Here is a 57113-nt window from a genome sequence, read left to right as displayed (position 1 = left end):
GGTGTCGTCGCGACGATGGGCGGGTTGAAACAGGCGCTCGACGCGACGGTTTCGGGCAAGGGATCGTGGAAAGCTTGGGCTGGCAAGGCGGTTGCGACGTTGGGCGGCAAATCGTTCGCCAATCTCGATCTCGCGGCGAATGACGGCACGTTCAAGGTGCGCGGCAATGCGCATCCGGCGCTGTATGCCGACACGCCGGCCGAGGGCGTGGCGCAGGTGCGCGCGGGGCGGAACCAGACACCGGACGCGACCAATCCGCTGGCGGCGATCACCGCGCCGCAGGTCGATCTGTCGATCGATGCCAAGCTCGACCAGCGCAAGGTGGATACCAAGTTCCAGTTAAAGTCGGACGCGCTGGCCGTGGCGGGGCAGGGGCTGATCGATCTGGCGACGAGCCGGTTCGGGCAGTTGAAGGTCGATGCGAAATTGCTGACGCCGGGCGCGATCCTGCCCAATCTCAACGGTCGCGATGTGGCGGCGAGTTTGGTGCTGGACGGCGCGTTCGCGACGCCGACGGTGAATTACGTCGTGCAGGCGAAGAGCATCGGTTTCGGCGAGACTCGGGTGGACGATGTCTATGCCTCGGGCCTGGCCAAGGTGGATGCGAACCATATCCTGGTGCCGATCAAGGCGCGGGCGCGGCGCATCGCCGGGCTGGCGGCGGCGGCGGGCGATCTGCTCGACAATGTGGCGATCGAGGGCGATTTCGCGATTTCGGGCGTCAACATCCTGTCCGACAATCTGCGCATCAAATCGAAGCGGATCGATGCGACCGCGATCATAGCCGCGAACATGCAGACCGGGCGCTATACCGGCGGACTGAACGGGCGGGTGAACAATTTCCGCGTCGAAAGCATCGGCATCCTGAACATCCAGACCGATGCGAAGCTGGTGACGGCACCGCAGGGCGGGTTCGGGATCACCGGGCGCGTGGTGGCGCGGACGTCGCAAATCTTCAATTCGGGCGTGGCGAGCTTCCTCGGCGGTAACGCGATCGTGCGCACCGATATCGGCTATGATCCGAACGGCATCATCACGTTCCGCAATTTGCGGCTGAATGCGCCGCAATTCCGGGTGACGAACGGCTCCGGTCGCTACGATCCGACCGGCGCGTTGCTGGTGAATGCCGATGCGTATTCGACGCAATACGGGCCGCTGACGGCGCGGGTGACGGGCAGTGCGACGCAACCAGTGGTGCTGTTGCGGGCGCCGCGCCCGGGCGTGGGCGTCGGGCTGGTCAATCTCGAAGCGCGGGTGCGTGGCAATGGCAATTCCTATGCCGTCGTCGCGACCGGGGGCACGACCTATGGGCCGTTCTCCGCCGATGTGATCTTGCGGCCGAGCCCGGTGCTGGCGGTGGACATCCGTGCGGCGAAATTCGCGGGCGTTAATTTCAGCGGCAAGGTGCAGCAACTGCCCGCCGGGCCCTTCGCCGGACGAATCCAGTTCGCCGGATCGGGGATCACCGGTGCGGCCAATCTCGGCGCGCAGGGCAAGTATCAGCGCGCCGACATCGCCGCGCGGGCTTATGCTGCGAAGATTCCGGGTAGCGTGGATTTCACGATCGGCCGCGCGATCATCGCCGCCAATGTCGTGCTGTACGACAAGCCGGCGGTGAAGGCCGACGTGCAGGTCGCGGACCTGCGCTATGGCCCGACGGTGATCTCATCAGCACGCGCCAAGGTGGATTATACCGGTGGTTCCGGCACGGCGCAGGCGGTGGCGACGGGTTCCAACGGCGTGCCGTTCAACATCGCGGTCAATTCCCGGCTCAGCCCGAAATTGTGGCTGGTCGCGGCACAGGGCCGGGCGAACGGGATCGGCTTCAAGACCGGTACGCCGGCGCGGATCCAGATCGAGGGCGCGGCCTATCGCCTGTTGCCGACACGGATCGATTTCGATCAGGGATCGGCGCGGATCGCGGGCAGCTACGGCAAGGGTACGACGTTGCAGGCGCGGCTCGACAAGCTCGATCTTTCGGTGGCCAATGCCTTGGTCCCGAACCTCGGGCTGGGCGGCACGGCGACCGGCAGCCTGGAGTTCGCGCAAGCCAGTGCGGCGGCGTTCCCGACGGCCGATGCTCGGATGACGATCAGCAATTTCACGCGGTCCAGTCTGGCGGCGGTGTCGGAGCCGGTGAATATCGAATTCGCCGGGCGGCTGGCCTCGGGCGGGGCGGATGCGCGTGCGTTGGTCAAGCGTGGGCCGACCACCGTCGGGCGGATGGTGGCGACGGTGCAGCCGGGCAGTGGCGGTTCGTGGACGAGCCGGTTGATGAGCGGGCCGCTGTCTGGCGGTATTCGTTATAACGGGCCGGCGGGCGTGCTGTTCAGTCTGGCCGGGCAGGCGCGACAACAGCTTACCGGCGGTATCGCCGTAGCGGCCGATTTCGGCGGACGGGCGGATGCGCCGACGTTGAACGGCGTGATCCGCGCCGACAAGCTGACTTACGAGAACGAAGTGTACGGCACGCGGCTGTCGAACATGAAGCTGGCCGGGCGGTTCGACAATACGCGCCTCCAAATCACGCAATTGCAGGCGACGGCGGGTGACGGCACGGTGCAGGCGCAGGGTTCGGTCGGCTTCTCCTCGGCCGAGGGCTTCCCGATCGATATCCAGGCCAAGTTGAACAATGCCCGGCTCGCGCGCAGTGATGCGCTGGGTGCGACGGCGACGGGCACGATCGCGATCAGCAACAATGCGCGCGATGGCGGGCTGATCAAGGGCGACCTGATCATTCCGGAAGCACGTTACGAGATCGTGACTCAGGGGCAGGCCGAGGTGGCGGAACTGACCGGCGTGCGGCGCAAGAGCGATCTCGTGACTCGGCCGACCGACCGGCCGGCGGCAGCTCCCACAGGGCTGTTCAAGCTTGATCTGCGCGTGCGGGCGGACAACCAGTTGTTCGTCAGCGGCATGGGGCTGGAATCCGAATGGAAGATGGACATGCGGATCGGCGGCACGTCCGCCGCGCCGCAGGTGGTCGGGCGCCTGCAGGTGGTGCGTGGCACCTATTCCTTCTCCGGCAAGCGCTTCGAGATCACGTCCGGCGACATCCGCTTCGACGGTGGTCCGCTGACCGACCCGCAGATCGCGTTGACCGCGAGCACGACGACCAATGGCGTGACCGTGAACATCAATGTGAGCGGCAGCGGGCAGAAGCCGAACATCGCCTTCACCTCGACACCGTCGCTGCCGCAGGACGAGGTGCTGAGCCGGTTGCTGTTCGGATCGTCGGTGACGAACCTTTCGGCGACGGAGGCGATCCAGTTGGCCGCGGCGCTGAATTCGCTGCGCGGTTCGGGCGGAGGCGGGCTCAATCCGCTGGGCAAGCTGCGCTCGGCGACCGGGTTCGACCGGTTGCGCATCCTCGGCGCGGACGAGGCGACCGGGCGGGGCACGTCGCTGGCGGCGGGCAAGTATCTGACCAACAACATCTATGTCGAAATCATCACCGACTCGCGTGGGTTCACGGCAACGCAGTTGCAGATCGCGCTGACCAAGAGCCTGAGCGTGTTGTCGCAGGCCGGGTCGTTCGGTGGATCGAGCGCCAGCGTGCGCTATTCGAAGGATTTTTAAAAGTTCGCCCGTCATCCCGGACTTGATCCGGGATCCAATAAGCCGCTTGGGCAGCACCGGTAATTAGGCGTCTCGCATGCCGCCCGTTGGATCCCGGATCAAGTCCGGGATGACGGATGAGATGGCGGCTTCGGTCGATACGCTCAACCAAGTCCTTTTCTGCAACCGATAAATGGAATATCGGGTATGCAGGAGAGAGCATATGGCGCTTGAGCATTTCGATGTGGTCGTGGTCGGGGCCGGCATATCGGGGATCGGTGCGGGGTATCACCTGCAGACGCTGTCGCCGGATCGATCCTATGTGATTCTCGAAGGGCGTCCACAGCTTGGCGGCACGTGGGATCTGTTCCGCTATCCCGGCATCCGGTCTGATTCGGACATGTATACTTTGGGCTATTCGTTCAAGCCGTGGACTCAGGCCAAGGCGATCGCCGATGGCCCTTCGATCCTGCGGTATCTGCAGGAGACGGCGCGCGAGCATGGGATCGACCGGCATATCCGGTATCGCAGCCATGTGAAGACGGCGTCCTGGTCGACCGCGGACGCGCGCTGGACGGTGAATGTCGAGGGGCCGGACGGGCCGGTGCACTATACCTGCAATTTCCTCTTCATGTGCTCGGGCTATTACAATTACGCCAAGGGCCACACGCCGGACTTTCCGGGCGCCGCGGATTTCGCCGGGCGGATCGTCCATCCGCAGCATTGGCCAAGCGACATGGATTATAGCGGCAAGAATGTCGTGGTGATCGGTAGCGGGGCGACGGCGGTGACGTTGGTGCCGGAGATGGCGAAGACCGCCGCGCACGTCACGATGCTGCAGCGCTCGCCCACCTATGTCGTGTCGCGACCGAGCGAGGACGGGATCGCCAACTGGCTGCGCGCCAGGCTGCCGGCAAAGCTCGCTTATGGCATCACGCGGTGGAAGAACGTGCTGTGGGGCATGTTCTTCTTCCGCCTGGCGCGGCGGCGGCCGGAGAAGGTGAAGGAACGGATCATCGGCATGGTGCGGGAGCATCTCGGGCCGGATTACGACATCGCCACGCATTTCACGCCGCGCTACAATCCCTGGGACCAGCGCCTGTGCCTCGTGCCGGATGCCGATCTGTTCGATGCGCTCAAGGCCGGCTCGGCTGAGGTCGTGACCGACCGGATCGCGCGCTTCACGCCCGGCGGGATCGCGCTGGAAAGCGGCAAGGAGATTGCGGCCGACGTGGTCGTCACGGCGACCGGGCTGGAGCTGCAATTGCTGAGCGACGTGGCGTTCGATGTGGACGGCGCGCCGGTCGATCTGGCTAAGACGTACAATTACAAGGGCATGATGTATTCGGGCGTGCCCAATCTGGCGTCGTCGTTCGGCTACACCAATGCCTCCTGGACGCTGAAGGCGGATTTGACCTGCGCCTATGTCTGCCGGTTGCTCAACACGATGACGAAGCGTGGATTGCGCCAGGCGACGCCGCGGATCGCGGGCGAGGATTTGCAGCCCGAGCCGTTCCTCGATTTCTCGTCCGGTTACGTCACGCGGGCGATGGAGAAATTCCCCAAGCAGGGCGACCGCAAGCCGTGGAAATTGTACCAGAATTACGCCAAGGATCTGGTGACTTTGAAATACGGATCGGTCGATACGGAAATGGAATTTTCGAACCCCGTGCCGAAGCGCGTCGCATCGCGCGAGACGGTCGACGCTTGAGAGATAGGGGTTTAGGGTCGCCGGCATGACGCCGGATGACCTAACCACCAGCGCGCTCGGCCATCTCGAGCGGCTGATCGCGTTCGATACGACCTCACGGGATTCGAACCTTCGGCTGATCGAGTATGTCGAGGGCGTGCTGGCGCCGCTCGGCGTGGGCGCGACGCGGGTGTTCAATGAGGATCGGTCGAAGGCCAATCTTTATGCGACACTTGGGCCGAACCTTGCGGGTGGCGTGGTGCTGTCCGGGCATACCGATGTCGTGCCGGTCGATGGCCAGCCCTGGACGAGCGATCCGTTCACCCTGACGCGCCGGGGCGAGCGGCTGTTCGGGCGCGGTACGTGCGACATGAAGGCGTTCTTGGCGCTGGCACTGGCGGGTGCGCCGGAATTCGTGAAGGGCGCGCGGCCGGTGCATCTGGCCTTTTCGTATGACGAAGAGGTCGGGTGCCTGGGCGCCCCGAGCATGATCCGTGAACTCGTCCGCGATCTGCCGCCGCCCGCCGCCGTGGTGGTGGGCGAACCGACCAATATGGAGGTGGTGAGCGGTCATAAAGGCATCTCGACCTGGCGCGTGACGGTGCGCGGGCATGAGGCGCATTCGAGCCTGACGCATCTCGGCGTGTCGGCGAACATGGTCGCGGTGCGGCTGATGGCGCGGCTGGCCGATCTGGCGGATGCGCTGGAACTGAAGACCGATGCGCATTCGGCGTTTTGCCCGCGGCATGCGACGCTGACGATAGGGCAGGTGAACGGCGGCACGGCGGTGAACATTTTGGCGCGGGAATGCACCTTCATCTTCGACCTGCGCGTGCTGCCGGGGATGGACCCGGATGCGATCGTCGCGCCGTTCATTGCGGTGTGCGAGGCGGAGGGTGCGCGGATCGGGGCGTTGTTCGAGGGCGCGGGCGTGGAGGTGGTGCGACGATCGCAGACGCCGAGCTTTGCGCCGGAGCCGGGCGGTGCGGCGGAACTGCTGGTGCGGCGGTTGACCGGGGATAACGGCCCGGCGCGCGTCGTGTCCTATGCCTCGGAGGCGGGGCAGTTTCAGGGCGGCGGGTTTTCGGTGGTGATCTGCGGGCCGGGCTCGATCGAGCAGGCGCATCAGGCGGACGAATATCTGGAGGTCGCGCAACTGGAGCGCGGCGCGACGTTCATGGCGCGGCTGATCGAGGCTCAGCTTTAGGGTCCGATGCTGTCCACGACCGGATCGATCGACCCCGTATGCCGGCATACGGCGCGCCAAGCCGGGGCATCCGTAAAAGTTTTATGAGAAAAATAGTCACTTCGGACGCTTCTCTCGAAGCCGTCCCGAATCGGGACCACAAGGCCAACCCCGACGCTACGGAAAGCGTCGGTCGGCAATGGTACGACAAATTGTAACTGAAGAAATTATCGATCCGACGCCGCGTCAAACGCTTCTAATATAGAAGGATTTTGTCGTGCGCCGGATCGACTGCCTGGTTTACCAGGGGCGAATTTGATCGCCGTAGATGAGCGAAAGCAGAAACTTCAGCATGGTTTTCTCCCTTGTTACACCCAGTCGAGTGCCGACAATTCTTAATGCATTTTTAACCTTGAAGCAATCGGATGCAGGCCGGTTCGCTGTCCCGTTCAGGGTCGGTTTAAGGGTTCCTTCAGGGGTGGCGGGGTAGCGACGTCGCGATGGCCCGCGTTTCAAGAACAGTTGGTCCGGATAACGGACCCCCGCGGACTACGCGGCTGATCGGCTCGAACGCGCTCGGCGACGTGGGTGCGCAGGCCGATATGACGCCGGTCGTGCTCTCGTCGAAGCATGAGCATCTGCCCTGGCCGGTTATACGGGCGTGGCAGTTTCTATGCATGGCCGACATCCTGAATTTCGCCGCGCTGCGTCGTCACCTGGGGTGTTCGCGGGCCGACCAGTTGGTGGTCGATGTCAGCGGACGCATCGCCGAGGTTTTGCCGAGCGCGCGGGTCACGATAGTCGGCCGATCGTTGCTGGAACTGACTTTCGAGGGCGATACGATCGACGATCTCGATGCGGCACTGGTGTTGCTCAACGACGAGTTTGGTGCGCCGTTCGATCTGGAGGGCGAGGCGCATCAGTTGAAGATGCTGTTCGCCGCCGCCGCCGCACCGGTCGGCAATACCGAGGATGTCCGGCTGGCCGAGGAGGCCGAGGCGGCGATGGAGCAGGCGCGGGTCGATCAGCGCACCGTGGTGCGCGACCTCTCGGCCGGAACGCCGGCCTTCGACCGGCTGACGCTGTCGCGCGAACTCGGCCCCGCGCTCGCCAATCGTGAGATGTTCCTGCAATACCAGCCCAAGGTGCATGTGCGCCGGCAGGAGATTTCCAGCGCCGAAGCGCTGGTGCGCTGGCAGCATCCGACGCGCGGGCTGGTGCTGCCGGGCGATTTCATCACATTGGCCGAAGAAATCGGCGAGATCGGACCGCTGACCCTGTGGACGCTCGATCAGGTGATCGCGGACCAGAAGGTGCTGGCGGGCGAAGGTTACGACCTGACGATCTTCATCAATATTTCCGGGCAATTGCTCGCCGATCGCGAATTCGTCCAGACCGCCTGCGCGATGGTGACGAACGGCGGTGCCAAGATCGGTTTCGAGATTACCGAAACGGCGGTGATCCGCGATCCGGAAATCGCGATCCACCACCTTCAGCAATTCGCCGATGTCGGCATCGTGATCGCGATCGACGATTATGGCGCTGGGCTTTCGTCACTCGCCTATCTCAAGCAATTGCCGGCGCGCGAACTGAAGATCGACAAGATGTTCGTGCTGCAATTGACCAGCAGCAACCGCGATCCGCTGATCGTACGATCGACGATCGATCTGGCCCACGCGCTGGAGATGGAAGTCACCGCCGAGGGTGTCGAGACCCAGGCGGCGATGGCGTTGCTGACCGTGATGGGTTGCGACATGGTGCAGGGCTATCTGATCAGCCGCCCGATCTCGTTCGATGCGTTTTGCCAATATCTGCGCGACGACAAGTTGAAAGCGTCGGACCAACATGGCGGATCTTTGTTCAGCCGCCCGGCGAGCTTCTGGAAGAGCGCCTGATCCCGCGTCCTGCTGCGCATTAGTGCGGATTTAAGACTTCTAAACCATATCCGATGCGATGACGGGATTTCGCCCAAGCGCATTGCTGCACCATGCGGTGCTGATCCTGGCCCTGGCCGCCGCGATCGTACCGCCGCGTGCGGACGCGCAGGTGCCGCAAACCACCGCACAGGCTGGAACGCAGTTCGACGTCATGATCGCCGATGCCAAGGCGCAGATGATGAGCGATCCGGTGCGGACCATCGCCAAAGCCAAGCAGGCCGAGGCTTTCGCGCAGACGTTTCCTCGTGGCCAGAAGACGGTGGCCATAGCAACAGCACAATGGCTGCAAGGCGAGGCGTATCTCCGCCTCGATCGAGTCGCCGAGGCCGGTCCGATGATCGATCGCGCTTTGGCTGCCGTCTCGCACAATGGGCGGGCGACGAAGCTGAACGGAGACATCCTGCTGTCGCGTGGCGGCTATCATACCGCGAAGGCGGACGTGGCTGCGGCTCTGTCGGACTATCAGGGCGCGCACGATATCTTCCGCGATGCCGGTGAAACGCGCAGCCGCGCGATCGCGCTGCTTAGCATCGCAGGTCTCTACCAGGACTCGATGGATTACGAAAAGGCGCTGAAATATTATCAGCAGGCGTTGGAGGTCTATCGCGGCGATCCGCAGCTCAGCCTGTCGATCTATAATAATCGCGGCATCGCGTTCAAGGAACTGGGACGATACGATCAGGCAAATGTCGCCTTCGGCGAAGCGCTCAAGCTTGCCCAGAAAAAACAGAGTCCAGCGCTCGAACTCCCGATCCTGCGCAATCTGGCGCGCAGCGAACTGGCCGCTGGACGCCTCGATCTCGCCGACAAGACGATCGCGAAGGGCTTTGCCGAGGCGCGAGATATCCGCAACGGGCCGCTGTCCACGCAGATGTGGGACATTGCGGCGAAGGCCGAATTGCTGCGCGGCCATCCGGCAAGGGCACTGCCGATGATCGAGCGCAGCTTTGCCGGCGTCGATCTGCAAAACACCACGATCAGTTACCGGGAACCCCACGAAACAGCATTTCAGATCTATCGCGCGCTGCATAACGGCACCGAGGCGCTGGTGCATCTCGAAGCGCTCAAGCGCCTCGACGACCGTACCTGGAAGCTCGCCGCTTCCGCCAACACCTCCCTGGCCTCGGCCCGGTTCGATTTCGCCAATCAGGAATTGCGTATCGCCAAGCTGAAGGCGGACGAACTCCAGCGCAACATCGATTTCGAGCGCGCGCAGGCGAAGACGCGGCAGAACATCGCGCTGGGCCTGTCGGCGATCGCGGTGATGATCGTCGGTTTGCTGACGTTCGGCATCGTCACCCTGCGCCGCAGCCGCAATCAGGTGCGCGCCGCCAATATCGATCTGGCGGCGACGAACAGCGCGCTGGGCAAGGCGCTGGCGGCGAAGACCGAGTTCCTCGCCACCACCAGCCACGAGATCCGCACGCCGCTGAACGGTATCCTCGGCATGACGCAGGTAATGCTGGCCGATCGCGCGCTGACCGATCAGATCCGCGACCGGATCGGCGTGGTGCACAGCGCCGGCGTGACGATGCGGGCGCTGGTCGACGACATTCTGGACGTCGCCAAGATGGAGACGGGCAATCTGACGATCGAGCATGTGCCGCTCGACCTGAAAGCGACGCTGAACGACGTCGCGCGGCTGTGGCAGGAACAGGCGGCGGGCAAGGGCATCGGCTTCCTGCTCGATCTCGACCAGAGCCCGGCCTGGATCGCGGGCGATGCGGCGCGGCTGCGGCAGATCGTGTTCAACCTGCTGTCCAACGCGCTGAAATTCACCGAGGCCGGTGCGGTCACCTTGCGCGCGGCGGCCGTCGGCGAGCGGTTGCGGATCACCGTGATCGACAGCGGGATCGGTATTCCGGCCGACAAATACGAACTGATCTTCGAATCCTTCCGTCAGGTCGATGCCGGCACGACGCGGCGATTCGGCGGCACGGGTCTGGGTCTCGCGATCTGCCGCAATCTCGCGCGGGCGATGGATGGCGATGTGCGGGTGGAAAGCGAGATCGGCGTGGGATCGTCGTTCATCATCGATCTGCCGCTGACGCTGGCGACGGCGCCGGAAGAGGTGGCCGAGGTGTCGCCCGAGAAAGCGCTGCTGATCGTCGATCGCAGCCCGATCACGCGCAGCATGCTGCGCGCCATGGTCGAAACGCGCGCGGGAACGGTGATTTTCGCCGCTTCGGCCGAGGAAGCGGTGGAGAAATTACACAGCGGTCAGGTGGCTCAAGTCCTAATAGACGACGCGACGATCAGGGCCGCGCCGGACCGCGACGCCGCGCTGTCGGCGATCGCCACGGCGGCCATCGCGGTGAATGCGGCGACCAGTTTGCTCTGGGCGGCGCCGGACGATTCGGATCATGGCGCACTGTGTGCTACGGGTATAGGACAGGTGATCGCCAAGCCCATTGCCGGCGCGGCGTTGATCGAAAAATTGTACGTTTCTGACGGGGTTATCACCCAGCCGCTTGTTTCGCGCGCGGCATGAAGCGATAGGGTGCAGAAGATGTCGCACAATATGCCGATCCAGGCCGCACGCCCATGAACGTCCTCTTCATCGAGGATGATCCGATGAATCGCCGAGTAGTCGGCGATATGCTCGACGTGGCCGGTGCCACGATGACCGGTGCGGAAAGCGCCGAAGTCGGACTGCAACTGATCGAGCAGAACGATTATGCGATCGTGCTGATCGACCTGCGCATGCCGGGCATGGATGGCATCACCGCGATCCGCCACATCCGTGCGCGGAGCGACGCCAAGGCCGGATTGCCGATCATCGTCGTCACCGCCGACACCGCGGTCGACCTGCGCGAACGGTGCATTTCACAGGGCGCGGACGAGGTGCTGTTCAAGCCGGTGGCGATGGATGCGTTGTTCGACGCGATGGGGCGCATGCTGGCCAAGGCGGCCGGCGACGGGATGATCGGTTAGGCGCTCACGGCCCCTTCATCATTATCGCTTCCCCGGGGTAGGCCGGGGCCCAGTCGCGAAGGTCTATATTACTTTGCGCAGCGCTCGCTAATTTATGTTCCGCGACTGGGCCCCGGCCTTCGCCGGGGAAGCGGTTGAAGTAGAAATGCGGCCGTTCAATCCCGCCGCTTCAGCGCATCGGTGAGCGAGGCGGTGGCGCTGCCACGGCGCGCGGGTTGGGGTTGTGTGGGCGCGGGTGCCCAGCCGGTGAGGAACACGATATCGAAGCGCTCGGTCGTGCGGCCGTCCGGATCGGCGCGGTCGGCGAAAGCCTGGGCGGCGCGGGCCAGCGTCGTGCGGGCGAGGGGTGGCGTGCCGGGGAGCAGGTTGGTCGCCGCCATGCCGCGCAGGTCGCGGAACAGGTTCCAGATATCGCCGTAGCGCACGTTCAGCGTGTCCACGTCCGCCACCGGCAGCGCGAAGCCGGCGCGCATCAGCAGGTCGCCGGCGGCGCGGACATCGACTTGCGGGTGGATGCGCGCGGCAGGGTTGTCGTGTTCGGCATCGCGCAGGGTGGAGCGTAGGGTCGATAGCGTGTTGCCTCCGGTGAAGGCGGCAAGGAACAGGCCGTCGGGACGCAAGGCGCGGCGAGCGAGCGTTAGTGCGCCGGGCAGGTCGCTGACGGTGTCGAGCGTGCCGGCGGAGACGATCAGGTCGAAGCTGCCGTCGGGGAAGGTCGGGCGATCCTCGTCGGCTTGCACGCCGCCGCTGGCCCTGGCGAAGAGCGCGCCGGGATCGGTGCGAGTGATCCTGGCACCCGGCGGGGCGGCGAACGCGCCGTCGAAGCAGCCGAGGTCCAGCACATCATCGAACCCGCGCGTCACGCTCGAGAGCCGCTCGGCGATGCCGTCGAGCATCGCGTCGCGCAGGAACGAGAAATCGGCATAGCCCGGCGCGGCGCGGTCGCGGCGGAGGCGGCGCAGGGTGCGATCGAAGATTTCCGGGGCGGTCACGGGCGGGCTTGTGCCTCGCGCGGGGCGCGGCGACAAGGTGCCGTGTCGCCGCTGCTGAAACCGTTGCATTATATCGCCGGGCTGGCGCTGCCGCCGCGCTGCCCGGGATGCGGCGCGGTGATGGGCGAGGATCATCGGTTCTGCGCGGACTGTTTCGGGCAATTGCGCTTTCTTGGGCCGCCCTGGTGCGCGGGGTGCCATGTGCCGTTCGACTATGACCGGGGGGAGGGGGCGCTGTGCGGCGAGTGCCTGGCCGATCCGCCACGCCATGCCGGGGTGCGGGCGGCGGTGGCGTATGGCGATGTCGCGCGCACGGTGGCGTTGCGGCTGAAATATGGCGGGAAGACCGGCTTTGCCGAAACGGTGGCGCGAGCGATGCTGCGGTTGATGCCGGAGGACGCGGGATTGCTCGTGCCGGTGCCGCTGCATCGCTGGCGCATCTGGTCGCGCGGGTTCAATCAGGCGGCGTTGATCGCGGAACGGCTGTCGGCGGCGAGTGGGGTGCCGTCTGACCTGAACCTATTGCGACGGGTGAAGGCGACGCCGCCGCTGCGCGGGCTGGGCGCGAAGGGCCGGGCGCGGGCGGTGGCTGGCGCGTTCCGTATCGATGGCGCGGAGCGGGTGCGCGGCAAGGCGGTGGTGCTGATCGACGACGTGCACACCAGCGGGGCGACGAGCGACGGCTGTACGCGCGTGCTGCTGCGCGCCGGGGCGGTCAGCGTGACGATCCTGTGCTGGGCGCGGGTGCTGGATGAGACGCGCACCGATTGACAACGGCCCTTCGCGACCACATTTCTGTCTTATGGCCAAAGTCGAAATCTATACCAAAGCCTTCTGCCCGTATTGCGCGCGGGCGATGAAGCTGTTGTCGGGCAAGAACGTGGAGGTCGAGGAATTCGACATAACGATGGGCGGGCCGAAGCGCGCCGAGATGCTCGATCGCGCGAATGGCGGGACCACGGTGCCGCAGGTCTTCATCGACGGACAGCATGTCGGCGGATCGGACGATCTCGCCGCGCTGGAGCGCGAGGGCAAGCTGGACGCGCTGCTGGGCGTATGAAGGCCGCCGTGCTGCAGATGACGAGCGGGATCGATCCCGCCGCCAATGCACGCGTGCTGACCGATGCGATCACGGAAGCCGCCGGTGGTGGCGCTGCGATGCTGTTCACGCCTGAAATGTCCGGCCTGCTCGATCGCGATCGCGCGCGCGGCGGGCCGAAGATCGTGGCCGAAGAGGCGGATGCGGTGCTGGCGGCAGTGCAGACAGCCGCGGCCGAGCATAAGCTTTGGGTCCATTTCGGATCGCTGGCGGTGCGGCGGCCGGATGGGAAGTTCGCCAATCGCGGGTTCGTGATCGACGATCGTGGTGCGATCCGGGCGCGGTATGACAAGATCCACCTGTTCGATGTCGATCTGCCGACCGGCGAAAGCTGGCGCGAGTCCGCCGCTTATGTCGGTGGCGAGACGGCGAGCGTGGTCGAGACGCCGATTGGGGCGCTGGGGCTGTCTGTCTGTTACGATCTGCGCTTTGCCGATCTGTATCGCGCGCTGAGCAATGCCGGGGCGAGCGTGCTGGCGGTGCCGGCAGCGTTCACCCGGCCGACCGGCGTGGCGCATTGGCACATTCTGCTGCGCGCGCGGGCGATCGAGGCCGGGGCGTGGGTGATCGCGGCGGCGCAGACCGGGGTGCATGAGGATGGCCGCGCGACCTTCGGGCATTCGCTGGTGATCGATCCGTGGGGGCAGGTGATGCTCGACATGGGCGAGGATGCGGGCGTGGGGTTCGCCGAGATCGATCCGGCGCGCGTCGCCGATGTACGGTCGCGCATTCCGGTGATCGCGCATCGCCGCGCGATCCCGGACGTGACGTTTGTGGGCAAGATGGGCGCATGATCGTCTTCGATCTCAAATGCGCGCACGATCATGTGTTCGAGGCGTGGTTCGGATCGAGCACGGCGTTCGAGGATCAGCGCGCGCGGGGGCTGGTCGCCTGTCCGCTGTGCGGTGACAGCGCGGTGGCGAAGGCGGTGATGGCGCCGAACGTCGCGGCCAAGGGCAATAGCAAGCCGGCCGTCCCCGCTACTCAGCGCACGATGCCGGATGCGCCGATCTCGCCAGAGGTGATGAAGGCGGCGCTGCAATCGCTGGCGGCGGCACAATCGAAGGCGCTGGAGAAATCCGAATGGGTCGGCCGCGCCTTTGCCGATCGTGCGCGGGCGATGCATTCCGGCGAGGAGGACCACGCCCCGATCCACGGCCAGTCGACGATCGCCGAGGCCAAGGCGCTGGTCGAGGACGGCGTGTCGATCGCGCCTTTGCTGGTGCCGATCGTGCCACCCGAAGCGCTTAACTGACCGATGGCCGATAGCTATCGGCCCGGCGCCGAGGATTTTGAAGAGCGGCCGGGCATCGATATCTCCTGGGATGTGCCGTGGCATGCGCGGGTGCCGGGTGCGGTGCTGGTCGCGATCATGACGTTGCTGTGGCTCGCGCATATCCGGACGGGCGGCATGGGCGCATGGGGCGTCTCCGGCGCTGCGCTGGCCGAGGGGCGGTGGTGGACGGTGCCGCTGCACATGTTCGCGCATGGCGGCGCGGCGCATATCGCGATGAATGGCGTGGCGCTGTTCGTGCTGGGCGGGCCATTGGTCGCGCGGATGGGCGATCCGCCGCTTGGCTGGCTACGCTTTCTGGCGGTGTTCCTGGCGAGTGGGCTGGCGGGGATGGCGCTGTTTCTCGCGATTCACCCACACGGCGTGGTGCCGATGCTCGGCGCGTCGGGCGCGATCTACGGGTTGCTCGGGCTGCTGATCCGGTTGCCGGTGGAGGGCGAGGCGCTGATGCCGATCCGATCCGCCCGGACCAAGGCGATCCTGTTCGATCTGATCAAGGCGAATGCCTGGCTGTTCGTACTGCTGGCGATCCCCGCGCTGCTGCTCGGCCAATCGGGCGGGCTGGCGTGGGAGGCACATCTCGGCGGGTTCCTGTTCGGGCTGTTCGCCGGCCCGTGGTTCCTGCCCGGCGTTCGTTCACGCACCAATTGACCGGCTTTCGCGCACCCCTTACCAGCGGCGACAGTGTCCCCGTAGCTCAGCCGGATAGAGCGACGGTTTCCTAAACCGTAGGCCGCGTGTTCGAATCTCGCCGGGGACACCACTTTTTCCAGCAAAAACCCAAGTAAATCAGCCACTTTATCGGAAGGGGTGGTTCGCGGCTGTTCGCAATTGTTCGTTCCTGTTCGCTCGATTGATTACCGATTTGATTACCGATTTGATGCCCGACACTTGACGATGGACAATTGGACAGGTAGGAAACCGCAGTCGGTAATCAGGGGGACGCATGGCATGGCGAAGGAAGTTATCAAGGCGCGGGCGACGACCACGCAGATAGACGCGATCAAAGCGAGCGCCGGGGTTCGCCTCGTTAGCTGCGAACTTGTCGCGAACCTTTATCTCCAAGTAACCCCACAGGGGGCGAAGAAATGGCTTTGGGTTGGTCGGCTTCAAGGCGGCACAACCCGGAAGTGGGGCATTGGGAAATGGCCAGCGTGGAGCCTTGCCGATGCTCGTGCGGAGGGTGAACGGTGCAACGCGCTCCGGGATCGCGGCCTTGATCCCAAGATCGTAGCGGAAGAGGCGGCGAAGGCCGCAGCGGATGAGGCCAAGGCGGCGGCAACGAACAGCGTTCGTGCCGTCTTCGATCAATGGATTGAGCATAAACGCATCGAGGGGAAGGCGAACAAGACACTCCCCGAATACAAGAGGATCATGGCACGCTATTGGGATGCCGATAAGTGGGACATTCCGGTTCGCGACATCACGCGTGCCGATGTCAAAGCGATGATCCGGGCGGTTCAGTCAAAGGGCGCGATGGCGCAGTCCAATCGGTTCTTACGGGTCGTGTTCCCGTTTCTTGAATGGGCGGTCAACGAAGACATCATCGCCGACAATCCCGCTGTCAAAATTGGCATGGCTGGCGAAAAGCGGGTGGGCGAACATCGGGCGCTATCGATCAGCGAAATGGCGCTGCTCTACCGTGCCGTCGAAGATTGGGACGCGGATCGCCGGGACGCGATCCGGCTGTTGATCTTGTGCGGCACCCGCAAGATGGAGGCGTTCGGCGCGAGCCTGTCAGACTACGATCCTGAATCTGGCATCTGGACCCTACCGCTGGCCACCCATACCGACGACCGAGGCCACACCTACCCGGTGTCTCACACGAAGACGGATCGCCTTCACCACATGCTCTTGCCGCCACTGGCACGAAAAATCTTCGAAAGCCGGGAAGGAAAGGAGTTCGCGTTTCATAGCGCGCCTCACAAGTTCATGTTCAATGACATCGGGGCGAAGGCGCACGAAGCGATGGAGCGCGTTGGCGACAAGCCCGTTGAACCATGGGGGCTACACAAGATCAAGAAGGGCGTCCGGACGGCGCTCGGCTCGAACGAGATGGACGAACTCGGTGAGGTGTTCAGCGAGAACATCGGCGAAATCGTCACGCAACACAGCCTCGGCGGGCTGAACCGGACCTACAACAAATCGACCTATGCCCGTCAGGTAGGCCGTGCGCTGGCGGCTTGGGAGCGGCTCTTGAAGGCCGAAATCGCCAAACAAGATGGCACCAATGTCGTGTCGATCAGCGTGCCGGTCGCCGGGTAGAAACGCGCTGATGAGACGATATCCAGCGTTCGATTTCGACCTCCCGGAACCGAACGCTGGCATCGATCATGACCGGCTCCGGGAAATCCCCGGCCCGCCGCAGCTTCCATAGGCGTGTGCGCCCCACGGACAGGCGATCCATCGTCTGGCGGATCGTCATAAGCTTCGCCATCACGACCACCGCAGCGCCGCAAGGAAGCGGTCTTCCGGGCACAGGAAGCCCATTACGACGACCAGTTCGTTCTCCGAACGGACCTCCAAATCGTAGGGGCTACGCGGCATCATCGCCTCGTCCCACCACTGTTGAAACTGCCGATAGGCGGCAATGCTGGTGAAGGTGACGATCTTTGTTCCTGCAATTGGTGTCAGTGTCATGGTGTGTCCCCGCTGTGTGGACCCAACCAGATAGAGACCGATTTTTGCTTGATCCAATTGTTCTTCGAGGTAATCGAAGTTTCTGAACCTTATTTCACAGCGTCGGCAAATGTCTCCAACTTTTATGTTGTCAAGGTAATGATGTCACACTTCCGGAAGAAATAGCATTCGAACTTTTGCTCACCTAATACTTGCCTTGACGCATTACGGACGGCTTCTTAGCTCTCGGGTATCGACGCTGGCCAGCTACGATAGGGTTTGACAGCCCGCACCGAAGATCACGATCACATCAACATCTTAGGCACCACCAACTCCGGCAAGGCGTGGAAACGCCGAACCGATCCGACGACGCGGCAACGCTGAACTGGAAGACACAACCGAGAGACGCGGAGTGGAAACTTCGCCGAGATGAAACGAGAGGGTCCGGACCTACATGAAGACGAAGACGATCCAAGAATGGCGAGCAATACCGACCACCAACCCCATCGTCGCGGTGATGCAGACGATCCGAGAGGATGCGGAGGATGTTATGCTGCGGAAACGAGACGCGATGATCTGCTTCGGCGGGTCCGGTCTCGGTAAAAACCACATCGTGGACGAAGTTATCGCGCGCATGTCGCCGGGTAACAAGCGCGTAGCCGTGGACGCACCGTCCAACTACAAGTCGGTCCTGAAATCTTTCCACGATGCTACGCACAGTCGGAAGAAACCGTTGCCCGTCGTGTTCGATGAAGCACGCTTGGTGTTCGGCACCGAGGCGAACATGAACACGCTGAAGGCCGCGACCGGAGACAACTCGCCAAAGTGGGTGGCGGACTACGAGTGGTATGACACCGAAGTGGACGAAGAAACCGGTGCGGAAAAGAAGGTGAAGAGACATGGCGTGTCGGTCGATGCGCCGATCTTCATCATGACCAACGCGAACCTTCACGATCTACCGGACAAGCACCGGGCGCATGCCGAGGCGCTGTTTAGCTCACGGGCGCAACCTATCTGCATCCCCGATGATCGTCTGGCCGCGTGGGAGTATGCGGGCTGGCTGGCGCTCGACGCCGGTATCCTCAACCGATATCAGACACAGCCAATCTCGTTGAAGACTCGTGTCGCGGCGTTGGATTGGTTCACAGCGCATGTCTGGCAACTCGGACAGGTCTCCGTTCGGGTGTTGAAGAACATCTTGCGCGAGATGGTGGCTGGCACGGTCTCCGGAATCGTTGGCGATCAAGCTAAAAGCATTTTTGATGCCGGAGCCGATGGCGGGAAAACCGTTGCCCCGGCATGACTGGTCCGATCTGATCATCGGCTATCAGGCGCAGCACCAATCGCCACAATCATCTCCGCCAGCATCCCGACCATCCCGCGTAGCTCTGCCAGTTCGGTGTTGAGCGCGGCCACATCCTGCATGGCGGTGATCGACCGGGCGTCTGCGGTGTGGCTCCGGCGCTCGGCAGCATGCGCCACACGGCCAGCCGTTGCGCTGTCCATCGTCTCCAAGGCCTCTTGGCCGTCGATGTATTGGAGCAATCGTTCGGCACGATCATCGGCATGATCGGCGATCAGTTCGCGCACGATCTGGCGCGCTCGATGGTGGCTCATTCTCATGAGGTATTTATCGGCACGGGACGATGTTCTTGTTTTACCCCTGTTCCGTTCTACAATCTCGCCATGCTCGATTCGCTCATCACGCCCGCCATCGTGCCGGATTTATCCGCCGCGATCCTGTCCGCTTCCGCGATCACGCGCCTTGGTCTGGCATGCCCGGATGAGCGAGCGCGGCAGCGCGCGGCGGATGCGCTTGCCCGAACTATCGTGGAGCGCATGACCGCGACCACGACCGTCGTGGATGAGAACCAACTTGCGTTGCCCATCTGATGGCCCGATCCCGCCACAAAGGCGCGCAGCCGGTCGTCCGTTCATGGATGCCTTGGGGTCAGAAACATCCTGTCTTCGAGGCGATCAAGACCGGCGATAAATGGTTCTACGCGTGGATCGCGCAGGCGGGAACGCCTTGGGCGAAGTTGAGCAAAAAGAGCGGTGTCTCCATGGGACGCATCCAAGCAATCGACTTGGGAGATGTAATCGTCCGAAGCGAATTGCTGGCGTTCGCAGCCGTTTGGGAGGTCGATCCAGCGCAAGTGATAGCTTCTCTGCCCGACCCTGCGCTGTTGATCGAACATGCAACGGTCAAGCGTCCTGATGTGGGGTGAGGGCGGCGCTCAAAGAACCGCCCTCGGTGACAATTCCGGCTGTCCGGATATTTATCGTCGGCGATACCACCAAGCAGGCCGTGGTATTTATGGTGCGGAATTTCCTCCAATAGCAACAGTTGTCAAGTTTACATTCGAACCTTTGATCTGAAGTTTTAAGTGGCAGCTTTACAACATAAGGTTAAAGAACTTTCCTTGACAAGAAAGTAGTTGGTTGCACAGGGATTGCGTAGTCTCTCCATCAGACTAAATAAGACTGGTGAGGCAATGATGCTTCACCAATTGGAGATACCAGCATGACTACCAAATTTATCGATATGCGCGCCCTCGGAGACTTCATTGCAGAAGTTCATGACACCGACACCGACATCGGAGTCAGCCGTGAAATTCTTTTCGACGCGGTTGAAAACGCAATCAAGTCGGTCGGACTTGCCGATGCATTCGCTGCTTTCTACGCCGCTACGGTAGAGTAATAGCTATGGCGGGGAAAACAGAAATTAGTTGGACGGAGTCCACATGGAATCCGTTCTTTGGTTGCACAAAGGTCGGACCCGGCTGTGATAATTGCTACGCAATTCTCGAAGCGCATCGGAAGACTTTCAATTTGAAGCTCCCCGCTTATTTCGGTTCGGGGGTCACGCAAGTGGCTCCCGAAGGCGTGGATTGGACCGGCGTTATCGGACGCAATTCGGCCAAAGTGTGGAGCCTCCCGGAAAACACGAAAAAACCAACGGTCTGGTTCGTGAACTCGATGTCCGATCTCTTCCATGAAGCCATCTCGGACGCCGAAATTGTAAGCGTGTTCGAAATCATGAACCGGTGTCCGCAGCATACTTTCCAAGTTCTGACAAAGCGCGCGAACCGGATGCTAAAAATGTCACGGGCCGGATTGCTGAAATGGACACCGAACATTTGGGCTGGCGTCTCAATCGAAGATGATAAGTTCGTCACCCGCGCAAAACTTCTGCGCGAGGTGCCAGCGCAAGTGCGGTTTATAAGCGCTGAACCGCTGCTGGGTCCACTTCCCTCGCTCGATTTGACCGATATCGATTGGCTGATCGTCGGCGGGGAATCCGGTCCCGGAGCGCGCCCGATGGACCCGGCTTGGGCACGCGATCTCCGGGACCGGGCCATCCAGCACCAACTCGACGGTTCCAAGCTGGTCTTTCATTTCAAGCAATGGGGAGCTTTCGGTCAAGATGGCATCAAGCGATCCAAAGCGGCGAACGGCCACCATCTTGACGGAGCCGAGTGGCACGATTCGCCCAGCCTGAAAGTATCCGCCGTCCACGGGGCCGGATCGATTGAGGAGTTTCGTTCCTATCTCACTGCCGAAAGGTCGGAGGACGACTATGCCACGATCAAGGTGGGGAATGATCCTGCCCGTATTTACCTTCGAGACACTATCCTTACGACGCTACGCCAAGTCTCCTCCATGGAAGCACAACAACTGTGCATTCATGATCTGCGGTTGGTCGGGCTTGATCCGAGGCAAAAGCAAAATGTGAATATCCACGCGTGGGCGTTGAGCGATCTGGTTCGGAAGAAAGCCATTCGATCATTCCCCTCCGATACCGGGGTGGTCAACCGTCGTGGAAACGCTGTCCTCGAAAAGCATTACGAGGTGGTGTCATGACGCGGGAGTTCAATAAGGTCACGCGCTATAACGGTTGGGCGCGATGGATGGCGTCCAACTGCCCGAATAGCAGACATCAGGTTGGCATTGATGTTGATCGTGCCTTGATCCTCGCAACCATTTTCTTCGCAGGCGAGGATGATGCGATGTTGCATAAGGTGAGGTGGTCATGACCGGCTATCTCACCATCGTGCAAGTCGTGGAGCGGTTGCCGGTTAGCCGCTCCACATTCTTCCTAACCGTTCGGCGTGATCCGGCTTTCCCAAAGCCGCGCTTTGTCGGGAAGAAGCCCTATTGGCGCGAAGAAGATATCAAGGATTGGCTGGCGTGAACGATTTCACCAAAACGCTCCTACATCCCGAGCATGTAGGCATCATCGCCTCGCATGGTGATCGAACGCTGCTGCCGATCTACTCCTTGATCGATTGGTTGCGGGCGAAGGGTTATAACGATGATTTCAAAGTTTCTGGATCAGTTGACTTTCCAGTGGCATACTTTCCCGATGAGATCGCCCTGTTATACACAATGACCTTCGCCCCTTACTCGGCAAAGCATCTCATAAAATTGGCTTACTGATATCGGCACTACCCATCACAGCGCCGCCAGCGCCTTCGACGCCAGCGCGATCCGAACGCACTGGTAGAGATTGATCAGCGCGTTCGTCTGTGCCGCAACATCGTTGTAGCGACGACAAGTTGCTACCATTCTTGAGAGTGTTAGCGACCCTCCAAGAGCCGCCTCTAAAATGCTACTTGTCACCTTGCCGATCAATAACACGACCCGCGTTTTTTACGCGACTTGGGTATTCGAGCAAAACCGAATTGGGCTCGGCATTTAATTGATAATTCCCGTTGTATAATGTCATCATTTCGTAATTGAAATACTGGCCATAAGATGTTGAACTTGATTCAGAAAGTTTGACCAGAGAGTTATTGGCAATAGACTGCGCCATAGTATGCAATTGTTTGATAGCTGATTTATTAGAAAGCCTCTGCCCTCTGGATATATCAGAACTATACATTTTAATTTGCCAGTTTTCGCCATATGAGTCAGGACTTTTTGTTCCACAGAGGGCCATAAATAATCCCTCATCAGATGCGTAAAATGCGCCTGCCAGTCCTAATAGATAATTTACTTCGATCATACATTTGTGTTCAAAAGAAGTAACAAATGTCGAGACTATATCCATGATCTGAACAATGTCCCTGTGGGATAATCTTGACTCGGTTGCCCATTTGGTGATCGAATAAATTGGTGATACGCCGCTCAGAGAATAAAATACTTTCTCGGTATCAATCCCGGCATCAACAAAAAGTGCGCTTACAAAGTTCGTTTTATTCGCCTCTGGAAAAACAAAAACGCGATCAAAAAAACGCCTCAAGTATTTCTTGGATTCAAAATCATTGCCATATATCGCTTTTACTGAATGAGACAATTGAGCACTATCAGTAGCTACGATGAAAACAATTCCGTCGATCTCAAATAGATGCTTCAAGTTCTCAAGAAGTTTTATGGCATAGGGCGGGCGACACCTATCAAGCTCATCAACGAAGACAAACATGGGTGCTTTCATCCCCTGATCAAAAACATATGAAAGAGCTTCGGCGGTCTTGGCCTTGAATTGGTCGATTGAGGCATTAGCGGATTGGTGCTCGATAATTCGATCATCGACCAACTCTTCCAACGCCTTATCCCACACCTTCTCCGCCCCCTTATCAAAGGCGTCCTCGTCTAATTTGGTCCCTGCCGTGAGAGCGCCGGATTCCCGAAGGCGGTCGATTGTCTTTTCCACCGCGATACCAGTGAATGTTTTGAGTGTGTGAAAGCCGACCTGCTTAACAGTCTCCAACGCCACGATCCCGAGCTTTTGCTTTGCGCTTTGAAATGCCGTTGCACCTTGGCTTTGCTCTGGGAGAATCGGCTTCAAGGTCTCTTCAATTGCCGCCATAATGGTGATTAGCGGATCGTCGGAATGGTCATCACGCCACGCATTTACCGACGCCACGAGGTGTCCTCGCTGCTGGAGATCGGCTCGAAGACATTCCAAGAAAAAGGTTTTACCTTCACCCCACGAGGCGTCGATATTTAAAATGTAGGAGCCGGTTCCTTGAGCCTTCCGGCTACCGTAGCGGTCTATCAGGACGGCGATCAGATGCTCACCGTCGGCTTTACGGTTCAGCTTGTCATTTGCCCATGGATCGTTTGTCATTCTGGGGTTCTGCCGCATACACCGTTGGGGTCAAGGCGCTGGCCGAAAGGCTGGCGGCTTTTTGCTGTCAGACGATTTCGTCGGCCCATTTCATCCAGAACAAGACGGCCTCATCGGCATCATGGATGTAGATGCGGACATGCTCCGTGATGGTGCCCGATAGCGGACAGCGGCGGGTGACCGGGGCAAATGCCCAACCGCTATTGAGATGACGGGCGCACCATCGTGCGACTGGGGTGCGAGCGCCTGAAACGGTGAAGGCGATTGCAGGGTCGGGGTTGGCTACGGCGAGGTGCATCATAGCAAAGACGACGCGGAAGCGGCGGAGCCGCCTCGCATTTGATAGCCGTCAGAGCCTTCCTTCCCTATCGTGGCGGGGACAGGGGAAGTGGCATGCAATGGAAGGGGTTTGTCGGTGGCTTTGTGGTCGCCGCCGTATTGGCGGGATTTTCAGGCAATCGGATGATTAAAGCGGCTGAGGATCAGCCAGCGTTTTGGCCGATGAAGGCCTTCTACGACGACCGCGATACCCGCCCGGACTCCGGCTTCGTGAAGGTTTCGGGGTCGCTCACCGGCGAGGATATGAAGGGGAACACCTACCTAAACATCGAGTGTCGCCGCCCGACGATGACCTGTCGGATCAACGAACTGACGCAACTTCATCCGCCTCGATCCATCTTCCTTTGGAATGACGAGTTTCCGATTAAATCTTGGGCGGACGATCTCATCGTCGCGGAAAGCCAGCCTGCTGCCGGGGCTTGCAATCGCGTTCGGTTGGTCATCGTCCGGGCCAGCGAAACGGCCCAATATATCCGCATCCCGCAGCCCGATGCGGACGCTGCTGGATGCAAGATGTTCGACAAGAAAGTCTTCAATTGGACGATTGGTAGCCAGTTCCCGAACAAGCAAACGGACTGATCGATCCGACCGTCGTCGGCGTGAACCTCACCGTAGTCCGATGGCGGCGGGTCAGGCTGGCCAACTCGTAAATCGCGAGCTAATCTCTGGTGGAGAAAAGAGCGGTTGGGGGTTAATTCATGAAAATACTTCGCTGGATTATCAGCATATTGGCGCTTATTGTGGCGCTACTGCCGCTGTTGTTCGCGGTGGCCCTTATGGAGCCGGGGACGATTCCTTCGGCACTTGGGATGCTGCTTGCCGGTTTGTCCGGTCTTGCCTTTGCCTTCATAGTCAATCCGCTGTCAGCGAAATTGGCAGTCTTTCAATCGACAAAAGCTATCTGGCTTGGAGCTATTGCGGCATTCGTTGTCGGTGTGATCGGTTTGGTCATCGGAATGGAAGCGACCGATGGTTTAGGAAAATCGGATTACACTATTAGTCTTATAAGATATGGAAAAGAACACGGAAATATCGAGATTGAGAGAAATGATTACGATTATTACGAGAATTGCTTAGGTAACGGCGGCAATACGCAGGCATTTCGTAGTGCTGCTCTGCAAGATAAAACGAAAGAATCGGAAAATAGTATTATTCCGTATATCGGCTGGTATATGGAGAGAAACATAAAGGCTTATGATGACGCTTATATGCGCCGTGAACTCACGGTGAGCTTCATCTTAAATGAATGCGCAAAACAGAAGCCAAAGAACTGACTGCGGATGACCCCAACGATGGGACTGAAACCATCGTTGGGATCGCTTTGTAGCGCCTCCGGCAGAGAACAAGCAGGGGGCGTGATTATTTATGCTGGTGGTCATCTGCGGGCGGCGGAGTGCCCCAACCCCCGGCAACGGTGCCGATGATCCAGAGTCCGACCGCGACGATCAGCGCAGTCATTTCGTATTACCGTTCTTTGCGGCACGCGCCGCGTCTGCCATGCGTGATAGGGAAGTCGGTGCATTCATCTTTTCGAAAAGCGGGGCTAAATCGTTCTTCACCGGACGCTCCGACAGAGCGGCTTCGAGTTTGTCCAGAGGGGTTTTGCTGATGATCTCGCGAGCCTCGAACTCACGACGGCTCTTGCAAACGCTGCGCGTGTCCGTGGCCGGGATGAGGTCGAGTGCGGCGCGAAGCTTCGCGTCATCGGCTGCGATCTGCGCCCCGGTGCGAACAACGGCGGCATTCTCTGCGGCGCGCTTGGCTTCGCGGTCAACGCCGCATTCGTAGAGGTTCGCGGCCAGTCGCTCGAAAAATAGCTTTTCGTGAGCGCGTGCCTCCCGGAACTCACGGTAGGCGAAAATCCACCAAGCAAATGAGGCGATGAGAGAAACGGTTGCGGTGATTGCGGTCATGTGTTCGTTCGTCATTTTGTTCTCCAAATTAAAAGACCCGGCACCGTAATGGGATGCCGGGTCTAATTTCTCTGGTGGAGAACTCGAAACTCGTAAGCGCCATTACCTGCTCGTATGTATTTATCTGCACCGACGCTTAATGCGTCTATAAGATCATATTAATGCATTTACTTGGGGCGCGCATTATTCAATTTGTACCGCTCTCTAAATATAAACGGCGAAAAAATATTGGTCCACCATCGAAAATGAGTTATGATCATAAATCAGAGAAGATCTGATAAATACAGGTGCAAGGGGCACGCGCATTCCCCCCTTAAAGGCTCCCGGAGTTGTTCGCTAAACCTCCTCCGGGAGCCTTTTTGAAATAATGCAAACCTGTAGCTAGGCATTTATACTAAATAACATTACAGAGGTTTAGCGACCAACCACATTATTGGATTCTTGCGAAACCTCCTTTGCACAAAGGAGATGACAATGACGATTATTAAACATGATACGCTTTTTGATTTTGCCGAACTTTGCCGGAAAGACCCGGCCTTCATCGACGGCTTCAAACGCAACCTGATCCAAACCGGATTGTGGGAAATGTGTGGCGGCACGCTCGCCGTCTTGAAGACCGATATGCCGCCGCCGTCAGCACCGATGTCTAGCGCCGTCACAGCAGTTCAGACGGCACTCTTTGATAACTGGCCTAATGGAACCTTCGTGAAGAACAGTCCGAACCGCTACGGATTCAGCATGGAGATTTGGGACCGTCCGAAAGACGAAATCGAAGCAGTCAAGGTCGGGAAGATGAACCACGCCTTCAAGGCGAACATCTCTCTCATGGCAAAGAAGAACCTCTTGAGCCAGATCGCACAGCTTCGGAAGCCACGCGCGAACCCGTTGAGCACCGTGGACAGCGGATACCTCACCGATCTCACAGCTATCGCCGGGATGCTAGGAAATGACCAATATATCGGGATGCTCAATACGAAGATCGCGACGGACGAAAGCCGATACCAGCGCGGCACCTATTATCCCGCGTATCAGTTCGTCATGGTGCAGATCGTAGACGGGAAGATCGTCAGCGCAGGGCTGGTCCTGTCCCAATCCGACATCCCGAATCCAATCCACCTTTCCGCGTTCGATAAAACCGATTGGCAGGGTGGTCCGCTGGGCCACAAGATCAAAGGTCAATCCCGGTTGGATCGCGTCGGGTTCGCTCCGGGCTGGGCCACGAATTGATTTTCCATGCGGCATGCTTGCTATTAGACCGAGTGAGGCACGAACTCGGATGTCTAGCTAGAAGAACTAATATACTAATATTAGCTAGAGATTTGCTATCAACTCTGACGAGTTATCTAGCTAGACATTTCGATTCGCTTCGCTCGGTCGAAACTAATTGCAAGCATGCCGCGTTGGTTTGGTGTCAGGTCGGCTTAAGGTCAAGTCGTATGTCGGGTTCAAAAGCAAGCTTGCCGCGTGGAAAGAAAATGCGAGCGGGCGGAGGCCGGGAGCCGGGGTTGGATGTCGTGAATACCCCGCTCAGATGCGATGTCAGTGCGATCTCGGACCTCAACGGAGAATAGCGCCACTTCGAAGTTGGCGTGCTGTGTGGCGCTCTGGGGGGTCTGTTGGTGCTGGTCGATCACCATCTGCGTCGAAACCAATTCCGCTGCGGCACGGCGGTTCGGCCTCCGTGGATCGGCTCCGGCTTTTTCCGCCAATTCCTGATCCAAATTAGGCCCCCGCCCACCGTCGTGACCAGCCCGGCTATCACCGCGTAGATCGGATTCAAATCAGTGATAAAGAGAACGAACTTATCGCGCCAGTTGGCATTGACTTGGAAGGTCGTTTCATAGGCAGGGCCATCATTTTCACCTACCTCACCGTCGCGATGAAACTCATTGTAAAAAGATAGCGTAAGCGTGATCGGGTCGGTGGTTTTTGGCGTGACGAACCAAGTCCAAGTCGTGTTCGCCCCCTCGTCCACCATCCGAGTGTCGGGGCCGTTTTTCTCAATTTTGACGACCTCTTCGGAGCCCTCCAACTCGGCTCTGACGCGATAAGCAAGATCGGCACCGGCTGCGATAGCGGGGCCAGTCCCACCCGCGACACGCTGCTTGGCCTCTTTCAGGCTGTGCGCCGCGATGCTGGCGATCAAGCGGGAAGGCTTCCCGAATGTGAGACGCTTGGCGGTTATAAACTATCGTGAGACGGCGCGTTTCCGGCTTTGTCTTTACTGGCATGGATTTGAACAAGCTCGTTTGGAAGGCGGCTTCACAATTTGCCTTGGAGGCAATCTTCAAACAATCCCGGTAGGTTCTGATCATCGCATCTTGTTCAGCAACTGACGGTATTACTACCTCATCGGGACGCACGAGCGACAGATTTCGGCGGACTAATTCTTGATTCAAATCATCTTTCGAAAGTTTGAGAGCTTCAAGCCGATTGGTTAAAGCGATGAGTTCAGCTTCTCGCTGAAACTCTGACATTTCTGCCGAGCTTTTCTGCGAAATGTTTGCTGATGAATTGGAGCGACTGAGCGCAGACTTTTGGAACGCGAGATAGCCGAAAGATAGACCTACAACGGCCAAGGTAGCCGTGAGACCCAATTCAAGCAGGGTCTTCCATTGCAGTCGTTTCATGTCGTCGCCCCCGCGAAGTCGGCGAATTATAAACCCATTCCATCCTTTGCCAAGGTCGGGTCGGTTCAACACATCGCGGTCATCAAAGCGGATCGCAAACGGCCATTGGTCGTGATCGATCTCAATGATTTGATGACGCTGGTCAAACGATGGTCCCCGGCTCGCAAGGCGGAGGGGATTGGGATGCAAGCGAGCCGGGGAAGTTGTTCGGTGGAGGAACCGACGCCCCCCTAACGATGCCTCTCTGACATCGTTCCGGGCAATATCCCAAGTTTGCTAAATACATCATGGCAGACGATTTTAAGTTTTCAAACTCAGCAGCAACCTCCGCACCCGCGCGCCGCGCCGCTGCGATCACACCCAATGACACGAACATCATCTCGACTACTCGTGCGATCCTGATTGGAGGGGCGGGCGATCTCGCTGTCCTGTTCGCCGACGACACCGCCAGCGTGGTCCTCAAAGGCCTCGTGGCCGGGTCCATCCTCCCAATCCGGGTCCAGAAGGTCTTGGCCACGGGCACGACCGCAACGAATCTCGTCGCCCTCTACTAATGCTTGAGTTCGGTTTTCAGTTGGTCCCGGCATTGATGCCGCTCGGTGCAGGCTCCGCGCCTCCCGCTCCAGCCAAGGCCGATTCCACGACCATCACCGCAGACAACACGACACTCACGGCGGACTCTGCTCCGGCCTAACCCAACAACAATTATAGGAGGCGCTCCAAGACCATGGCTCGTCAAATCATCAATCTCGGCTCTACCCCTAATGATGGGACTGGCGACAATCTTCGTGCAGCCTTCACCAAGGCGAACGGTAATTTTAACGAGGCATACAATCGTATTCCTCGGACCTTTGACCGGTATGTCGCCAGCGTGGCTCTATCGGGCAAAATGGCTGTTGCCCCACTAACGACTACAGACCTCACGCCCTCCGCTGTCGATTGCAGCACCACGGGCGTAACCTTCCAGATGCGGGTCGCCGCACCGGCACAGTTCGATTCCGTTCGTGTCATCATGCCGAACTCGGCTTCCACTCCCGTCACCGGCTTGAAGATCGGTTACGCGCTTCCCTCCGTGTCGGGCGCTTGGAAGTCGGGCAGCATCCCCTCCATCGGCGGCAACATTCCCGGCACGGTCAATGGGAATCCAAATAACGACATCGTGAAGCTCCCCGGCAATACGCCGTGGTCCGGAACCTCCGGCGCATACGGCTGGCGCACCTTCCTCTGGCGCAACCGCGCGGCCAATGAGGTTGACCTTCCGTCCGCAATCGATGCGGATTCGAACAACCCCGTTCCAAGCTGGACAGCAACGGACTGGACCAGTTGCATCCCTGCGGCTCGCACCGATGGCGGCACGCTTCCGCTAATCGACATCCGCGTCCAGTATCCGCAGTCGGGCTACACGCCCGTAAGCGGAGCGGCTTCGAGTTCGCCCGGTGTCACCAGAACTTCGGGAAGCTTCGGCAATTGGGGAATCGACGGCGCTCTCGAAGCAGGCCGTGGCTTCAATGGAGGCCGCATGTGGCGCGCTTGGGCGCACCCGGCGCTTGGCGTCAACAGCGGCATCAATTTCCAAGGCTCCAACCAGCCGCAGACGGTAGTCAAATCCATCCCGATCATCGTCCAGTTTCGTTGCGCACAGCAAGTGCAAACGATCTTGTATGCAAACGATTCAATCTCAGAGTTCAACAGCACGGGCGAATACGCCAATAGCTACGCGTTTCGTGCCGCGTTGGCAGCAGCTACCGCTACCGGCAAAATTGTTAGCTGGTGCCCGATCACTGTTCCGAGTGGTTCGCTATCGATTTACGGTCGAACCGCCGCAGCGGTATTAGATTTCGTTCGTCCAAGTGTTCTCTGGATGAAGCCAATCGGCCCGAATGAAACTGTAGTCCAGCCGCTGAACGCGACCGTCCAAGACAACGCCGCGCACAACTTGTCTTGGTGTCTTGAACTTGGTCGGCGTTACGGAAGCAAGGTCATCATTGAACCTCATTTGGCGGTCAATAATAGCGGTGGATATGGCTGGAACGCCAGCGATAGCATTCGTGTAGCTTGGAACACGGCTTATCAGGCACAAGCCGCCAGCCGAGACTATATCTTCGCTGATCTCGATACGCCTTGGACCGCTGGTGGTTCGGTCTCAACCGGGCAGCAGCAGCCCCTACCGGCCAACACCAGCGATGGAGTTCATAGCTCGGACGCTGGCTTCATCGCATTGACGCCCAACGCGACCACGGCGGCGTCCAACGCGCTCAATCTGGAGTAATTACCCCTTCCTTTCTCGGTCCTCACTAATCGCCACGCTCAAACCGGCGACGAACAGACCGAGAAAGAAGCCAACGGCCAGATAGCCAGCGCCGGGATATGCTTTGACCCTCTCACTCACGCTCGAACCGAAAATGCAGAATGACAGCGCAAGCGGCACGATAATCCATAGCTGTTGATAGATGAAGAACCGCGTGGCGCTGATCTGTTTGAACTCTGTCCTCATCGTTTTGGCCTCATACTGAATCACTCTCGCGCCGACATAGCTGAAACAACGGGAAAGAAAAGGCGGGGCTTCGGCTCCGCTTCCATTTCCTAAACAGCTATGTATTCTCGCGCTCTATTTCCCAAGCCAATAATACAGTGTATCATAGACAGCAAATCAACTCACATTGATTTGCCAGACTTTCTCCCTTCTGCCTCTCTTTGACCTCTGATCGTCCCGGATCGTCCCTAAATCGTCCCTCAATCCAAGAGCTACGGTTCCACAAACCGTTGCCCTAAAAAATAAAGTGCAATGAAAACAGTGGCCTGACAGTCGCCATAACAGTCGAGGGACACAACCGGGACACAAATCGGTAATCATGGATGGCGATGGAAGGACGATCTCCGACGATCTGGACCAACGATTTGCAGGGGGAATAGCAAGGTGTCGTGCAAGGGTAGGGCAAAGGTCATGCAGATCATACGCGCCAGCCCCGCCAGATCGACGCACAGCGTGGAGAGGATCATGCCCGATCATTCGCGGCTGGATTTGGAGACCCTCTGTAAGAGGCTGTGAGAGGGGCAGGGAGGGCGCGAGCGGGGAGGGCAGGGGTTGGGAATCGAGGCCGGTTTCTTGACCCACCCCCCGGTAGGCCCCTTTTTCAGGCCGGGGCATCTCAAATCTCTATCAGGCCCCCGGTAGCTACATAGAAAATATTACATTGGCCGATTTTTGAAATTGCCAGACATTTCATTTGATGCTGCTTAGCTTTCTAAGTGCGACTAATGCATCGACATCGCCAATCACAAACTTAGCTTCGGGTGCCTTGCCACAGACCAACTCCATTAGAAGATTTTGGATAGTCCCCGGTGCGATATAAGTCCACTTTTCAGAATCGTTGTCCTTCTCGGAACGGTAAGTTCCATCAAAGTTGTAAAACTTTGAATTGATATTTTGTGTTTTTTCAAGATCGCAATCAAATGCATCTAAACTCGCCATCATCATTCGTTCTCCGGTTGGAAGAGGAACATAATGGTAGCTCCAAGCTCTCGCTCGATTAGGGGATGATTTTCGAATACTATCTTGATCAAATACAACTATATTTCGCTGATTCTTTTTAATAAATGACCCGGCTACGAAAACGATATTTCGTCCCTCAGCCGCAACGCCGCTCATCATTGCAGCAATCGCCGCCAAACCGATCATCAACCGTCGCATAACCGTCCCCCGATAAGCCAAGCTACCGTCCCGGCACCCGTCCGTCCACCGTCGCGCTCGTCTGGATAAATACCAGATGACATCGATCAACTTTCCAAAATACGGGACCATTACTGTTTCGCTCGATCTGGTGGCCGATCTTCGCACCTTTGATCCCACCCGCATCACCAACGGCCTTCACGCTATCGTTCGCGGCCAGACGGTCTCCACGGACGGCCTTGGTGGCATTTTCACCTTCGATTCTACCAGCACCGCAACCGATGATGGCATCAACACCGTCGCCGTGAACGGTCTCACCACTGGCCGTTGGACGAAGACGGTTCGCTCGATCACTGGCGCGCCCGGCCAGAAAGGCGACAAAGGCGAGAAGGGCGAGACCGGGGACATCTCCCCCGCACTTTTGACGGCCCGAAACGAGGCCGTGGCATCAGCCGGTGCCGCACACACCAGCGAACTCAACGCGTCGGGTTCCGCGACGGCGGCACAGAACGCGGCGGGGAACCTCACCAGCATCGTCGGCACGATCAGCAGCGTCACCACGCCGGGGGCGCTCTTCGAGTTTACCGACCGTCTCCGCCGTCGCGTGGCCGTGATCGATACAGTCGGCACCTTCACCAGCGCCGCGATCAAAGCGATGGGAAGCTACTTCGTCGGTTCGAGCGGTCGCCGCATCTCCGATAATCCCGACCCTCAATCCGCCCTAACGGTCATCGGCCAGAACCGGCGCGAGATTATGGATGTTCGCTCAACCGGCGCGCGCATCGGCAAGGCGTATGTCCGCGATCTCACCGCTGGCACGATTGGTGGACGCCCCGCCAGCGCCGTCGTGGCGTTCTTCGGCAATGGTGGTGTCCAGCGCAGCGACATCGGCCTGTTGGTCAATTCCACCTTTGGCCAGTCGCTCTCCATCGGCACCAACAGCAGCAACGATAACGAGGATTTCAAGCTCCTTTCGCCGACCGATTATTACCATGACCTGATGTTCGCTGGCGGCGTGCGGTATCAGGACAACGGCAACAATGTCTCATCGCTGATCCCCTATGCGGCGCAGCGCCCGACAGGCGGCGCGGGGGAGACCATCCACGGCGGATACAACGCCATGATGGCGCAGCTATTCAACGCCTACGGTATTCCGCCGCTCGATAATCCCATGTCCACGATCAGCATGGCACCGGGGCAGGGGGAGACCGCGATTGACGGCTTCCTCGAAGGCACCGGCCTCTTTGATCGTTTCATCCTCGGCATCCAAGCGGCGGTCAATCTCCGCGCTGGTCGCAAGGTCGTGGTCGCGCCGGTCAAGTGGATGCAGGTCGAAAGCCAAGGTCCGAACGATGACCAGTATGCCACCAAGCTGATCGCACTGGCGAACTCGGTCGATACTCGTGTCCGCGCGATCACCGGCCAGACCGAACCGGTTGGCCTGCTCACTTATCAGGCGCGCTTCGGCGACTCTTCGTTGAAGTTCTCCACCGCAGCCCGCCAGTCTCCGTTGATCCAGATCGCTGGACCGATCTGGGATTTGAAAGTCGCTGGTCTCTCCGGAAGCCAGTTCGATATGGTTCACCTCGCGAACCAAGGCTATTACATGTATGGTGCGCGGTGCGCGGTAGCTGATTTCTCAACAATCTTTTTGAAACGCCCATGGCGTCCTTTGCAAATTGCACGGGATGCTCGTGGTCGTGTCCGTTGCCGCAGAGAGTCCGCCAATCGACTTATCGTCAAGTATGATGTTCCCTTCGACGGCGAACTCTACATGGACCAGTCCAACATTCGCTTCAACACCACAGGTGTTGCCTCGGCTGGCATCCTGCAAAACGGTTTCTTCGTCACCGATGCCAACGATGTGAACATCCCTCTTGGCGATGTCACGGTTATATCTCGCAATGAGATTCTCATCATCGGTCCAAATATCGCCGTAGCGGGAAACAAGCTCAATGTTGGGTCCAAGCTTCTAAATAGAAGTTCGGAAGCGGTTTGTGCGCTTCGTGATCGCATGGGCGACATCATCACAATTGACGACTTCAAAAATGAGCCACTTCACAATCCTGCGATTGGTGAGGCGTGGACAATGACATCAGAGGAACTTGGACTATGACACAGATTTTCACGACCGGCACGATCTCAATTCAAAACGCGCTCGGCTCGAACACCCTTCCGAACTTTGATGGCGTCCGTGGCGAGTTCTGGTTCGGCGGCACCTTGGCGGATTCCCGCGTCAACGCCATCACGGGCAACGCGGCGGCGGTCATTGGCGCGCCGTCGATCCAGCCCGGTTATGCCGCGTTGAACTACGCCGACAATACCGGCTTCACGCTGGATATTCCTCTCCCGGCTTCGGCCTCGGTGCTTATCCTGATGCGCTCGGCTGGTGGTCCGGTCGTGCTGAGTCCGAGTTCCTTCGAATACAATGTCCTCGTTACGAATGACGGCAAGGTGAGCGCCGGTCATGGCGGCACTTTCGGCTCGACCGATCAGGCCATCTTGGACCAGCCAAATGCGGGTAATTTCAGCCTGTTCATGGCCAATTTCACGCTCGGCCAGCTTGCCCGCATCTACCGGATCGACGCCAACGGCACCGTATTTGATGATGCCACCTTGGGTGGCTACACCGTGCCCACCACGCGCAGCACCAACCCCATTCAGGTCATGGGGCGGCTCAACGCCAACTATCAGGGCGCAGCGGATATTGCGGCGCTCGCGATCATCGATGGCGCGAGGGGGCAGGCGTATCTCGAAGCGATCTATCCACTTTACAAAGCCTTCGCACAGAGCCGGGGCTGCACGGTAAACTAACCGTCCCCGGCACCCGCCCGCTTCCATCGAGCTAAATACTCGATGGAAGATACACCAGAAGATAAGAAAGTAGTCCGTGGCCGTTTTGTAAAAGGCCAGAGCGGCAACCCGAAGGGCGGCAATAAGCCGCAATATATTCGCGATTATGTCGGCAATAAGCTGGAAATCACGGAACTCTATAAGCAAAACGCCGCACATGTCTTTTTTGAGCTATTGAAGCTCATCACCAGCAAAGAGACCCCGGCAACCGCCAAAGTCTCAGCGATCAAAGAATATAACGACAGAGCTTACGGCAAGCCTGCGACGAATATCCGTGTAAGCAGCGGCAACGATACCGTCGATTCTATCGATGTGAAGTCGCTCGATGATGCGGTCATCGCGCAGATCATGGCGGCGAAGAAATCCGCTGAAACCAAATGACCAAGAATGCGCTGCTCAATCAGCGCGAAATCGATAAAGTTGCAAAGGAGTATTACGAACGCTCTTTCGCAGCATTTATCGCCGCAGCTTGGGGCGAGATTGATCCCGAACCCTTCGTCAATAACTGGCATATCAAGGTTCTGGCGGACCATCTCCAAGATGTCTACGAAGTTGGTGGCCAGCGTCTCTTAATCAACATTTGCCCCGGCTCCGGTAAGTCGAAGATCGTGGATGTTCTATTCCCGGCTTGGGTATGGGCACGCGATCCTTCCAAGCGCATCATCAGCGCGGCGCATAATGAAGAACTCGCGATCAGAGATGCGAGCGAACATCGTAATCTTGTAAAGACCGCTTGGTATCAACGCTATTGGCCGATTGAGTTCGTTCAAGACAGCGACGGCAAAAGCAACTTCTCCAACATGGCGAAGGGGTTCCGCAAGGCACACCCGATCAGCGCGATGACGGGTAGTCGCGGCAACATCGTCATCGTTGACGATCCCCATAGCGTGAAAACTTCCGAGTCCGCCGTCATCCGTAAGGGCACCGTAGAGAACTTTTTCCGGTCGGTCATGAACCGTCTGAATAACCCGAAAAAAGACTCCATCATCGTCGTGATGCAGCGACTGCACGAAGAGGATTTGTCTGGCGAGATTCTATCCAAGAAGGCGTTGAAGTTCGATCATCTTTGCATCCCGTTATTCGCGGACGGTGAAGTCCGGAAGCCAACTCGTATCGGTTGGGTCGATCATCGCGAGGATGGGGAGAACATGTTCCCCGAACGCTATACCGATGAGCAAATCGCGATCTATCGTGAGGCGTTGGGCGTGTTCGGTTTCGCTGGGCAGTATCAGCAGCGTCCGGTTCCGCTCGATGACGGGTTTTTCGTTGAGGATTGGTTCAACCGCTTCGAGCCGGAAGACCTTCCAAAGAACCTCCATTATTACATGACCAGCGACCATGCGCCCTCTGGGCGTGGCGACTACAATGTCTTCCGCTGTTGGGGCGTTGATGAAGGCCGGAATATCTGGCTGGTCGATAGCTTCCGCGACCGGTGCACAATGGACATCGCTATCGGCATGACCCGCGACCCGGAGACCGGAAAGCCGATGATCGGTGAGACCGGCGCGCTGGCCATGATCAAAAAATGGAACCCAATGGGATGGTATCCCGAAAACGATAATACATGGAGCGCGATCAGCAGCATGGTCCATGCCGCGATGCTGGAAACCGATGTATTTTGCCGCATTATTCCGCTCGCGACACGCGGGTCCGGCGACAAGATCGCGAAGGCCACCAGCTACCAAGCGATGGCAAGCATGGGGCGAGTCTACCTCCCCGTTGGAGCCGTGGGGGACGCGGGCCTCACGGAATATCTAACCTTCCCGCACGGCAAGCATGACGATCAGGTGGACGCGGATTCAGCGATGGCGAGGGTTATTGCCGAAGCCCTTCCGGCGTTCATTCCGGTGGTTAAACGCAAACCCGCGAACGACGAATACTATGTCCCATCCCTACCCGACGCGAGCGATGCGTGTTGGGGCTAAATAGTGGATGGAAGAACAGCCTAACACCGAAGTAATCGCAGATACCTATAAAGCACCGTATTCGCACTCGAAATTGAAGAGCATGGTGCAGGGATTTTTGGATTCCGCGCGCCAGAATGCCAATCTCAGCAAGCGGGATCGTCGCTATTTCGACGGCGACCAGATCAGCCCGGAAATGAAGGCGACGCTGGCGAAGCGTGGCCAGCCGCCCCACCCGAACAACAAAATTGCCCCTGCGATCAATGGGCTATTCGGCCTCGTGGATGCCGCCAGCAGCGATCCCGAAGCCTTCCCACGCACCCCGAAGAGTCAAGATGCGGCTGATGTCGCTACCAAAACCCTCCGTTATCTGGCCGAAAGGGCGAATTGGCAGACGACACGCCGTAAATCCTCGGAAAACTTCCTAATCGAAGGCACTTGCTCCGCTATTTTGGAGTTCGCCGGGGATCATGTCACCGCCAGCCGTATTCGTTGGGAAGACTTCATTTATGACCCGCTTTCGAGCGAGCATGACTTCGAAGATGCGAAGTTTTTGGGCCTCGGTAAGCTCGTGGAAGCGACTGATGTCGAGGCGATGTTCCCGGAAGCGTATCTGGCGCTTGGCAGTCCCAAGACAGGCGACCTCGCATCGTTTTTTGACGAAGATAACAAGCAAAAGTGGTGGTCTTCACCCAAGCGCGACCGTCTTCGTGTTGTAGACCTCTATTATGAGATTGCTGGCGACTGGCACCGCGCCATTTTCTGTGATGCCGGTATGCTTTACGCCGGGGAATCCGTCTATCATGACGACTACGGCCAGACCTTTTGCCCGATTACGGCTGCAAGCTTCGAAACGCGTCCCGATGGGGACCGCTACGGCCCGATCCGGAACATGGTGCCGCTCCAAGACAGCGTAAACGCCCGATCTTCGCGCCTTTTGCACCTCGTGAACCATCGCCAGATGCAACAGACGGACCTCTACGCCCCGGCTGCGAACAAAGATATTGCGCGGCGTGAAGGCGGCAAGGCCGATGGCGTTATTCCGTTCGGATATAGCCCGATTCAAGCTCCCGATCTGGCGCAGGGCCAGATGCTTATCCTGCAACAGTCCATGGCCGATCTGGACCGCATGGCACCGACACCGGCTGTCTTGGGCCGTAGCTCCGGGGCCGGTGAATCCGGGCGCGCCCGCCAAATCCTGCAACAGGCTGGCGGCACAGAAATCGCCCGTGGATTCTCGCGTTTCGAAGATTTCGAACTCACGATCTACCGCAAGATGTGGTGGATCGCGAAGGAGCATTTGGACCAGCCAACCATCATCCGCATTGCTGATGATCCGAAAGCCATCGAGTTCCTCACGGTCAATGAGCCCGTGATGGGGCCGGTGCAGCAACCGGTGATCGATCCGTCAACCGGCCAGCCCGCCGTCGATCCCGCTACCGGCCAGCCGATGATGCGCGCCGGTATGGGCGTAGTCGAGATGAAGAACCGTCTGGCCGAACTCGATCTCGATATCATCCTCTCGACCACGCCCGATACGATCAGCTTGCAGCACGAAATCTCGCAGCAAATCATGGAATATGCCTCCGCGACGAAGACGCCGATCTCGTCGCCGGAGTTCCTGTTGATTTTGGAGATGAGCCAACTTCCGAACAAGCGCGAGACCATCGACCGGATCAAGCGTCTGGCGGCTGAACAGCAACAGGCGGGTGGCGAGGAACAGACCGCAGCCGCGCAAATGCAGATGCAAGCCGCACAGACCGATATCGAGGTGAAGAAAGCCAAGATTGCCAAAGATTCAGCGCATGCCGCCAAGGCCGGGGCTGAGGCAGAACGGACGGACCTCGAAACCCAAGCCTTGGTCGGAATGCATCTGGCCACTCAGCCGCAGCAGCCACCGGCCTATTGATCAGCGAACAACATGGAGTCCGGGGTTGGGAGACCGCTGGCTGGCTAAAAGTGCGTAGCGTTCAGCAAGATCAGCGTGAATCTTTGCGATAGCTCTGTCATGCGCCTTGGCGGCTAACTTGCGTTCGGCTGCTTCCCGACGCGCATAGTATTCCGAGTTGTTCAGTTCGTTCATGACCTTCTCCCTTCGACCGAGGGGAGGCTACCGCGCTGTCTTTCCACGGTAATTAATCCAGATTGGTTTTCCTCTTTTTTTGCGCGCAAGCCGATCATTTTGATCAGGGGAGCGACCCGGTAGCCAGCCAACCGCGAGCGCGGCGTCGATCAATAGGCGGTCGTATCGGTGACGGTGGAGCATACCCACAAAGGGTCTCGCGGGACCGAAGTCGCTCTTCCAGCGCGCCAGCATAAATAAAAGCAGAGACCCGAAACAGTCTCCGGTGTCGCCAACCCAAGGGCGCTTTCGGACGCTGCACACCGCGTGTGTGGCCGGTCTTTCGAGCCGTGATCGAAGATGAGTCGCCGTCATATTCAAACGGGCGTTTCGCAAGAGCCACGCGTCAGATGGTTGAGGTAAGTTATGGATAAGCAGTTGGATGATTTCTTCACTTCGAGTGAACCAATCCCCGAAACCGAAACGGAAGTTGAGACCCAAGAGGTTGAGACGAACGAACCGGTAGAAACTACGGAAGCAGAGACGGAAGTTGAAGCAGTAGTGGAAGCAGAACCCAAGACAGCAGAGCCAAAGATGGTTCCATTGTCGGTAGTTCATGCAGAACGGGACCGGGCACGAGAGGCACGAGATGCTCTTGCAACGGCAAACGCCCGTCTCGCTGAATATGAAGCGAAGCAGGCCAACAGGTCCATCCCTGATCCTTACGATGATCCCACGGGCTTCGCCGAATACCAACAGAAGTTTGTATCGCAGCAAGTCGCCGAACAGATTGCACAACAGAACTTCCACCAGTCTCGCGAGCGAGCTTTGACCGAATATGGTCAAGAGTTCATCGATGAATTGGCAGATTGGGGCGGACAGGTCGATGCGACCGATCCAACCTTTGCAGTTCGAATGTTGGCGCAGGCTGATCCGGTCAAATGGGTAATCGAGCAAAAGAAACGCGCCGATATGCTCGCAGAACTCGATACCGATCCGGACGCTTATGTCCGCAAACGCGCCGCAGAACTCGGGCTGACAACCTCCGCAGTCGAAGGATTGCCGGTTGCAATACAACCCACGGCCCCGAAAGCCCTTGGTCCGAAATCATTAGTAGCTGCGAAATCTCGTGAAACTGCCAGTGCAACGCCAACCAAGGAGGATGCTTTCGACGCCATTTTTAAGAAATAACATAAGGAAAACATGGCTTCATTTAAACTGGTATCTGCTAACGAAAAACAGGTTTGGTCCGCAGAATACACCTCTGAATATGTCCGCGAAAGCGGCCTACTGCCTTACATGGGCACGACTTCGAACTCGATTATCCGCGTTACGAAGGAACTACAAGACAAGAGTGGCGCAACGATCCACCTTCCTTACTTCGCTAAGCTCAGCGGTCCCGGTGTTACCGGTGGCACTCAGCTTATGGGTGCGGAAGAGAATCTAAAAAACTATTCGACGGTGGTCCGCACGACCCTTCGTCGTAACGGCGTGAAGATTCAGGAGAGTGAAACCTACAAGACGGAACTGGATGTCGCTAACGCGGCTCGCTCTTCCTTGCTGAATGACTCGTCTGAGAAACTCCGTAATGATCTGCTCATCGCTGGTCAGTCGGTTGTTATCGCTGGTGGCCTCGATACCGATGGCAACCCTCTCGAAGACACCTACAAGGCATTTGTCAACGCTTCGGCTGCGGAAAAGAATGCTTGGTTGGTCGCCAATACGGATCGCATCCTTTGCGGCAATGTCCGTGCGAACACCTCTTCGGGCGTTCTCTCTACTTCGCTGGGCAACATCACGGCGGCTCAGAAGCTCTCGGCTGGCGTGTTGAACATGGCCAAGACGATGGCAAAGAAGTCCAACCCGTTCAAGATCACACCTTACAAGACCGACGCGACTGCTGGTCGTGAGTGGTATGTTCTGGCGTGCGATTCGGAAGGCTTCCGCGATGTCAGCACCGACGCAACGATCTATGCTGCAAACCAGCATGCTCGCGCCAAGGATGTCGATACCAACCCGATCTTCCAGTCCGGTGATCTGATCTATAACGGCATCATCATCCGTGAGATTCCGGAACTGGTTGAAGCTGGTCTTGTAGGTGCCTCCGGTGCCCGCGTTGGTCACGCTCTCCTGATGGGTCAGAACGCTATCGCTCTGGCATATTCGAAGATGGCCGAACCCCGCACTCAGGTATGGGATTACGGCATGGAATCGAATGTCGCTATCGTTGAAGTTCGCGGTCAGTCGAAGATGAGCGCGGCTGGTGTTCAGACTGGAATGGTCAGCATCTTCCACGCTTCGGCATTGGACGCTTAATCCATCAAACTAAAAGAGACGGCTTCCTTCGGGAGGCCGTCTTTTTTGTGGCTATCTGATTTTTGAGCGTAGCCAATCGCTGAGACCTACCGCAAAAATGCCTATTGATACGGACATAACGGCAAGAATGGACCGTAGAAATGAATAGAACTGCTCGGTGTTAGCGTTCGCCAAGCCCATTAGCTTCGCTTGCTCATTCGGCGTAAGAGCTTTGTTTTTAATTATTTCGAGCATGACATCTGACGGGTGGTCCCCTCCGACATATCTTCCCACGACCACAGTTGCGATAGCACCGATAATTGCGGCGACCACGGGTATCACGCCGTAAAGAAAAACTCGCTCACGCTTCGACTGTTCCAACTATCGCCCCCCTCATTATCGTCATTTAACAAACCACGATCCGGAAACCTTGGATAGCCCCCATCAGGCTAAATACCTGATGAACACACTCGACTTAATTTCTCGCGCTCTTCGCCGGATTGGCGTCCTTCGTGCAGGCTCGATCCCCAACGATACCGACGCCAACGATGCGCTCCAAGTCCTCTCCGGCCTCTATCTTCGCCTTATCTCCGAAGGCGCGTTCGGCACCCTCCGCGATGTAGTCCCGACGACCGATTACACGGCTGGCGAAAATGAGCGCGTAATCCGCAGCAACGGCATGGTCGGCGCGATAACGCTTCCCGACACCATCCGAGATTGTGGCCGGGATCGTCCCCCGTTGGACGGATCGTTGGTCATCATCTCCGACGCCTTCACCGCTGAAACGGAATCTTGGCTCTACGACGGCGCGGTCAAAAATTGGGTGCTGCTTACAGAGCTAACCCTGACGACCGAGGCACCGATGAGCAACCGTGACCCCATCGGTCTCGTCTGCTCGTTGGCCGTCGAGTTGGCCGATGAATATGGCCAGCAGGCCAGCGACATCATCCGCATGAACTCGGCCCGGTTCCACATGGGAATCACGCATAACTGGTCAAATCCGGAGTCCGTCCAGCGCGGGGTCTATTTCTAATGCCCGCCGTTCCGCTGGGGCTGCAAAGCTATGACCGTAAGCGAGGAGAACAGCCTGAAACGCGCCTTGTAAATCTATATCTCGAAACCGACGAAAGCGGTGCCAGCCCGGATGAGACCTACCGTTTGCAGAGGCCGGGTCTCGTGTCGCTGGCAGATTTCCCCGGACCAATTCGCGGGATTTACCAGAGCGATAATGTCCTATCCAGTCTCACGGTCGTAGTGTCTGGCGGCGAAGTCTACACCACGGATGGCGCGAATATCACGCTGGTCGGACCCATCACCGACGATGGCGATCTGGTCACGATTGCCGCGACCTTCGAGCGCGTTGGCATCTGTTCGGGTGGCCAGTTTTGGTCATTCGACGGGGACACGCTGGTCCAGATTCCGCTCCCCGACGATCAAAACATTGTCGATCTGGATGTCCTCAATTCCTATTTTTTGGTCGGGCTATCCGATGGCCGGTTCTTTTGGTTGGAGCCGGGTTCCGACACCTTCGACGCGCTGAACTTTGCGACCGCAGAAAGCTTGCCGGATGGCATTACGGCGGTTCGCCGGTTGAAAGATGACATGTTCCTCTTCGGCTCGCGCTCGATTGAGGTTTGGCAGTCTACCGGCGATGCGGATGCTACATTCCAGCGCGCCCCCGGTCGTCTCATGGATCGCGGCGCAATGTCGCGTGATTGCGTGTGTCTCTTCGACAATAGCGTCTTATTCGTTGGCGACGATGCCATTGTCTATCGTCTCAGCGATACTCCGCAGCGCATCAGCACTTTCGGCATCGAAGAGAAAATCCGTCGCCGATCTGATCTCTGCACCGCGTTCGTTTTCACCTCCGAAGGCCACAAGTTCTACTGTCTCCGTATCCCGTCCGTGGGCACCTTCGCCTATGACGCGGCGACCAAGATTTGGTGCGAGTTCTCCACCCTTGGCCAAACCGTTTGGCTCCCCGTCGTGGCCATGGACACCAACGCTGGTCCGCTGTGCGCCGGGGCGAACGGGAAGCTCTACCGGCTCGACCCGGACGCCGTAACCGATGACGGGGTAACGATTGAACGGCTCGTAACCGGCACCATCGCCGTGCCCGCCATTCCGGTTCGCAATACCAGTTTCGCGTTAGGCGTAGGCTGTGAAGCTCCGGCGATCTTCAAGATGCGCTACCGTGATGAGCGCGATGCGGATTGGTCTCCGGCCATCATGCTCGATGCCAGAACCGGGTCCGATATCCTCAATGCCTATCGGCTCGGAGCCACGAAAGGCCCGTCCAGAACCTTCGAAATCTCCACGATCAGTCCGACGAACATCCGCATCTCGGGTGCGCTGGCCAATGAAAGCTGGTCCGTCTGATGAGCGTGAAGTTTCTCAAAATCGCCCGGATGATCGCCGGAAATAAGATCGTTGATCCCGACACCGGCAATCCGACGACCGCATTCTTGCGCGCTCAAAACGACAGCTATGCCAACCTCGAATCCACCATCAATTCGATCAAGCAACAGACGGACGATATCCAATTCTCGCTGCAACAGGCCGGGATCGCAATCACCAACGCGGCGGAGGCAAAGGCGATTGCGCTCCAACAGGGTAAAGAAGCCAGTCTCGTGGCCAGCTATGTTTCACCTGATGGCGTTTTAAGTTCGGCGGTCGATAGCGTCGATAGCTCCAAGGCCATGATCATGATCGCGGACCATACGCGGAAATATGGGGACGGTTCATCGGTGGCCGTTACCGGAGCAGCCCTCCACGGCCTCGACCTCGCGTCTTTCTATTACATCACCTACACGGATGCCGCTCGCACGGGCGGTGTCGTTACCTATATCTACACCACTGACTACCTCCAAGCGGGGCAGGGGATGGACCGCCATCTTGTCGGTTCTGTCGCTGCGCCGAATGCTGATGCCTCGCCAACCGATCCTCCGATCAGCGGCGGCGGCACCCGGCCCCCCGGTGTTGGCGGACCTCGTGAAGAGCCAACGGCGATCCCATGAGAAGCTACGACCCATCGGCCTTGAACACGCTGGCCAACCATCCTGACACCGTTCGTTGGCTGTTATGGAATCCCGCCGATCATCCCGAAACGGAGGGCTTCCTTTTGCTGGATAATCTGTTCGAAGACGAACGCTTCATCATCCTGCACAACGGCGACCGCGATTTGACCATGGAGGATGTAATGGCTGGCGCTCCGCTCCCTTCGCTGGCGCTGATCTTCGAATGGAGCGCCCCCGGCGTGTTCGAGGTTCACACCATGAGCCATCCTCACGCACGCGGCGGTAATCTCGTGGACGAAATGAAAGGCCTTCTGCATGAAATGTTCACGGAGTGGGATGCGGACCTAATATGGGGACAGGTTTCAGCGGATAACCCCCGTGCTTTGAAGTTCTTCCCAAAGATCGGCGGTGTCTCGTGCGGCATCGGGCACCATCATGTTGCTGGCGATGTCGAGTATTTTCGTAATTCGCGAGCAAGATGGTTAGCGGACCACTGGATAAAAAATATTTCATGATCGCTTGGTCGCAAGTTGCTTGCAACAATTTTGAAGCATTATATTTGGGGGTCGTTCCGGTGCCAATCTCTCAGACCCGCGACTTGGTGCCGGAACACCAGCCCAAGTAATCAACGCGCCAGCATAAATACCTCATGAAAATGAGGTTTTATTAATATGCCAGTCGCACTTGTAGGCGCGGGTATCGCCGCAGCCGGTAGCGTCGCAGGCGGCGTTGCATCAGGGAAGGGCGCGAAGAGCGCGGCTCAAATCCAAGCCAATTCCGCCAATCAGCAGCTTGCTCTTCAAAAATCAATTTACGACCAGAACGCAAGTCGGTTTGGAACTGATATTGAGTCTGGCGATGCCGCGTCTGGCCGCATCAATGATCTATTGGGACTATCGGGCAATAAGGTCGATGCCAGCGCCCTCCTGCATAATACTCCCGGATATCAGTGGAGAGTCGATGAAGCCCTAAAAGGCGTCAACAGCAACGCTTACGCGTCTGGACAGGGCAACTCCGGCGCTACGCTCAAAGCCTTGCAGCGACAGGCAATGAATGTCGCGGACGGCACTTTTAATACATATGTCGATCAGGTTGGGACCGTAGCTAATCGCGGTAGCGCCGCAAAAGGCGCGCTGGCCGGGGTCTCCACTAACTATGCAAATGCCAGCAATGCCATCTCGCAGAACGCTGCGGATTCGGCGGCTGGCTATCAAATGTTCAAAGGCCAGAACATCAGCAACACAGTGTCTGGCCTCTTGAAGGCTGGCGGACAGGCGTTCGGCTCTTCGTATGGGTCCACCCCTCAACATACCCTTGGCGGATCGCCAATCGATCCAACTCTTTGGAATAATCTGCGCAAAGGAAACGGTATCTGATAAATGGCTTTTGATTTCTCAACTTATCTTCGTAGCGGCGCAGCCGCTAACACGCTTGGCGATAGCTTCCGTGAAGGGCAGGATATTGCTCGCGCGGATGCCGATGCACAGCGCAAGATTGCTCAACAGGCGCAGGCTCAGCGCGATCAGCAGGCGGCTCGCACCGGGATCGCGGCGGCTCTATCGACCGGCGATTACAGCAAGGCGGCGGCACAGGCGGCACTTTACGGCGACGACAAATCGGCAAGCGTGCTGGCCGGATTGGGCAAAGATCGTTTCGACCGTGGCGCGAAGAATACGACGGCGCTGGCGAACATCACCAACGCGGTCGGTTCGCTTCCCTACGGACAGCGCCGCGCGGCAATCATCAGCGCGAAGCCCCTTCTGGTGCAGCAGGGGTTGGATGGCGCGGCCATCGACGCGTTCGACCCGACCGATGACAACATCCGCGCGCTTGGTCATGTCGATTATAGCTACGGCCAGTCCGTAGACGATGGCATTAAACAGCAGGGCGCGAACACGGCGGAGTTCTCCGCACAGACTGGCCGGATCGCGGCTGAACAGCCGGTTGTGGTCGGCGGATCACTCGTCACCCGTAGCGGCCAAGAGGTGTTCCGTTCGCCTCAATATATCAATTCGCCGGTCGGAAATAATGTCATCGAAGTTGGCGGCAAAACCGCTGATGGCTACACCAGCCGAACCAATCTCGCTCCCGGTTCCGTTACGGCTGAACAGCTTTACCGCAACGCCATTGAACCCCAAGAATCTGGCGGACGGGCGGGGGCCATCGGTCCACAGACTCGCTATGGTCGCGCGCAAGGTGCCAGCCAAATGCTCCCGGCGACGGCGGCATCTATGGCGCAAAAGCTCAACATCCCGTGGCGTCCCGATCTCATGACCGCGACCAGCCCGGAAGGGTTGGATTACCAGCGCAAGCTCGGCATCGCCTACACACAGACGGCCTTGGACGCGACGGGTGGTGATCCGAAGGCGGCTGCGGCATATTATCACGGCGGACCAGATACCCGCATCCACGGTCCAAAAACCGAAGCTTATGCTAATCAGGTAATGTCTCGCCTCGGCTCGGTCGTGAATCCGCAGGATACCAGCCGCCAGACGAAAGTTATTCAGCAGGGCGTTCCCGCAGCCGGTGCCGCGAAGACCAAGGATGCCGCGAAGGATCGCGCAGCCGTTCTAAACGGCCTTTCCAGCACGGACATCGCCATCCGTTCGGCCAACGATCTGCTCACCCATCCGGGTCTCAATGCCGCCGTTGGCTCCGGCTTTGACCCGGCCAGCTTCGGCAAGATCAACCCCGTTACCGGCCAGCCTTTCGCTGGCACAAACGCGGCAAACTTCCGCGCGCGTCTCGACACTTTCAAGGCGCAGACATTCTTGCCGCAGGTTCAGGCGTTGAAGGGCATGGGCGCTCTTTCGGACGCCGAAGGCAAAAAGCTCACCGATGCCGTTGGCGCGCTCAACCCGAACATGTCGGAAGATGAGTTCAAATCGTCGCTCCGGGTCATCATCGGCGATCTGCAATCCGCTCGCAAGCGAGCCTCCGGGCTGCTTCGAGCCGCTCCAACGGCTGCGGCTCCCGCTGGCGGAGCATTATCGATCCCGGCAGGTGCTGCGGCAAAGCTCCGCGCTAACCCGGCGCTGCGAGATGCGTTTGAGGTGAAATATGGCGTTGGCTCGGCGGCACAGGTCTTGGGTCGATAATGGCCAATTTCTTCGATTCCATCATCGCCAAGCGCAATCGCGCCTTGCTGCAACCGCTCGTGGCACCGATTGAGGCGGCTGATGCTCGCGTCTACGGCAACGCCCCGGCGAATGTCGCAGCCGATCAGATGGCGGACGCGCAGGCCGATGCACAGCCTATGGCTCAGCAGCAGGCTCCGGCTCCAGAACCCGTGCACGAAGCCAACCCCTTCGATGAGTTCGATGCTCCCGCGCCCGCTCATCATGCGGCACCGGCACAAATCCAAGCTCCCGCGCCAGTCGCACCGATTGAACCCGGCCCCGCACCAACTCCGGCTCCCGTCGATTGGGAAGCCAACATGCAGGTCCATGGCGACCAGAAAGCCACGGTCTCGGAAGCCGATCAGCAGCTAAATGCCGACATCGCCATGTTGATCAATAACGGCGCGACGAAGGAACAGATCGGCGCTCGTCTGGCGAAAGATGGCAAGGGCCTCGATACGCTGTCCGGTCTCGATGAGGCTCTTGCATGGCGTGCCCATAATAAAGGGACGATCCAAGTTGGTCTCCGCACCAATGTCGATAAGGCACCGGTTGAATATCACGGCCCCGACAAAGGCAAGTTTGATGCGGTCGTCACTGGCGCACTCGATGCCGCCTCTCTCGGTTCGGCAGATGAAGTTGGCGCTGGCGTTGACGCCTTGGGCAACTCCATCGGCAACATTGTCGGGCTTGGCGATGGCCAGTCGATTGGCGACCGCTACGCACAGACCCGCGATGAGAACCGCACACAGTTGAAGGATGCCAGCTACTATAATCCCGGTAGCTATCTCGGCGGACAGGTCATCGGATCGCTCGCCACGCTACCCATTGGTGGTGAAGCCGCATTGGGTCGGACGGCCCTCCAAACGGCTGCTCGTGCCGGTGCCGAAGGTGCCGCTTACGGTGGCGTCTATGGATTCAACTCCGCTGATGGCGGCGTTGCGGATCGTCTCGAAGCCGGTGCCAAAGGTGCCGCGTTGGGTGCGGGTCTCGGTTCCGTCATAGGTGGCGTTACTGGCCGTATCGGCGAACGCATCGCGGCCAATCGTGCAAATCCTTCCGAAGCTCGCCAGCTTCTCAATGCAGCCGATAACCTCAACGCTGGTGTTCCTCGGAACGAACAAATCCGCCCGGTCATCGGCCACACCAGCAATGGCGGTATCGGATCGACCCTCACGGCAACCGGCGAAGGCCTTCTTATTCCGGGCCATGTCGGCGGTATCCAACGCGCTACTCGTGCCGTGGAAGAGAATTCTGGCCTTGCCCGCGACCGTATCGCCAACAATGCGGCTGGCGGTGTTGCGGAAGACCTCAATGCCGTGGCTGCAAGGCAGGCCAATCCGCATTCGCCCGGATCGCTTGCAGCTTATGAGTCGGAATCCCGCCTCGCCAGCGACCATCTCTATCAGCAGGCTGCGGACGCGGCTGGCAATGTCCAGCTATCGACGCCTCGAACGATTCAGGCAATCGACCGAAAGCTTGCGCAATGGGATGCCGTTCCGGGCGGTGTCGCCGGGTCTCAGGCGCTTCGCGATCTCCGCGATAATCTCAGCCGTGGCACCTTCTCCGTGGACGGTCTTCGCCGTCTCCGGACCAGCTTTGGCGATTCCATCGACAGCGGCAACCGCACCGTCCGTGAAGCCGCGAATTCGCTCTGGCCGCGCTTGTCGGAAGACATCAGCGGCGGATTGTCCCGAAACGGTCTCGGGGACGCTGCACGCCTCTATCGCCAAGCCGATCAGAATTATGCGGCTCGTGGCCAGAACCTCGAATCGATTAGAACGATCTTGGGCGACGGCATGCACAGCGCCGACACCGTGGCGGACAATATTGCCCGCATGAGCCGCACCGATTATGGCCAGCTTGCACGGTCGATCTCGGTCCTTCCAGCCGATCAACAGGCATCCGTTCGTGGCGCGATCATCAACAATCTTGGCCGCGCTCTGCCCTCCAAACAGGATTTGACGGGCGAGTCATTCAGCCTTGAAACCTTCCTCACCAATTGGGGCCGGGACAAGTTCAGCAACGAAGCCAAAGCCGCGATCCTCCCTCCACAGACCGTCCGCGATCTTGATAACCTCGCCCGTGTGGCTTCGGCCAATCGGGCATTGCGAGGGAAGGGCAACGCTTCACGCTCCGGCTACACGGTCGGCAACATCGCCGAACTCGGAGCCGTGGGGGTGGGCGGTCTGCTCAGTTTACCGGTTATCGGTGCGTTCGGCGGCGGCAAGTTGCTCGCCAGCCCCGGCGTTGCCCGCGCTTTGGTCAATCTGTCCGAGAACCGTGGCATCGAAATCGTGGCGAAGCGGTTGTCAGAAGCAGCCCGTCGCAACCCGGCGATGGCTCAGAATATCACCGGCCTTCGCGATGCGCTGGTCTCCGGCAAAGTGCCTGATCATCCCGTCACGATTGATGGACGCCCAAAGGTCGATCCCGTCGCGGCTGCTCCGGCACCGGAACCCAACCCCTTCGATGAGTTCGATGAGGTGCAATGATGCATCAGACCCTCGCTCAAAAGGCGCTCCATATCGCGACCACATCGCCATTCCCGGTTTCATTCGACGGTAGCGGGACGCTTTTTTGGTTCGCTTTATTCTCCCTCACGGTCATTCCGGCGCTGGCGATCATGCTTGGCGGTATGCTGGCCACTCACCTCTTTGAAGACCGCCACTTTGGCGTTGATGTCGCTGCGGCTTTGCGAGCGTTCGTTCTGGCCGTCTGTGTGACCGCCACGATGCGATGCATCCCAGAAGTGGCCTATATGATCTCTTATAGTGAAGCCGCCCCGGCGACCTTGCAGACGATCCTATCGGTTAAGCGAGTCTTCGATTCCGTGTCGCTGGTGCCGGTCTTGTTCTGGATGGCCACCTTCTGGGTCTATTACCCTGAAATCCTCTTGCGCCTCCGTTCGCCGACATCAGTGGTCTGGCAAGATCACAAGTTGGCCAGCCTTAAACGATTCATTTCAGTGGTTATTTTGGCTGCGGCGCTGGCCGGAAGCGTCACGCTCGGCATCGCATTCCGATAAATACTCCGTGATCAACTACCCTGCCAGCGTCGGCCTCGTTGTAAGCGCCGCTGCATCCGGGGCCACGATGACAGCCGTTCCTCATTCCCCCATCGGTTGGGTGATGCCGATCTTTTGCGCCTGCTTCGCGGCGCTGATCGTCCGGGGGATTACGATCTCGACGCCATCGAAGCGCAAGAAAGTGTGGATGTTCGAGCTACTCGTTACCGCGTTGAGCGTGCTGCTAACCGGCGTGATCGTCGCCGACAAAGGGCTGGGGATCATGAATGCCACGCTGGCCGGGATCGCAATCGGATCGCTTGGCGTGGGCGTCATCGGGATCGCGAAAAGCGCCGGGGTAACGATGATCAAGAATCTGGCGCGGTCGATCTTGTCCGCCACGCCTCCGGACGATGACCCGAAGTCGTAATAAGTCGCTGGCTTTTAATCTGGCTTTTTGACCGTCCCGTCAAAATGCCGCTTGCTGTAAACAACCGCTTAAGCGTATCAATCAGAACAGTAGGAAGGGACAGGGCTGGCACCCAAGACTTGCGCGATGCGCTGCTAAGCACGCAACCGCTGAGCCTCTTGCGAGACCCTTCCTACTATTCCCCCGCTATTGCGGGATGATGGGTTCGAAACCGAACCCATCACCAGACTGTGTGGTGATTCGCTGAAAGGTGCAACCCGGTAAATGCCAGATTAGGGACTCGGTTCGTCGCTCATACGAGTCAGTTCGTGGCAGAGATTCAAACAGTTCATGCATAAGGTGCCGCTCAAAGCTGGCCTCCAAGAAACGCAAGGGTTGAGCGACGATATCGAAATATATTTTCTGGCCGATCCGGACATTAGTTTCATACGCGCTGGTCCTAACCGTAGCGTTTCGCGACCGCCTTTACTGTCCCGCATCTTCATGACGATATCGCACGAAATCCGCTCCCGGCCAGCCTATGATTCCCGACCTGATTACCGATTTACCTAAAATCACCAAAAAACGCCTCAAAACCGTGGGTAAACGGATGTTTCCTAAACCGTAGGCCGCGTGTTCGAATCTCGCCGGGGACACCAATTTGTCAAAATTATTGATTGGGCACTGTGTAACTAACTTTTCTTAAATGCAGCGGGAAGCGCGAAAGCTATAGCAGCGACACACTCGCCGCATCCCGGTTCAGCGGATATGGCATCGGAGATGGTTTTAAAGCTAAGGCTAAGACACTTAGCGGCCGATGCTTTAGTCCTTTCCGCGTCCGATCCGATTTAGGCCTTCGTAATAGTTATCAAGCAATCCATAGTGATCGAGCATTCGCAAAGGATTGCCTTGGGCTGCGCTCAGCATTTGAGCCTCAGTTATGCTGCACCAAGCGCAAAGTTCATTTTTATCATCTATAGGCTCCGAACACGATTTGCATACCTTGTCTGCCGCTAAAATTCCAATACCATTGAATAATGCACGAGATCCATCAATTGACGCTAGAAATGGCTGACCCATTGATTTACCTATAATAGATTCGAACCATATAAGTGATGTCTCTTTAGCAATTTTCTTAGTTTGCTCAACAGTTTTAGCGTCTGCGTTATTTCCAACGATTATTGCTGAACAGCAATTGACCGGAATATGTAAAATCTGGTTTCCCGAGATGTTCTCGCAACGCCCTTCCTGTTCCAGAAGTCGACATTCTTGTTCGTAACCCCATGAAATGTCTTTAGAAAAGTAGGCCGTAGACATAACGGCTTGTTGTAAAAAGTATGCATGTCTTGGCTTTTTGGTTCCAACAGCCATTTGCAAATGATTGGCAATAACTTCGCTCGGTTCGCTTCTGTAGCACACATCCTTGATTATCAATTTTTCAAATTCAACCTTGAGTGATTCAACGTCAAATTCGACAACAAAACCAGAATGATTGTTGGCATAATGCGCCCACATCGGAGTGACAATGGGAGATTTGGAAAAACAAGACGTTGGGTGCTGCGGAATTTCTTGTACAATTTCGCGGTATGCCGCCAGCATCGATGATGGAACACTGAGATCAACGCCCAGAAATAGTTCATAAGGATCATTGTAATCCTTAGGCAGTGAGCACTTAATGCTACAAAATCCGTATTTTGAAAAAACCAATCCTAAGACAGATGGAGAAAAATACTTATATATCTTGCTGCTCATTGGTAGTCCTTGAATCTTAATCATACTCAGTGAGCTGCATGATAGGCATTAGAGGAACGGCTGGCTAGCACCAGATATTAAGCGAGCAGCAAAAATGAAGTGCTGGAGTTGTGGATCGAATTGGCATGGAAGATGTCTTTCAAATTCTGCGTTCGGTGTAGCTGGTGGCACTCGCGGTTAACGGCGTAGAGATTGGTCGTTTGGCGAACATGGGAAGGTTCGTTCCACCTAGCGGCGTTGCCTCGCTGCGATTTATACTTTCGCTTCGCCTAGGTCGGATTGTATTTTTGCGTGCCGGACTGGTCACGAAGGCCATTTCGTGACTTCGGATTCGCTTCTGTTTACGACGGACTCTTAAAATTTCCGAGTAACCGAAAAAGGCCCGGACAGCGATGCTGCCGGGCCTGTTCCGTGCCTGTGCGGCAAGCGCGGGCGGGGCCGCGCCGGCTTTTACGCCTTGAGGTGTGCCGCGATGTACTTGTTCATCTCGAACATCGTGCACTTGTCGCGACCGAAGACCTTGTTCAGCTTCTCGTCTGCAAGAATTTCACGCTTGTTTTCCGGGTTCTGGAGGTTGTGCTTCTTGATGTACTCCCAGACCTTGGAGATCACTTCGCTGCGCGGCAGCTTGTCGTTGCCGACGATCGCACCGAGCTCGGGCGACGGCTGGACGGGGGCATGGATGCCGCCGGTCTTGGGGGCCGCGGCCGCAGTTGGGGTCTTCGCCATAAATTGTCCTTCCTGATGTGCCGTTCAAGCCGACATCGATTCACGCCTTCGTCAGCGCGCCCTCCTTGTGCGCCGCCTTTCCGCCGTTGTCACTCCTTACAATAAACTGCGGATCATCCTTTGTGGCGGCGACCTTGTGGCCCTTGATGCTGGTGGGGCTGGTCTGCTTCTTCTCGACATGGCCGTGCGCGGTGCCGCCATGCGATTTCCAGGTGACTTCGTCGCCCTTCTTCAGGTTGCTCATGTTTGCTCTCCTCGAAGTAACAGCGCAGGAGCGGCCAGTTGGTTGCAAGAAAAAGGCCCCCGGCGGATCGCCGGAGGCCCAGGAGGTCCAAGTATTGGGGCCTTGGATCAGAACGACTTGCGGATCGTCATGCCATAGGTGCGCGGCTGGTTGGGATAGCCGCTATAGCTGCCGTCCTGCGCCACGGTCGGGAAGGTGGAGATCAGGAAATTGTCCTGCGTGAGGTTGCGGACGAAGCCCATGACCTCAAGCTTTGCCTTCACGAAGGTGACGCCGATGCTGGCATTGACGATGTTCTGCCCATAGGTCGACAGTTCCGGCGGGGTCGTGTCGGTCAGCTGGAACTTGCTGGTATAGTCATATTCGCCACGCAGATAGGCGTTGATGCCTTCGGAAAGATCGTGGCTCAGCGTAGCCGAGGTGGAGACGCTCCACTTCGGAATGCCGGCCGGAACCGTACCGGTCAGATCGCGGAAGTTGGGGCGCAGGCCGGTCAGCGGATTGATCGGGCAACGCACCGTATCGTAATTGACGCAGGCCGCGCCGGTGAAGGAATCGAACTTCGGATCGAGATAGGTCGCCGCCGCGGTGAACGACAGGAACGAGATGGGGCGGTAGGCCGCATCGACCTCGAAGCCCTTGACCGATTCCTTGCCGGCATTGACCAGACTGTAGCCGAGGCCGGTAAAGGCGTTGGACTGGAAGCCCTTGATCGTCTGCTTGAACACCGCGAGGTTGAAATAGCCGCCGGTGAATTTCGCTTTCAGGCCAGCTTCGTAGACCGTGACGTTTTCCGGAGCGGCCGAACGACCGACACCGTTTGCGTCTGGCGGACGGCTGTCCGAGGACAGATTGTACGCGCCGGCCTTCCAGCCGGTCGAATAGCTGGCATAGGCGTTGACGAAGCCGAAGTCGTAGGCGGCACGGGCCGCATACGTGACCTTGTCGCCCTTAAGGACGCCGGATTCATTGGCGTTCGGGAAGTTGACCGGCGCGTGATTGCTGGTGTTGGCGTAGAAGAACTGTGCGCCGTTCAGTGCGAACGGGTTGGTTCCGGCGCGCGATGCCGGGCAGGGGGCGGAGCCGGGGCCGGGCAGGCGTGAGCCGAGCGACGATCCGAACAGGTTCACCGGCACGGTGGCGCCGGGCACATAGCCCTTCTGCAACAGGCACCCCGCCACGCCTGCGGGCAATGCAGCGAAGGGGACGAAGCCGAAGCGCGGAATGTTCTCGAGGTTGAGCAGCGAGAACTGGTCGGTCACGGTGACGTCCGATTGCGCCGCCTTGCGATCGTTGAGGTAGGACAGGCCACCGGTCAGGGTCAGGCGATCGGTGACCTTGTAATCGGCCTGGCCGAAGATCGAGAACGAGCGCTGCTTGAGCTTGTAATTGTCCGTGATGCCCTGGCCCGGCGCGAAGTACGTTCCAGTCGGCAGGCCCTGCAGTCCTTCGAGCAACGGCAGCAGCCCGCCGGTCAGGCCATTCAGATAGGCACGGGCATCGGCACCGAAGGCAATCTGCCGACCCGTATCCAGCTTCTCGTCCTGATAGAAGGCGCCCAGCAACCAGGAAAATGGTCCGGTACCGTCGGACGCGAGGCGAACTTCCTGCGTGAACGTCTTGATCTCGTTCGCGGTCTTGTTGTTCGAAATGTCCGCCGCGGTGAAATCGATGTCCTGCTGCGACTGGTTCACCTGATTACGATACGCGGTGATCGAGGTCAGCTTGGCGAATCCGACATCCCAATCGGCCTGTGCCGAAATGCCCTCGCCGCGCACCCGGTTGCTGGGGTTCGTGTTGAAGATGACGTTGCGGTCAAACACCGCCGCCGGGTTGCCGATGTTCTTGCCGACGCCGCCGGCCGAAACCGGTGCGCCGATCAACTGCGTCGCCGGACCGTTGAGGATCGTCAGGACGCCGCAGCAGCGTTCCTTGATCAGGTTATAGTCGGCGATCACGCGCAGCGAGAAATCGGACGACGGCTGCCACAGGATGTCGCCGCGGATCGAGCGCCGGTTGCGATCGTTGACGTCCGACCCGGTGGTGATGTTCTTGAAATAGCCGTCGCGCTGGTTGACGCTGCCCGACAGGCGAATGGCGATCGTATCGCTGAGCGGCCCGGTGACCGTGGCGCGCGCCTGCATCTGATGCAGATTGCCGTAGGTGATCTCGGCCTTGCCACCCAGTTCGAACGACGGCTTCTTGGTGACGATGCTGATCGCACCGGCCGACACGTTCTTGCCGAACAAGGTGGATTGCGGACCGCGCAGCACTTCGACGCGCTCGATCTCGGGCAGATCGTCCAGGCCGGCGGCGGAGCGCGAGCGATAGACGCCGTCGATGAACACGCCGACCGAGCTTTCGATGCCGTCATTGCCGTTGCCGTTGCCGAAGCCGCGAATGATGAAGTTGGTCTGGCCGACGGCGTTGAGCTGCGCGACCTTGAGCGAGGGGACGACCGATTGGAGATCGATCAGATCGCGGATCTGCGCGCGCTCGATCGTCGCCTGCGAGGTGACGGAGACGGAGATCGGCACGTCCTGCAGCGTCTGTTCGCGCTTGGTGGCGGTGACGATGATCTCTTCGTCCTGGCCATTGTCCGGCGCGCTCGATGCGCTGGTGCGCGGCGGATCGGCGGGTACGGACGGCGTGTTGGTCTGCGCGACCGCCGGCATCGAGATGACCAGGGCCAGCGCGGATGCGGCGAACAATTCGAATTTCTTCATGATTTCCCTCTCCTGTCCTCGCTGACGATCTTAGGGGTCGTCTTGCGAAATCTGTCTCTCGACACCACAGACGTAGACCCCGTCGGAAAGCGCCGTCAATGGCCTAATCCCACGCAAAACTGCGGGCTTGCGCCGCCGTTGCCCAAATGAGACAGGTGTCGCGACAGCCCAATTCACGCAGAGCGCGTTTGCCGTAGCGTCACCCTGCTTCTGTTTGTTCTAGGAATTGAAGATGACCGACCTCGGATCGGATCCGGAGCCTGAAAAAATCGCCACCATAGCGGCGAAGATTGCCGTGCCCGAGGAGGTTCAGGAGGCGATCCGCACGCTGATCCGCTGGTCCGGCGACGATCCGACGCGCGAGGGACTCGTCGATACGCCGGCCCGCGTGGCGCGGGCGTGGAAGGAATATTGCAGCGGATACGATGACGATCCCAAGCATCACCTGTCGCGCGTGTTCGACGAGGTCGGCGGTTACGACGAGCTCGTCCTGCTGAAGGACATTCCGTTTCAGTCGCATTGCGAACACCATATGGCACCGATCATCGGCAAGGCGCACATCGCCTATCTGCCGCGCGATCATGTCGTCGGCATCTCCAAGCTTGCGCGGGTGCTGAACGCGTTCGCGCGGCGGTTGCAGGTGCAGGAACGGCTGACCGCCGAGGTGGCGGATTGTATCTGGGACGGATTGAAGCCGCACGGCGTGGCGGTGGTTATCGAGGCGAGCCATGCCTGCATGACCGCACGGGGCGTGCGCACACCCGGCGTCAAGATGGTGACGAGCCGCATGATGGGCGTGTTCCGTGACGACGAACGCAGCCGCAAAGAAGTGCTGGCGCTGATGCACGGATGATCGACGGGCGCGCCATATTGGTGACCGGCGGGGCGAAGCGGCTGGGCGCGGTGATCGCGCGTCGGCTGGCGGCGGATGGCGCGCGCGTGGTGCTGCATTACGGGTCTTCGCGCGGGGCGGCCGAGGCGCTCGCTGAGGAGATCGGTGCGGCGGGCGTGGTGCAGGGCGATCTCGCCGACAGCGCCGGGATCGACGATCTGTTCGCTCGA

General features: G+C 58.7%; 57 protein-coding genes and 1 tRNA gene (2 of these 58 running past the window's edge). 43 read left to right on the top strand and 15 right to left on the bottom strand.

The features are described from left to right. The 6 genes from U1738_RS13005 to U1738_RS12980 form a co-directional block, all read left to right on the top strand. Positions 1-3579, top strand: partial view of a translocation/assembly module TamB domain-containing protein gene (locus U1738_RS13005; RefSeq protein WP_332789465.1) — the 3' portion only. It extends 687 nt beyond the left edge of the window; the window shows 3579 of its 4266 coding nt (coding positions 688-4266); the start codon falls outside the window, past its left edge; its stop codon occupies positions 3577-3579. A gap of 202 nt (positions 3580-3781) precedes the next feature. After that, positions 3782-5269, top strand: a complete 1488-nt coding sequence (locus U1738_RS13000) for a flavin-containing monooxygenase (protein ID WP_332789464.1) — start codon at positions 3782-3784, stop codon at positions 5267-5269. Between the two features lie 25 nt (positions 5270-5294). Continuing rightward, the gene (argE, locus tag U1738_RS12995) at positions 5295-6455 is read left to right on the top strand and encodes an acetylornithine deacetylase (RefSeq protein ID WP_332789463.1); all 1161 of its coding nucleotides are present in this window, start codon (positions 5295-5297) and stop codon (positions 6453-6455) included. 656 nt (positions 6456-7111) lie between these two features. Then, positions 7112-8329, top strand: coding sequence for an EAL domain-containing protein (locus U1738_RS12990; RefSeq protein WP_332789462.1), 1218 nt, complete (start codon positions 7112-7114; stop codon positions 8327-8329). Positions 8330-8387: 58 nt separating this feature from the next. Further along, positions 8388-10862, top strand: coding sequence for an ATP-binding protein (locus U1738_RS12985; RefSeq protein WP_332789461.1), 2475 nt, complete (start codon positions 8388-8390; stop codon positions 10860-10862). A 53-nt stretch (positions 10863-10915) separates the two neighbouring features. Continuing rightward, a complete protein-coding gene (locus U1738_RS12980) occupies positions 10916-11305 on the top strand; it encodes a response regulator (RefSeq protein WP_332789460.1) in 390 nt (129 codons plus the stop codon). 155 nt (positions 11306-11460) lie between these two features. Here the strand turns inward: U1738_RS12980 and U1738_RS12975 are convergent, their stop codons facing one another. Further along, positions 11461-12297: a methyltransferase domain-containing protein gene (locus U1738_RS12975; RefSeq protein WP_332789459.1), complete on the bottom strand. Its 837-nt coding sequence runs from the start codon at positions 12295-12297 to the stop codon at positions 11461-11463. Positions 12298-12339: 42 nt separating this feature from the next. On the opposite strand from U1738_RS12975, the gene U1738_RS12970 reads away from it, so the two are divergent. The 7 genes from U1738_RS12970 (at position 12340) to U1738_RS12940 (ending at position 16955) form a co-directional block, all read left to right on the top strand. Then, positions 12340-13068, top strand: a complete 729-nt coding sequence (locus U1738_RS12970) for a ComF family protein (protein ID WP_332789458.1) — start codon at positions 12340-12342, stop codon at positions 13066-13068. A 31-nt stretch (positions 13069-13099) separates the two neighbouring features. Beyond that, entirely contained in the window at positions 13100-13357 is a 258-nt protein-coding gene (gene grxC, locus U1738_RS12965; protein WP_332789457.1) for a glutaredoxin 3, read from the top strand. Beyond that, positions 13354-14190 (top strand): carbon-nitrogen hydrolase family protein, encoded by an 837-nt coding sequence (locus U1738_RS12960; protein ID WP_332789456.1) that lies wholly within the window; start codon positions 13354-13356, stop codon positions 14188-14190. Before grxC ends, U1738_RS12960 begins: the two co-directional genes overlap by 4 nt. Continuing rightward, the gene (locus U1738_RS12955) at positions 14187-14651 is read left to right on the top strand and encodes a DUF1178 family protein (protein WP_332789455.1); all 465 of its coding nucleotides are present in this window, start codon (positions 14187-14189) and stop codon (positions 14649-14651) included. The genes U1738_RS12960 and U1738_RS12955 overlap by 4 nt, the downstream gene beginning before the upstream one ends. Positions 14652-14654: 3 nt before the next feature. Beyond that, entirely contained in the window at positions 14655-15341 is a 687-nt protein-coding gene (locus U1738_RS12950; protein ID WP_332789454.1) for a rhomboid family intramembrane serine protease, read from the top strand. A gap of 35 nt (positions 15342-15376) precedes the next feature. After that, positions 15377-15453 (top strand) — tRNA-Arg (locus U1738_RS12945). Between the two features lie 188 nt (positions 15454-15641). After that, complete coding sequence (locus tag U1738_RS12940) at positions 15642-16955, top strand: tyrosine-type recombinase/integrase (RefSeq protein ID WP_332789453.1); 1314 nt, start codon at positions 15642-15644, stop codon at positions 16953-16955. Here the strand turns inward: U1738_RS12940 and U1738_RS20310 are convergent. Together U1738_RS20310 and U1738_RS12935 are read right to left on the bottom strand one after the other, a co-directional pair. After that, the gene (locus U1738_RS20310) at positions 16933-17115 is read right to left on the bottom strand and encodes a helix-turn-helix transcriptional regulator (protein WP_443027015.1); all 183 of its coding nucleotides are present in this window, start codon (positions 17113-17115) and stop codon (positions 16933-16935) included. The two genes, U1738_RS12940 and U1738_RS20310, sit on opposite strands and share 23 nt — an antisense overlap. Positions 17116-17126: 11 nt before the next feature. Further along, positions 17127-17330, bottom strand: coding sequence for a hypothetical protein (locus U1738_RS12935; RefSeq protein ID WP_332789452.1), 204 nt, complete (start codon positions 17328-17330; stop codon positions 17127-17129). Between the two features lie 433 nt (positions 17331-17763). Between U1738_RS12935 and U1738_RS12930 the strand changes: the two genes are divergently transcribed. Continuing rightward, the gene (locus tag U1738_RS12930; protein WP_332789451.1) at positions 17764-18612 is read left to right on the top strand and encodes a hypothetical protein; all 849 of its coding nucleotides are present in this window, start codon (positions 17764-17766) and stop codon (positions 18610-18612) included. Positions 18613-18626: 14 nt separating this feature from the next. Here the strand turns inward: U1738_RS12930 and U1738_RS12925 are convergent, their stop codons facing one another. Beyond that, entirely contained in the window at positions 18627-18899 is a 273-nt protein-coding gene (locus U1738_RS12925) for a hypothetical protein (RefSeq protein ID WP_332789450.1), read from the bottom strand. On the opposite strand from U1738_RS12925, the gene U1738_RS12920 reads away from it, so the two are divergent. The 6 genes from U1738_RS12920 (at position 18876) to U1738_RS12895 (ending at position 21749) form a co-directional block, all read left to right on the top strand. Next, on the top strand, positions 18876-19202 hold the full coding sequence (locus U1738_RS12920) for a DUF6771 family protein (protein ID WP_332789449.1): 327 nt from the start codon (positions 18876-18878) through the stop codon (positions 19200-19202). The two genes, U1738_RS12925 and U1738_RS12920, sit on opposite strands and share 24 nt — an antisense overlap. After that, entirely contained in the window at positions 19202-19537 is a 336-nt protein-coding gene (locus U1738_RS12915; protein ID WP_332789448.1) for a hypothetical protein, read from the top strand. The genes U1738_RS12920 and U1738_RS12915 overlap by 1 nt, the downstream gene beginning before the upstream one ends. 296 nt (positions 19538-19833) lie before the next feature. Then, entirely contained in the window at positions 19834-20010 is a 177-nt protein-coding gene (locus U1738_RS12910) for a hypothetical protein (protein ID WP_332789447.1), read from the top strand. A gap of 5 nt (positions 20011-20015) precedes the next feature. Next, entirely contained in the window at positions 20016-21173 is a 1158-nt protein-coding gene (locus U1738_RS12905) for a DUF5131 family protein (protein WP_332789446.1), read from the top strand. A 169-nt stretch (positions 21174-21342) separates the two neighbouring features. Beyond that, a complete protein-coding gene (locus U1738_RS12900; RefSeq protein WP_332789445.1) occupies positions 21343-21504 on the top strand; it encodes a helix-turn-helix transcriptional regulator in 162 nt (53 codons plus the stop codon). Further along, positions 21501-21749, top strand: a complete 249-nt coding sequence (locus tag U1738_RS12895) for a hypothetical protein (protein ID WP_332789444.1) — start codon at positions 21501-21503, stop codon at positions 21747-21749. The genes U1738_RS12900 and U1738_RS12895 overlap by 4 nt, the downstream gene beginning before the upstream one ends. A gap of 172 nt (positions 21750-21921) precedes the next feature. Here U1738_RS12895 and U1738_RS12890 read toward each other — a convergent pair whose 3' ends face one another. After that, the gene (locus tag U1738_RS12890; protein ID WP_332789443.1) at positions 21922-23382 is read right to left on the bottom strand and encodes a KAP family P-loop NTPase fold protein; all 1461 of its coding nucleotides are present in this window, start codon (positions 23380-23382) and stop codon (positions 21922-21924) included. Between the two features lie 67 nt (positions 23383-23449). Beyond that, a complete protein-coding gene (locus U1738_RS12885) occupies positions 23450-23683 on the bottom strand; it encodes a hypothetical protein (protein WP_332789442.1) in 234 nt (77 codons plus the stop codon). Between the two features lie 92 nt (positions 23684-23775). On the opposite strand from U1738_RS12885, the gene U1738_RS12880 reads away from it, so the two are divergent. Continuing rightward, a complete protein-coding gene (locus U1738_RS12880) occupies positions 23776-24300 on the top strand; it encodes a hypothetical protein (RefSeq protein WP_332789441.1) in 525 nt (174 codons plus the stop codon). 119 nt (positions 24301-24419) lie between these two features. Further along, positions 24420-24995 (top strand): hypothetical protein, encoded by a 576-nt coding sequence (locus U1738_RS12875; protein ID WP_332789440.1) that lies wholly within the window; start codon positions 24420-24422, stop codon positions 24993-24995. Positions 24996-25175: 180 nt separating this feature from the next. Here U1738_RS12875 and U1738_RS12870 read toward each other — a convergent pair whose 3' ends face one another. Then, positions 25176-25649 (bottom strand): hypothetical protein, encoded by a 474-nt coding sequence (locus tag U1738_RS12870; protein ID WP_332789439.1) that lies wholly within the window; start codon positions 25647-25649, stop codon positions 25176-25178. 459 nt (positions 25650-26108) lie between these two features. Between U1738_RS12870 and U1738_RS12865 the strand changes: the two genes are divergently transcribed. Beyond that, entirely contained in the window at positions 26109-26861 is a 753-nt protein-coding gene (locus U1738_RS12865; protein WP_332789438.1) for a hypothetical protein, read from the top strand. A 403-nt stretch (positions 26862-27264) separates the two neighbouring features. Here U1738_RS12865 and U1738_RS12860 read toward each other — a convergent pair whose 3' ends face one another. After that, positions 27265-27780 carry a hypothetical protein gene (locus tag U1738_RS12860; RefSeq protein WP_332789437.1) on the bottom strand — a complete coding sequence of 172 codons (516 nt, stop codon included), beginning with the start codon at positions 27778-27780 and terminating at the stop codon, positions 27265-27267. Between the two features lie 771 nt (positions 27781-28551). Here U1738_RS12860 and U1738_RS12855 point away from each other — a divergent pair. Then, the gene (locus tag U1738_RS12855) at positions 28552-28818 is read left to right on the top strand and encodes a spike base protein, RCAP_Rcc01079 family (protein WP_332789436.1); all 267 of its coding nucleotides are present in this window, start codon (positions 28552-28554) and stop codon (positions 28816-28818) included. 173 nt (positions 28819-28991) lie between these two features. After that, on the top strand, positions 28992-30533 hold the full coding sequence (locus U1738_RS12850; RefSeq protein WP_332789435.1) for a hypothetical protein: 1542 nt from the start codon (positions 28992-28994) through the stop codon (positions 30531-30533). On the opposite strand, the gene U1738_RS12845 is transcribed toward U1738_RS12850, so the two are convergent. Together U1738_RS12845 and U1738_RS12840 are read right to left on the bottom strand one after the other, a co-directional pair. Beyond that, positions 30534-30758, bottom strand: coding sequence for a hypothetical protein (locus U1738_RS12845; RefSeq protein ID WP_332789434.1), 225 nt, complete (start codon positions 30756-30758; stop codon positions 30534-30536). Positions 30759-31487: 729 nt separating this feature from the next. Continuing rightward, complete coding sequence (locus U1738_RS12840; RefSeq protein WP_332789433.1) at positions 31488-31943, bottom strand: surface-adhesin E family protein; 456 nt, start codon at positions 31941-31943, stop codon at positions 31488-31490. 88 nt (positions 31944-32031) lie between these two features. Here U1738_RS12840 and U1738_RS12835 point away from each other — a divergent pair, with 88 nt between their 5' ends. Genes U1738_RS12835 through U1738_RS12815 form a run of 5 tightly spaced genes read left to right on the top strand, consistent with a single transcriptional unit; the run spans position 32032 to position 38600 of the window. After that, positions 32032-34050, top strand: a complete 2019-nt coding sequence (locus U1738_RS12835; protein ID WP_332789432.1) for a putative phage tail protein — start codon at positions 32032-32034, stop codon at positions 34048-34050. Next, positions 34047-34748, top strand: coding sequence for a hypothetical protein (locus U1738_RS12830; protein ID WP_332789431.1), 702 nt, complete (start codon positions 34047-34049; stop codon positions 34746-34748). Before U1738_RS12835 ends, U1738_RS12830 begins: the two co-directional genes overlap by 4 nt. Positions 34749-34790: 42 nt before the next feature. Beyond that, positions 34791-35168: a hypothetical protein gene (locus U1738_RS12825; protein ID WP_332789430.1), complete on the top strand. Its 378-nt coding sequence runs from the start codon at positions 34791-34793 to the stop codon at positions 35166-35168. Then, a complete protein-coding gene (locus tag U1738_RS12820) occupies positions 35165-36712 on the top strand; it encodes a hypothetical protein (RefSeq protein WP_332789429.1) in 1548 nt (515 codons plus the stop codon). Before U1738_RS12825 ends, U1738_RS12820 begins: the two co-directional genes overlap by 4 nt. Positions 36713-36719: 7 nt before the next feature. Further along, positions 36720-38600, top strand: coding sequence for a portal protein (locus U1738_RS12815; protein WP_332789428.1), 1881 nt, complete (start codon positions 36720-36722; stop codon positions 38598-38600). Here the strand turns inward: U1738_RS12815 and U1738_RS12810 are convergent, their stop codons facing one another. Beyond that, entirely contained in the window at positions 38601-38774 is a 174-nt protein-coding gene (locus U1738_RS12810) for a hypothetical protein (RefSeq protein ID WP_332789427.1), read from the bottom strand. It abuts the gene before it with no gap. Positions 38775-39179: 405 nt separating this feature from the next. Between U1738_RS12810 and U1738_RS12805 the strand changes: the two genes are divergently transcribed. From U1738_RS12805 to U1738_RS12755, 11 genes are all read left to right on the top strand, one after another. Beyond that, positions 39180-39944, top strand: a complete 765-nt coding sequence (locus U1738_RS12805) for a hypothetical protein (protein ID WP_332789426.1) — start codon at positions 39180-39182, stop codon at positions 39942-39944. A 12-nt stretch (positions 39945-39956) separates the two neighbouring features. Beyond that, positions 39957-41069, top strand: a complete 1113-nt coding sequence (locus U1738_RS12800) for a phage capsid family protein (RefSeq protein ID WP_332789425.1) — start codon at positions 39957-39959, stop codon at positions 41067-41069. Between the two features lie 439 nt (positions 41070-41508). Continuing rightward, positions 41509-42081 carry a hypothetical protein gene (locus U1738_RS12795; RefSeq protein WP_332789424.1) on the top strand — a complete coding sequence of 191 codons (573 nt, stop codon included), beginning with the start codon at positions 41509-41511 and terminating at the stop codon, positions 42079-42081. Beyond that, positions 42081-43427: a packaged DNA stabilization protein gene (locus tag U1738_RS12790; RefSeq protein ID WP_332789423.1), complete on the top strand. Its 1347-nt coding sequence runs from the start codon at positions 42081-42083 to the stop codon at positions 43425-43427. Before U1738_RS12795 ends, U1738_RS12790 begins: the two co-directional genes overlap by 1 nt. Next, positions 43427-44065, top strand: coding sequence for a hypothetical protein (locus U1738_RS12785; RefSeq protein ID WP_332789422.1), 639 nt, complete (start codon positions 43427-43429; stop codon positions 44063-44065). The genes U1738_RS12790 and U1738_RS12785 overlap by 1 nt, the downstream gene beginning before the upstream one ends. Continuing rightward, entirely contained in the window at positions 44062-44580 is a 519-nt protein-coding gene (locus tag U1738_RS12780; RefSeq protein ID WP_332789421.1) for a GNAT family N-acetyltransferase, read from the top strand. Before U1738_RS12785 ends, U1738_RS12780 begins: the two co-directional genes overlap by 4 nt. A gap of 156 nt (positions 44581-44736) precedes the next feature. Further along, positions 44737-45441 carry a hypothetical protein gene (locus U1738_RS12775; protein ID WP_332789420.1) on the top strand — a complete coding sequence of 235 codons (705 nt, stop codon included), beginning with the start codon at positions 44737-44739 and terminating at the stop codon, positions 45439-45441. A 3-nt stretch (positions 45442-45444) separates the two neighbouring features. Continuing rightward, positions 45445-47163, top strand: coding sequence for a hypothetical protein (locus U1738_RS12770; protein ID WP_332789419.1), 1719 nt, complete (start codon positions 45445-45447; stop codon positions 47161-47163). Beyond that, on the top strand, positions 47163-49679 hold the full coding sequence (locus tag U1738_RS12765) for a hypothetical protein (protein WP_332789418.1): 2517 nt from the start codon (positions 47163-47165) through the stop codon (positions 49677-49679). The genes U1738_RS12770 and U1738_RS12765 overlap by 1 nt, the downstream gene beginning before the upstream one ends. After that, the gene (locus U1738_RS12760) at positions 49679-50212 is read left to right on the top strand and encodes a hypothetical protein (RefSeq protein WP_332789417.1); all 534 of its coding nucleotides are present in this window, start codon (positions 49679-49681) and stop codon (positions 50210-50212) included. Before U1738_RS12765 ends, U1738_RS12760 begins: the two co-directional genes overlap by 1 nt. A gap of 103 nt (positions 50213-50315) precedes the next feature. Next, positions 50316-50621 (top strand): hypothetical protein, encoded by a 306-nt coding sequence (locus tag U1738_RS12755; protein ID WP_332789416.1) that lies wholly within the window; start codon positions 50316-50318, stop codon positions 50619-50621. An 801-nt stretch (positions 50622-51422) separates the two neighbouring features. Here U1738_RS12755 and U1738_RS12750 read toward each other — a convergent pair. From U1738_RS12750 to U1738_RS12735, 4 genes are all read right to left on the bottom strand, one after another. Continuing rightward, entirely contained in the window at positions 51423-52352 is a 930-nt protein-coding gene (locus tag U1738_RS12750) for a DUF2971 domain-containing protein (RefSeq protein ID WP_332789415.1), read from the bottom strand. Between the two features lie 450 nt (positions 52353-52802). Next, positions 52803-53081, bottom strand: coding sequence for an SWIB/MDM2 domain-containing protein (locus U1738_RS12745; RefSeq protein WP_332789414.1), 279 nt, complete (start codon positions 53079-53081; stop codon positions 52803-52805). Between the two features lie 40 nt (positions 53082-53121). Continuing rightward, positions 53122-53325: a hypervirulence associated TUDOR domain-containing protein gene (locus tag U1738_RS12740; protein WP_332789413.1), complete on the bottom strand. Its 204-nt coding sequence runs from the start codon at positions 53323-53325 to the stop codon at positions 53122-53124. Between the two features lie 107 nt (positions 53326-53432). After that, the gene (locus U1738_RS12735) at positions 53433-56051 is read right to left on the bottom strand and encodes a TonB-dependent receptor (RefSeq protein WP_332789412.1); all 2619 of its coding nucleotides are present in this window, start codon (positions 56049-56051) and stop codon (positions 53433-53435) included. Between the two features lie 232 nt (positions 56052-56283). On the opposite strand from U1738_RS12735, the gene folE reads away from it, so the two are divergent. Then, the gene (gene folE, locus U1738_RS12730) at positions 56284-56904 is read left to right on the top strand and encodes a GTP cyclohydrolase I FolE (protein ID WP_332789411.1); all 621 of its coding nucleotides are present in this window, start codon (positions 56284-56286) and stop codon (positions 56902-56904) included. Then, a protein-coding gene (locus tag U1738_RS12725; RefSeq protein ID WP_332789410.1) for an SDR family oxidoreductase crosses the window boundary here: on the top strand, positions 56901-57113 show its 5' portion. 543 nt of this gene lie beyond the right edge of the window; the window shows 213 of its 756 coding nt (coding positions 1-213); it begins with the start codon at positions 56901-56903; the stop codon falls past the right edge of the window. Before folE ends, U1738_RS12725 begins: the two co-directional genes overlap by 4 nt.

This window comes from Parasphingomonas caseinilytica, from assembly GCF_036663755.1.
GTDB lineage: Bacteria > Pseudomonadota > Alphaproteobacteria > Sphingomonadales > Sphingomonadaceae > Sphingomonas.
Note: the sequence above shows the minus strand (reverse complement) of the source record. Positions and strands in the feature narration are given on the sequence as shown.

Excerpts from the sequence above, each read along its gene's own strand:
- U1738_RS13000 (WP_332789464.1), top strand. The coding sequence starts at position 3,782 with ATGGCGCTTGAGCATTTCGATGTGGTCGTGGTCGGGGCCGGCATATCG.
- argE (WP_332789463.1), top strand. The coding sequence starts at position 5,295 with ATGACGCCGGATGACCTAACCACCAGCGCGCTCGGCCATCTCGAGCGG.
- U1738_RS12990 (WP_332789462.1), top strand. The coding sequence starts at position 7,112 with ATGGCCGACATCCTGAATTTCGCCGCGCTGCGTCGTCACCTGGGGTGT.
- U1738_RS12985 (WP_332789461.1), top strand. The coding sequence starts at position 8,388 with ATGACGGGATTTCGCCCAAGCGCATTGCTGCACCATGCGGTGCTGATC.
- U1738_RS12980 (WP_332789460.1), top strand. The coding sequence starts at position 10,916 with ATGAACGTCCTCTTCATCGAGGATGATCCGATGAATCGCCGAGTAGTC.
- grxC (WP_332789457.1), top strand. The coding sequence starts at position 13,100 with ATGGCCAAAGTCGAAATCTATACCAAAGCCTTCTGCCCGTATTGCGCG.
- U1738_RS12960 (WP_332789456.1), top strand. The coding sequence starts at position 13,354 with ATGAAGGCCGCCGTGCTGCAGATGACGAGCGGGATCGATCCCGCCGCC.
- U1738_RS12955 (WP_332789455.1), top strand. The coding sequence starts at position 14,187 with ATGATCGTCTTCGATCTCAAATGCGCGCACGATCATGTGTTCGAGGCG.
- U1738_RS12950 (WP_332789454.1), top strand. The coding sequence starts at position 14,655 with ATGGCCGATAGCTATCGGCCCGGCGCCGAGGATTTTGAAGAGCGGCCG.
- U1738_RS12940 (WP_332789453.1), top strand. The coding sequence starts at position 15,642 with ATGGCGAAGGAAGTTATCAAGGCGCGGGCGACGACCACGCAGATAGAC.
- U1738_RS20310 (WP_443027015.1), bottom strand. The coding sequence starts at position 17,115 with ATGACGATCCGCCAGACGATGGATCGCCTGTCCGTGGGGCGCACACGC.
- U1738_RS12935 (WP_332789452.1), bottom strand. The coding sequence starts at position 17,330 with ATGACACTGACACCAATTGCAGGAACAAAGATCGTCACCTTCACCAGC.
- U1738_RS12930 (WP_332789451.1), top strand. The coding sequence starts at position 17,764 with ATGAAGACGAAGACGATCCAAGAATGGCGAGCAATACCGACCACCAAC.
- U1738_RS12920 (WP_332789449.1), top strand. The coding sequence starts at position 18,876 with ATGATCGGCGATCAGTTCGCGCACGATCTGGCGCGCTCGATGGTGGCT.
- U1738_RS12915 (WP_332789448.1), top strand. The coding sequence starts at position 19,202 with ATGGCCCGATCCCGCCACAAAGGCGCGCAGCCGGTCGTCCGTTCATGG.
- U1738_RS12910 (WP_332789447.1), top strand. The coding sequence starts at position 19,834 with ATGACTACCAAATTTATCGATATGCGCGCCCTCGGAGACTTCATTGCA.
- U1738_RS12905 (WP_332789446.1), top strand. The coding sequence starts at position 20,016 with ATGGCGGGGAAAACAGAAATTAGTTGGACGGAGTCCACATGGAATCCG.
- U1738_RS12900 (WP_332789445.1), top strand. The coding sequence starts at position 21,343 with ATGACCGGCTATCTCACCATCGTGCAAGTCGTGGAGCGGTTGCCGGTT.
- U1738_RS12890 (WP_332789443.1), bottom strand. The coding sequence starts at position 23,382 with ATGACAAACGATCCATGGGCAAATGACAAGCTGAACCGTAAAGCCGAC.
- U1738_RS12885 (WP_332789442.1), bottom strand. The coding sequence starts at position 23,683 with ATGATGCACCTCGCCGTAGCCAACCCCGACCCTGCAATCGCCTTCACC.
- U1738_RS12880 (WP_332789441.1), top strand. The coding sequence starts at position 23,776 with ATGCAATGGAAGGGGTTTGTCGGTGGCTTTGTGGTCGCCGCCGTATTG.
- U1738_RS12875 (WP_332789440.1), top strand. The coding sequence starts at position 24,420 with ATGAAAATACTTCGCTGGATTATCAGCATATTGGCGCTTATTGTGGCG.
- U1738_RS12870 (WP_332789439.1), bottom strand. The coding sequence starts at position 25,649 with ATGACGAACGAACACATGACCGCAATCACCGCAACCGTTTCTCTCATC.
- U1738_RS12865 (WP_332789438.1), top strand. The coding sequence starts at position 26,109 with ATGACGATTATTAAACATGATACGCTTTTTGATTTTGCCGAACTTTGC.
- U1738_RS12855 (WP_332789436.1), top strand. The coding sequence starts at position 28,552 with ATGGCAGACGATTTTAAGTTTTCAAACTCAGCAGCAACCTCCGCACCC.
- U1738_RS12850 (WP_332789435.1), top strand. The coding sequence starts at position 28,992 with ATGGCTCGTCAAATCATCAATCTCGGCTCTACCCCTAATGATGGGACT.
- U1738_RS12845 (WP_332789434.1), bottom strand. The coding sequence starts at position 30,758 with ATGAGGACAGAGTTCAAACAGATCAGCGCCACGCGGTTCTTCATCTAT.
- U1738_RS12840 (WP_332789433.1), bottom strand. The coding sequence starts at position 31,943 with ATGATCGGTTTGGCGGCGATTGCTGCAATGATGAGCGGCGTTGCGGCT.
- U1738_RS12835 (WP_332789432.1), top strand. The coding sequence starts at position 32,032 with ATGACATCGATCAACTTTCCAAAATACGGGACCATTACTGTTTCGCTC.
- U1738_RS12830 (WP_332789431.1), top strand. The coding sequence starts at position 34,047 with ATGACACAGATTTTCACGACCGGCACGATCTCAATTCAAAACGCGCTC.
- U1738_RS12825 (WP_332789430.1), top strand. The coding sequence starts at position 34,791 with ATGGAAGATACACCAGAAGATAAGAAAGTAGTCCGTGGCCGTTTTGTA.
- U1738_RS12820 (WP_332789429.1), top strand. The coding sequence starts at position 35,165 with ATGACCAAGAATGCGCTGCTCAATCAGCGCGAAATCGATAAAGTTGCA.
- U1738_RS12815 (WP_332789428.1), top strand. The coding sequence starts at position 36,720 with ATGGAAGAACAGCCTAACACCGAAGTAATCGCAGATACCTATAAAGCA.
- U1738_RS12810 (WP_332789427.1), bottom strand. The coding sequence starts at position 38,774 with ATGAACGAACTGAACAACTCGGAATACTATGCGCGTCGGGAAGCAGCC.
- U1738_RS12805 (WP_332789426.1), top strand. The coding sequence starts at position 39,180 with ATGGATAAGCAGTTGGATGATTTCTTCACTTCGAGTGAACCAATCCCC.
- U1738_RS12800 (WP_332789425.1), top strand. The coding sequence starts at position 39,957 with ATGGCTTCATTTAAACTGGTATCTGCTAACGAAAAACAGGTTTGGTCC.
- U1738_RS12795 (WP_332789424.1), top strand. The coding sequence starts at position 41,509 with ATGAACACACTCGACTTAATTTCTCGCGCTCTTCGCCGGATTGGCGTC.
- U1738_RS12790 (WP_332789423.1), top strand. The coding sequence starts at position 42,081 with ATGCCCGCCGTTCCGCTGGGGCTGCAAAGCTATGACCGTAAGCGAGGA.
- U1738_RS12785 (WP_332789422.1), top strand. The coding sequence starts at position 43,427 with ATGAGCGTGAAGTTTCTCAAAATCGCCCGGATGATCGCCGGAAATAAG.
- U1738_RS12780 (WP_332789421.1), top strand. The coding sequence starts at position 44,062 with ATGAGAAGCTACGACCCATCGGCCTTGAACACGCTGGCCAACCATCCT.
- U1738_RS12775 (WP_332789420.1), top strand. The coding sequence starts at position 44,737 with ATGCCAGTCGCACTTGTAGGCGCGGGTATCGCCGCAGCCGGTAGCGTC.
- U1738_RS12770 (WP_332789419.1), top strand. The coding sequence starts at position 45,445 with ATGGCTTTTGATTTCTCAACTTATCTTCGTAGCGGCGCAGCCGCTAAC.
- U1738_RS12765 (WP_332789418.1), top strand. The coding sequence starts at position 47,163 with ATGGCCAATTTCTTCGATTCCATCATCGCCAAGCGCAATCGCGCCTTG.
- U1738_RS12760 (WP_332789417.1), top strand. The coding sequence starts at position 49,679 with ATGCATCAGACCCTCGCTCAAAAGGCGCTCCATATCGCGACCACATCG.
- U1738_RS12755 (WP_332789416.1), top strand. The coding sequence starts at position 50,316 with ATGCCGATCTTTTGCGCCTGCTTCGCGGCGCTGATCGTCCGGGGGATT.
- U1738_RS12750 (WP_332789415.1), bottom strand. The coding sequence starts at position 52,352 with ATGAGCAGCAAGATATATAAGTATTTTTCTCCATCTGTCTTAGGATTG.
- U1738_RS12745 (WP_332789414.1), bottom strand. The coding sequence starts at position 53,081 with ATGGCGAAGACCCCAACTGCGGCCGCGGCCCCCAAGACCGGCGGCATC.
- U1738_RS12740 (WP_332789413.1), bottom strand. The coding sequence starts at position 53,325 with ATGAGCAACCTGAAGAAGGGCGACGAAGTCACCTGGAAATCGCATGGC.
- U1738_RS12735 (WP_332789412.1), bottom strand. The coding sequence starts at position 56,051 with ATGAAGAAATTCGAATTGTTCGCCGCATCCGCGCTGGCCCTGGTCATC.
- folE (WP_332789411.1), top strand. The coding sequence starts at position 56,284 with ATGACCGACCTCGGATCGGATCCGGAGCCTGAAAAAATCGCCACCATA.